Below are 56,570 nucleotides of genomic sequence, written 5' to 3'. Positions count from 1 at the left end.
CCTTGATCGAGTTCCTGGTCGACGTCCTGCCTGCGGTGCTGGAGAGCGCCGAACACGAGGTATCAGGCTAAGCGCAGCGAACAAAACGACTGCGCAGCGCCAGGCGGGCGCGGCCGCTGCCGGGCATCGGCATATACCACTCGTACACGGCGGTTCTGAGCGCGCCGTCCGCACCCGCCGGACGACTGCTCGCTACGTTTTGTTAGCCGACCTGAGCGCATGTAAGGGCCGCCGCGACACGCCAGGTTCGTGTTGGTGCTCACCGCGATGGCGTACCGATGGTACGCGCGGCACGTGCGATGAACTCGGCCACCTTGGCGGGCTGCGCAACCAGCGAAAGATGGCTGGATGCGATGGTGGTACTGGTGGCACCGATCTGCTTGGCGATGGCGCGCTGCACATCCGGACGCAACGCATTGTCGTTGTCGGTGATCAGGTACCACGTCGGTTTGCGATGCCACGCGGCCTGCGAGACCGCGTCGCCGAACGCGGCGGCGGTCATCGGCTGCTGGACGGCGGCAAGCTGCCTGACCTTGGCCAGCGGCACATCGGCGGCCATCACGTGCTGGTAGGTCGCCGCGTCGTCGAGCCAGACCAGGCCCTGCGCATCCGGCTGCAGGCCTTCCATCGGCGCTTTCAGGCGTGCCAGCAGCGTGCCGACCGACTCGCCGGTATCGGGTACCAGGGCCGACAGATAGACGATGCCCTTGACGTTGTCGGCGTTGCCCGATTCGGTCACCACCGCGCCGCCCCAGGAGTGCCCGACCAGCAGCACGTCGCCAGGTTGTCGCTCCAGCACGCGGCGGGTCGCAGCGACGTCGTCGGCCAGCGAGGTGAGCGGATTCTGCACTGCAGTGACGTGATAGCCCTGGCGCTGTAACGCCTCGATCACGCCAGACCAGCTGGAGCCATCGGCAAATGCGCCATGCACCAGCACGATGGTAGGCAGGCTCTGCACTGGTGCGGCGGTTGTCGGGCTGGCAGCGAAGATCGACAGGGCGCTCAGCAAGGCGAGGCCGGCGTTGGCAGACAAGGGGGATGGCATGAGCGTGATCGCAAGAGGGGAGCGAGAGTGCGATCAAGCATATGTCGGCCGTTGGCCGTCAAAACAGCGCAGACCTCGCCAATAAATGTGGCAGCGCTGACACACCTGACACATGGCTGGCGCCCGCGGGACCGCAGTCCATTCCACCGGCACGCCGGCTCTGCGATGGAGATGTCGAGCCGCGCGCAGGCTGTCACGCAGGCGGCGCGGCGCCACGCAGCCAGTGCCCGCCGCGCCGTGACCCAACCCGGCACAGGCCGGGCTGGGCGACATGCCGTGGATGCAGCGCGACTCAACCCAGATCGCAATTGCTCGGCTGCGGCCAGGTGGTGGACGGCAGCATGGCTTTGACAGCCGCTGGTGCGCTGATGCCGATGGTGCTGGCGCCGTAGAGGTCTTCGAGTTCGTCGATGCTGACGATATAGCTGTCCAACGCACCCAGGTTGGCGCTATTGGGAATCAGCCAGCTGATGGCGCGCGAACCGCCGCCCGGGTTGGCGGTGATGATGGTCTTCCAGAAGAAATCCGGCGTGCGGATGCCGTGGCTGCTGAGGAAGTAATCGTTGCTGGTGTCGCTGTAGATCACGCCGCCGTAAACCTGCACGCTGGCGATATCGCGATAGCACTCGGCCACGTTCTCTGCCTGTACCCAGATGCCCTGATTGAAGCTGGCCACCTGCGGCACGATGTTGCTCATGAGGTTGGCGCGGCGGATGTAGGTCGCGTTGTAGTCCATGTGGTTGGAGGTCACCAGATGGCCGCGGTCATAGCCGGAACGCACGCTGGCATACGAGGCCGTGGAGGTCTGGCCGGCACAGCCGCTGGGCAATTCGGTATCCAGATTGAAGCTGGACGGGCGTGCAGCCGAGCCTGTGTCGGCCTGCAGCACGTATTCGTAGCGCAGTGCGGTGCGGTTGGTGCAGTCGTACGTCAGCGTATAGCCGCCCTTGTTGAGGGTCACCACCTGCGCCTGTGCGGCGGCGCTGAAGGTGGTGAGAAGCAGAACGACAAAAAAGGTCTTCAAGCGCATGGAAGTCAATCTCCTTGAAATCATCGGACGCACGAAGCCGCCGCCGCGATGCGTCAGCACATCGACGTTGGACAACGCGCCAGGGAAACAGAGGGCTCGCGGCATGGCGAGCGCTACAGCTATCGCATACGAATGTTGCTTGTTGGTGACTTGGACCCGAGCAGCGTGCGGTCGCCCAGATCTTGTTTCGGCGTGTAGCCAGACGCTTGGCATTCGGTCTGGAGGCGATGCCGTTGATGAGGCTGATGCTCTCGGCGATCTTCTTCGCTGATGTTTGGAGATCTGACAGGGGTGCGATGGGCACGTTGCGCGGCGTGGACACAGGCAACGCCACGCGCTGGCGAGCCAGGCGTGGCCGATCGAATGCGAGACGCGCGCCTGCGCGCGCTGGTTGAGTTACGCAGGCGCAGATCTGCTGCAGGTGGGATGGCGCGATGACTACCGCGCAGGCAATGGGAGGTGTTATGCAGCCTTCGCCGGCAGCTTGACCACCACCTTGATCTCAAACTGGAAGCCGGCCAGCCAGGTCACGCCGACCGCGGTGACGGTGGGGTAGGGGGCCGGGCCCCAGTAGCTGACCCACTTGTCCCACATTGCCTCGAACACCACCTCGGGGTTGACCATGAACAAGGTGACGTCGACCACATCCTGCGAAGTGCAGCCGGCCGCGGCAAGGACGGCATCCAGGTTGACGAAGGCGCGGGCAATTTCCGCGTCCAGCTCGGGCTCGGGCGAGCCGTCCTCGCGGCTGCCGACCTGGCCGGCGACAAACAGCAGGTCATCGGCGCGTACCGCCGGCGAGTAATGGTGGCGCTCGTACAGGGCGTGGCGCCCCTGCGGGAAAACGACGTCGCGTGTGGCCATGTGGCTCTCCATCGAAGTGCATCAGAACGAAGGCACACGTTAGGCGGGTCTGCAGTTGCGATAAATCGGCAGCATCGACCAACACTGTTTGTAGAATCCAAACAATCTTGGCCGCGGGAGCAGTGGTGGATCGATTCGATGCAATGCAGGCGTTTGCGCGCGTGGTCGAGACCGGCAGTTTCACCAAGGCGGCCGAACACCTGGACATGAGCCGCGCCAGCGTGACCCAGCTGGTGCAGCAACTGGAAGCGCGCCTGCGGGTTAAGCTGCTCAATCGCACCACGCGCCGGGTGCAGGTCACTGCCGATGGCGCGGCCTATTACGAGCGCGTGCTGCGCCTGCTGGCAGACCTGGACGATGCCGAAACCAGCCTGTCGGTTGCAGCCAGCTTGCCACGCGGGCGCCTGCGCGTGGACGTGCCCAGCCCGTTGGCGCGGCTGATCCTGATGCCGGCGTTGCCGGCATTCCATGCGCGTTATCCGGAGATCCAGCTGGACATGGGCGTGAGCGACCGCCGGGTGGATCTGATCGGCGAAAACGTCGATTGCGTGATACGCGGCGGCACCATCACCGACCAGTCGCTGATCGCGCGTCACGTGGGCGACCTGCAGGCCGGCGTGTACGCAGCGCCCGATTACCTGCAGCGGCTGGGTACCCCGACGCATCCAACCGAGCTGGAAAATACACGGCATCGTTGCGTTGGCTTCATGCGCTGGGGCAGCAGCACAACCGTGCCGTATGTGATGCAACGCGGCGACGAGGCGGTGCGCGTGCATGGTCGCCACGTGGTGGCCGCCGACGATGGCAATGCCTATCTGGCCGCCGGCCTGGCCGGCATGGGTGTGCTGTGGCTGCCGGTGTACATGGCCAACGCGCATGTCGCCAGCGGCGAACTGGTGCCGATCTTTCAGGACTGGCAGCTGGAAGCGATGCCGCTGTCGATCGCCTTCCCACCCAACCGCCATGTCAGCGCCAAGCTGCGCGTGTTCATCGATTGGGTGATTGCGCTGATGGCCGAGCATGCGCCAGTGATGGCGCCCGCACCGCGGTGAGCGCCACAGGGATGCGCGGCGCTATTGCTCACTTCGCGCCGCACCGGGTACCGCCAGCCGCTGATCGCTGCATAGGGCGAACGTGCATAGACCCACTGCAGGCGCGCATCGCCATCGGCGCGGAACGCCGCATCGTTGGCCAGTTTTTGCTCGAACGCGCTGCGTAACGCGGCATCGCTGCGCAACATGCGTTCGGTGAATTCAACCAGCTCGGTGGCATACAGCCCGCTGTCGGGGCTGCCGGCATGGCGGAAACGTCCGCTGGCCAGCAACGAATCGCTGCTGCGCGGTTCCAGCAAGGCGGCGGCCAACATGCGCATCGAGCAAGGCGAGCACATCGTCGTTGCCGGGCGGAATCCACCACGCCACCGGGTACTGCACCGCCTGCGTCTGCCGGTAGCCGATCACCGGCATCGTCCAGGTTTCGTCGCGGCCTTCCCAGCGCAATTCCGGCCGGCCGGACACCGGCGACAGGGCGCGGGTGTAGGTCACGCCCTTGAACGGAATATGGTCGATCGGCTGCGGCAGGCGTTCCCACGCCACCATCAATTCCTGCGGGCGCGCCGCGCGATCGGCACGCTTGGCGGCATCGATGGCGTGTGCATCGCGGCCGACCAGGCGCAGGGCTTCTTCCAGCAGCACGTAATCGCCGAGCACGCGTTGCCGGTATGACTTCAGGCGGTGGTTTTCCACCAGCACGGTGGGGATGCCGGCGAAGTCGCCATAGCCGGTGGAATAACGCGGGCCTTCAGGCGAATAGCGCAAGCCCGAGCGCGGCGCGTCTTCGTCGATCAGGCTGGGGTAGATCGCAGGTTCATGACCCTGGCGGCGCAGCGCGGCGTCGACGGCTGGCGTGAAGCGCTGCTGCAGCCAGCCGGCCGTGGCGCGCGAGCGCGCGTAGGTGCCCCAGCCGGCGAAGGTGAAGGTGATGTCGTACTGATGATCGAGCCCGCCGCTGACATGCAGGTCGACATACAAGGCGGGGTCGAGCGTTTGCAGCAGTTTGACGATCGCGCGCGTCTCCGGCGCTTCCAGGTTGAGATAGTCGCGGTTGAGGTTGATGCCGCGTGTGGTGGTGTTCCAGCCCATCTGTTGCGGGCCACGCAATGCGGCGCCGATCAGCGGGCCGCGCTGTTCATGCCCATCGCTGTTGAGGATGGGCACGAACACGAAATCGACCTCGTCCAGCAGATCGTCCTTGCCGCGTTGTGCAATATCGCGCAGCAGCATCAGGCCGGCGTCCTTGCCATCGATCTCGCCGCCGTGGATGCCGGCCTGTGCCAGCACGACCGGTTTGCCGGGCTTGCCCTTGCGTGCGCGTACCAGCAGCAAGTCGCGCCCTTCGCCGGTCTTGCCGAACACCTCCAGCGACAGCAGCGGCGAAGCAGCAACCAGCCGTTGCAGCCACGCACGCGTTTGCGCGTAGCTGGGCGTGCTGACGAAATCGCTACGCTCGGCCGGCGTCATCCACGGATCGTCCGGTGCCACGATCAATGCTTCGCTGGCACCGTGCCACGCGCGGACCGGCGGCAACGGGGCACTGGTATCGATGGTCTGCGCGTTGAGCTGTGCGGCAGCGAACAGTGCGATGGCCAGCCCGTTGGCGAGGCGTTGGGTGCTGCGCGCGGTGTTGCAGGCCTTGGCGTCAGCGGGAGCGTGGCGGTCGAAGTCATGGAAAGCATCGGGCGGATGACAGCTGCGCGTTTCGAAGGTCATTGTGTGTGAGGGTCTCGAGTGGTGGGCGACGGTGTCTGCTCGTGCGGGTCAGCCGTGTCGGCGCAGGCGCCTGGCTGGACGTTCGCGCCGCAAGGCGCTGACCGCAGGCGCGATGCGCGGCGCGGCGGTTATTAGTGCCGGCCGGGCTCCTGCCCGCGACGGCGGGCGGATTTTGGCGGTGCAAGCAATGTGATAACGTATCATTTCCTGATACGTCTGTGTCCACGCCCTTCAATTCTTCAATGACCCACGCGATTTCAATCTCCAACCTGCACGTGGCCTACCGTGGCCGCGCGGTGCTGCAGGGGCTGAACCTCGGCGTCGCGCCCGGCAGCGTCTACGCCTTGCTGGGCGGCAATGGCGCCGGCAAGTCGTCAACGCTGTCCACGTTGCTGGGCTTCGTCAAACCCGTCTCCGGCAGCCTGCGCGTGGACGCCGTGGACCCGGTCGCCGACCCCGGCAAGGCGCGCGCGCGCTTGGCCTATCTGCCGGAAAACGTGGCGCTCTACGAGCATCTGAGCGCATTGGAAAATGCCGACTATCTGCTTGCCCTGGCCGGCCAGCGTCGCAGCCAGGCCGCCATTGGCGAGGCATTTGCGGCCGCTGGCCTGCAGCGCGATGCCTGGGCGCAACGGCTGGCAGGGTTCTCCAAGGGCATGCGGCAGAAGGTGGCCATTGCCGTGGCCACATTGCGCGAGGTGCCGGTGCTGCTGCTGGACGAGCCCACCTCCGGGCTGGATCCGCGCGCCATCGCCGACTTCAATCGCCTGGTCGGCAGCGTGCGAGAACGCGGCGCCGCGGTGCTGATGGTCACCCACGATCTGCTCGGTGCGGTGGATGTGGCCGACCGCATCGGGTTTCTGGAAAACGGCCGGATTGCCGAAGAGATCGGTGCCGGCGACAGCGGCTTCGACGTGCGCACCCTGCATGCGCGTTTCGCGCGCCCGCAGGATCGCGCTGCGTGAGGCTGCACGTATGAGTCCGGTGTTGCTGGTCGCACGCGAAGAACTGCGCTATATGGCGCGCAACCGGTCCGCTGCCATCGGTGTGGTGCTGCTGATGTTGCTCACCCTGGTGGCGGCGTTGACCGCTGCGCACCACCAGCGCGAAGTGGCCGATTTCCGCGCGCGGCAGCAACAGGCAGCGCAGCAGGCGTTCCAAGCGCAGCCGGACCGGCATCCGCACCGCGTGGTGCACTACGGCCATTTCATCTATCGCCCGTTGCCGGCACTGGCTGCATTCGATTCCGGCGTGGATGCGTTCACCGGTAACAGCATGTTTCTGGAAGGGCATCGCCAGAACACTGCCAATTTCGGCGATGTGCGTCAGAGCTCGTTGCTGGTGCGTTTCGGTCAGCTCACGCCCGCCTTCGTGCTGCAGGTGCTGGCGCCGCTGATGTTGGTCTTCCTGGGCTATGGCGCGGTGGCGCGCGAGCAGGAAACCGGCACCTTGCGCGCGCTGTTGTTGCAGGGCGCCACGCGCCGGCAGTTGCTTGGCGGCAAGTATCTGGCGCTGGCGGCGGTGGCCGGCGCCTGCCTGCTGCCGGCCTTGATCGGCCTGGCACCGATCGCGTTGTTGCCAGGGCAAGCGCCGCTGGTTGCGCTGCTGGTGCTGGCCTATGGCGCGTATCTGTTGGTGTGGTGTGCGCTGGTGCTGGCGGTGTCGATGCGGTGCCGGCGCGGCCGCGATGCGCTATTGGTGTCGCTGGCGGTATGGGTGTGGCTGGCCCTGCTGGTACCGCGCGTGGCGCCGGACGCGGCCAATGCCGCGTACCGCCTGCCGACCCGGTTGGAAACCGATGTGGCGATCCAGCGCGACCTGCGCACGCTCGGCGACAGCCACAATCCGGACGACCCGCACTTTGCGCAATTCAAGCAGCAGACGCTGGCCCATTACGGCGTGCAGCGCGTGGAAGACCTGCCGGTGAACTACAAGGGCTTGCTGGCACTGGAAGGCGAGCGGCTGAGCGCAAGCCTGTTCGAGCGGTATGCGGGCCGCGATGCATCCATCCAGCAGCAACAGAACCTGCTGGTGCGTGCGTTTTCCTTGCTCAGCCCGACGGTGGCGCTGCGCGAGGTGTCGATGACGCTGGCAGAAACCGACCTGCGCGCGCATCTGCGGTTCCTGGCCCAGGCAGAGCACTACCGCTACACGCTGGTGCAGCAGCTCAACCAACTGCAGGCCGACGCGGTCAGCATGGCCGACGACACCGCCCAGGATACAGGCGCCGATCGGCGCAAGCGGATTTCGTCCGAGCACTGGCATGAGATTCCGGTGTTTGCGTTCCAGCCGGCGCCAGCGACCGAGGTGATCGGCACGGCAGGTGCGGCGTTCGGCCTGATCGGGGCCTGGCTGCTTGCTGCGCTGTGCATGCTGGCGGCAGCCGGGCAAGGTGTGGGAGTGGCGCGCTGATGGTGCTGTGGAAATACGAACTGCTGTTGCTGCTACGCGCACGTGCGGCGCTCGCCGGATTGCTGTTGCTTGCGCTGCTCACCGTGTGCAGCCTGCTGTCCGGGCAACATGTGATGGCGACGCAGCGCGACAACATCGCCAGGATTGCAGCGCTGCAGCGCGAAGACAGCGCGGCGGTAGAAGACTATGTGGCGCGTTCCAACGATGCCGGCAGCGCGGCCTATTACAGCTTCCACCCCACCTGGGACCTGCCATCGCCGCTGGCGTTTGCGGCGGTCGGCATGCGCGATGTCTCGCCGTATATCTTGCGCGTGCGCGCGCTGGGGCTGGAAGCGCAGATCCATGACGGGGACAGCTACAACCCCGAGCTCGCATTGGCTGGCCGCTTCGACTACGCGTTCGTGCTGGTGTTCCTGCTGCCGCTGTTCGTGATCGCGCTGCTGTTCGATCTGCGTTCGGGCGAGCGTGAAGCGGGGCGTGCACGCATGCTTGCCGCACTGCCCGGTGCGGGCGCTGCGCTGCTGGTACGGCGCGTGGTGGTGCGCGCAGCGGCGGTGTTTGTGTGCCTGAGCGTGCCGTTCGTCATGTTCGCTACGTTCAATGCGGTGCCGTGGTTGCAGCAACTGGCGGTGCTGGCACTGGGCGGTGCGTACCTGTTGTTCTGGGTGCTGCTGTCGGTGCTGGTCGGGCGCCTCCAGTGGCGGCCTGCCGCGCATGCCGCGGCGTTGGCTACCTGCTGGGTTGTGCTGGCGTTGGTGGCGCCGGCGCTGGCGCACGTGGCAATCAATCAGGCAGTGCCGGTCAACCAGGGTACCGAGATTGCGCGGTTGCAGCGCGAGGCGGTCAACCACGCCTGGGACATTCCGCGCCAGGACACCATGCAGGCGTTCTACGCGCGCAATCGGCAATGGGCCGACTCGGCGCCGCTGACCACGGCGTTCCACTATAAGTGGTACTTCGCATTTCATGAAAATGGCGACCAGCAGGTGGCGCCGCAGGTGGCAGCGTATCGCCAGGGGCTGCAGCGTCGCCAAGCGTTGGCGCAACGCGTGGCCAGCGTGCTGCCCCCGGTTGCGCTGCAGGCGGCGCTGACGCGCCTGGCCGACACCGATCTGCAGGCACAGCTGGCCTATCAGGATCGCATTCGCGCTTATCACCGGGCGCTGCGCACGTTCTACTACGGCTATCTGTTCCGCGACCGGCCGTTCACGCGCGACGATTTCGGGCGAGCGCCACGCTTCGAAACAACGGCCGGCCCTGCTTCATAGCGGTATCTGCGTTTCACCTTTCCTTGCGTCTTTTACTTGCGCCCCGGATGCACTGCGCCGGGGCGCTTCAGGAGTTCTGCCCGATGCCCGTGTTCTCGCGCCACCGCACGCTGCACGCGCTGCCCCTGCTCAGCCTGCTGGCCTGCACCTGCGGCACTGCCTGCGCGCAGGCTGCGCAGTCGCAGGCGCGCGACCTGGATGCGGTGCAGGTGCGCAGCCAATACACGCCGTACCGCGCGCTGAGCATTACCGGTGCCACCAAGACCGATGCGCCGCTGCGTGATCTGCCGATCAGTGCACGGGTACTCGACCGGACCTTGCTCGAAGATGCAGGCGTCACCGATCTGGCTGGCGCACTGGAACTGGCCAGCGGCATCACCAAGGCCAACAACCTGGGCGGCCTATGGGATAGCTATTCGATGCGCGGCTTCACCGGCGATCCGAATTTCAGTTCGGATTACATGGTCAACGGCTTCAATGCCAGCCGCGGTTACAACGGTCTGCGCGATGCGGCCAATACACAGAGCATCGAGGTGATCAAGGGGCCGGCGTCGGCGTTGTACGGGCGCGGCGAGCCGGGCGGGGCCGTCAACATCGTCACCAAAAAGCCGCTGTTTCAGCCGCAGCACAGCGTGGATGTATCGGCAGGCCGCTTCGACAGCTATCGCGCGGCCATCGATAGCACCGGCCCGCTGAGCGAGAACGTGGCGTACCGTTTGAATGTGATGCACAAGGATCAACACAGCTTTCGCGATACCGTCGACAGCGACAGTACCTTGCTGGCGCCGTCGCTGTTGTGGATGCCGACGCCCGATACGACAGTGTCGTATGAGCTGGAAGCGGTGCGGCTCCACACGCCCTTCGATCGTGGCGTGACGGCCATCGGTGGCGATGCCAACCGGCTGCCGGCCTCGCGCTTTCTGGGCGAGCCGCGCGATGGCGATATCGACCTGCATTCCACCGGGCACCAGCTATTCGTGGTGCACGGTCTGGATCAGACCTGGTCGGTGCAGGGTGGGGCAACTTACCGCGACAGTGGCATGCGCGGATTTTCCACCGAGCCCTGGACGCTGCAGGCCGACCAGCGCAGCTTGCGCCGCGAACGCCGCTACCGCGATTACCAGGGCCGCGATATCGCAGCGCGTGCAGAAGTACTTGGCAGTCTTCAGGCCGGTAGGGTCACGCACAATGTGTTGTTCGGCATCGATGGCAATCGCTTCGACGACAGCCGCTTTCAGCAGCGCGCCCGTTCCGCGGCCACGCCCTACAGCATCGATGTGCTGGCGCCGCGTTATGGCCTGGCACAGCCAGGACGGCTGTCCACCATCACCGCTACCGACGAACGCCAGCAGGTGTGGGGTGTGTACGCGCAGGACCAGATCGACCTGGGCGCGCGCTGGAAGGCCTTGCTTGGCCTGCGCTACGACCACTATCGGCAAGACCTGGACAACCACTTGCGCGGCACCACGCAGCGGGCATCCGACGGCGTGGCGAGCCCGCGTGCAGGCATGACCTTCCATGTCGACGATGCGCTGTCGCTGTACGCCAGTGCGGCGGCGGGTTTTCGCCCCAACAGCGGTGTGGGCGCCAACGGGCAAAGCTTTGCACCCGAGAAAAGCCGCTCGCTGGAGACCGGCTTGAAATACGTGCAGCCCGGCGATGGCCTGGAAGCCACCGTGGCCGCATTCCGCATCGACAAGAAAAACGTGTTGAGCCTGGATCCGGCCGACACCAGTTTTTCGCTGCCGGTGGGCCAGATGCGCAGCCAGGGCGTGGAGCTGGATCTGCTGGGTAGGTTGAGCACGCACCTGGCCGCGTCGGTGGGCCTGGCCTATACCGATTCGCAGGTGACGCGCAGCAGTGCTGCTGCCGCCAGTACGGGGCTGGCTGAAGGCCGGCGGTTTCCGAATGTGCCGCGTTTGAGCGGTAACGCATTCCTGAACTACGAGCAGCCGCTGACCGGCAAACGAAGCGCGGCGCTGGGTGTGGGCGTCTTGCACACCGGCGAGCGGCTGGGCTCGGTGGATAGCAACACCGATTTCGTGTTGCCGGCTTACACCGTGTGGCGAGCGGTTGGCCATTACGATCTGAGCCAGAGGCTACGCCTGTATGCCAAGGTGGAAAACCTCACCGACCGCCGTTACGCGGCGTTTTCGTACAGCGAGCAATGGGTGTATCCCGGTGCGCCGCGGAGCTGGACGGTAGGTGCGCAATTGCGGTTTTGAGCGATGCTCCACGGCGGCCGAAGCGGCGATCGGCGCATGCGCCAGCGTGGTGGATGTCAGCGTTACCGACGGTCGCCACGTTCCAATTGAATACGCTTCGCGCTCGGGCGTGACTGCAGTGACTGCAGCGCGCCGGCGAGTGGTTGCTGGACGTCGTTGTGCGCTTGCATGCAGCTTCAGCTGCCGCGTGAGCAAGTGCAACGCGGTTCGCAGCCAGAGGCGTGCAGTGACCTCATGCTCACGGCGGGTGACATGCCACATGCGGTGCTGGGCTGCCTCTCCGAGATCGGAGCCTGCGTCAGCAGGCCCGACGTAGATCCGGACCGATCGAGGACCTAACTGCGTCGCTTCGACGGACTCTTGCTGCGTTTCTTGCCCGGCGTCGCCGGCGCGGCCTCCTCGTTGGCCAACGCGCCGCCGGTGTGCAGCTGCTCCAGCCATGACAACGCATCCACATAGCCGAGAAAGTGCTGCAGATAGCCCGGCGAGCGCTCGCGCATCAGCGTGATGCAGCGATGCACCAGCACGCTGGAGTTGAGCGGGCCGGCGTTCTTGGGCGCATCCTGCAGCGACTGCCGCACCTGGCTGGCGGTGCGCACGGTGGTCCAGGTGCGACGAAAGTCGTCCAGCGCCGGCAGCTCCGGAAACAGCATTGCATCTGCACTGGCAGTCTTGCGGCTGTCCACTTCCATCAGCGCCGCATGCCCGGCCATCTGCGCGGTGAGCGCACCCAAGGCGCTGGGCTGCGGCGACGCCGGCGTCGGGGAAGGCACTGCACGGCTCCCGGCACGGCGACGCGCTGTCTGCTGCAGCGCTGTCGCATAGCCATCGACCATCGCGCCAAGCTTGTGTTCCAGCACCTCACGCACCGCATTGGCCTGCGCATCGGCACGCGCTGCCAACGCTTCCATCAGATGGAAGCGCACCGGATCCAACCGATCGGCGCCCTGGCTGCGCCAGCGCTCCAGTTGCGCGCGTGCGGGCAGTGCCGGCGTGCTCATCGCGGTGCGGCGGTTGCTGCGGGCGGCGCCGATGCGCCTGCGCGCGACGACGGGCGCGCGATCGGCGCGATCTCCACGCGGCGGTTCTTCGCGCGGCGGGCTTCGTCGGCGTTGGAATCCACCGGTTGCTGCGAGCCGAATGCGGCGGCGAACACCGATGACGCCGGCACGCCTTCGGCGATCAAGGCACGGGTCACCGTGAGTGCGCGTTGTGCGGACAGTTCCCAGTTGTCGGCGTAGCGGCGATTGCCGCCCAGCACCGGGCGGTCGTCGGTAAATCCGCTGACCATCAGGATCTCGTCGCGCGCGCGCAGGTAGTGCGTCAATGGCGTGGCCAGCGACTTCAACACCTCGCGTCCTTCCGGCTGCAGTTCGTCGGAGTTGAACGCAAACAGCACATTGCCGCGAATGCCGATACGGCCATCGACCAGGGTCACGCGGCCGGCAGCCAACGGTGCGGCCAGTGCCTGTTCCAGCGTCTGCCGACGTTGCGCTTCGGCCTGGCGTTGTTTGACCTCCGCGTCCAGGCGGCTGGACAGTTGCAACTGCACGCCGATCACGCCGACCAGGATCAGCACGAACGCGCCCAGCAACACCGACATCAGGTCGCCGAATGCCGCCCAGATGGGCGTGCCCAGCTCGCCGTCGCTTTCGATCTCGTCGCTCATGCCGTTTCTGCTTGGCCGGGTTCGCCACGCCCGCGATCGAGCTGGCGCAGTTCTTCGATGATCTGCTTCTGCGAGAGCATGCTGAGGTCGACCACTTCGCGCGCCTGTGCCACGTAGTAAGCAAGTTGGTCGTCGCTGCGTGCCAGCGAGGCATCGAGTGCCGTGGCAACGTGCTGCAGGCGCTCATTGAGCTCGCTGGTGGCGCCGCTGAACAACTGCACCGCCATGCCGAACGCTTCGCCCAGGCTGGCCACTTCCACTGCGCTGCCGCTGACATGCGCGGCCACTGCGCCCAGCTTGCCGGTTTCGCTGCCGATCTGTTCGGTGAGCTGGCTGCCCACGCGCTGCAGCAGGTCGGCCGAGGTGGTCACCAAGGCATCCACCGCTTCGCGTTGTTCGGTGGAGGCGTGATTGACTGCGTTGAGCAAGGTGTCCAGGGTGGCAAGCAGCTTGCTGCGTTCTTCCAGCATGGCGGTGTCGCGCACCATGCTCTCGGACAGCGACTGGCGCAGCTCGGCCACGACATCGGCCGCGGCCTTGGGCGCTTCGGAGGCGATCTGCATCAGGCGCGACACTTCGCTGATCGTCGCGCTGGCCTGCGCCTGCGCCTGCGTGGACAGCTCGCTGGCGGTGCTGGCCAGGGTGTCGCAAATGGCCTGCTGTTGCCGGGCGACGCGTTCGCCGGTCTGTTCCCATTGTGCGGTCAGGGCCGTGCTCATCGCGCCGAAGCGCTCGCTCCACAGCGCCAGGCGCTGGGTGTCGCGCGCTTCCAGTGCCGCCTGCAGGTCGGTGTGCGATTGCTGCAAGGTGCCGACCAGGGCCGCCGCATGCGCCTCGAAACTGGCGGTGGCGGCGGCAAGTGCGCTGTGGTGCTGGCTGGACAATGTGGCGCTGGCGTGTTGCTGCTGAGCCAGTGCATCGCGCCACGCATTGGCAGCGTCGGTGCTGGATTGCTGCATGCGTTGCGAGACCGCATCCACCAACGCGGCGGAGCGTGTCTCGAAGGTGCTGGCAAATTGCGTGAGCGTGTCCTGCAACTCCTGGGTGAGCGCGTGATTGGCGCGCTGCTGCTCGGCCACCGCAGCCGTCCAGGTGGCCGCTGCCGTGGCGGTGCTGGCTTCGAAGCCGCTGCTCAACCCGTCCAGCTGCTGCTGCACGGCCTGCTGCACGCCGTCGTGCAGGGCACTGGTCCGCTGCGCCAGTTGTTCGAGGGTGGCGTGCAACTGCGCGCTGTGCGTTTCGGTGGCACGTTGCTGTTCGGCAAGCACGGCCGCCCAGCTGGCGGCGCTGGCCGCGGTGCTGTTGGCAAAGCCATCGTTGAGTGCGCTCAATTGCTGCTGCACGGCCTGGGTGACGCTGTCCTGCACGGCAACGCTGCGCTGGTCGATCTGTTCCAGTGTGCCCTGCAACTGTTCGGCCAACGTGGCCTGGGTGCGTTCCTGCGCAGCCAGTGCCACCTGCCAGTGCTCGGTCGCCGTGCGCGCGTTCTGCTCGATGGCTGCACTGACGCCGTGCAACTGCTGCTGCACGGCGCTGCTCACGCTGTCCTGCACGGCTACGCTGTGCGCGGCAATCTGTTCCAGCGCGGTCTGCAACTGCGCGTTGTGGGTCTGCTGCGCGCGTTCCTGCGCCGCCAATGCCGTGCTCCAGTGCTGCGCCGTGGTGCTGGCACTGGTCTGGAAGCCATGGGTAATGCCGTCCAGCTGTTGCTGCACGGCTTGCGTGACATGTTCCTGCAATGCGGCGGTATCGCGTGCGATGCTGGCCATGGTGGCTTCCATCGCCGGCTGCAATGCCGCACCGACCGCCCGTGCGCTTTCGGCGACACCGGCTTGCAGCGCGTGCTCCATGGCCGTGGCCAGCCGCGCATACGCCGCTTCGCTTTTGGCCTGGAAATCGGCTTGCTGGGCGGCCAGGCGCTGCTCGGCAGCCATGCTGTGCTGTTGGATGCTGTGCACCAGCGTCTGCAGCTGGTCGATCAAGGCTGGCATCAAGGCGCTTTGCTGCTGCTGCAGCTTGAATGCTTCGCCACGTCGGTGCGCGTCCGAATGCATGTGCAGTTCGGCAGCGATCTTCAGGTCCAGCCGTTGCACCACCTGCAGGCGCTCGCGCCGGCACAGCGCCGACAACAACCCCAGCATGGCCGATGTCGCCACACCGGCGATGGAGGTACCGAACGCGAACGCCAGGCCTTCCACCGGTGCTGCGAGCGAGCCGCGAATGGCCTGCAGGTCGGTGGCGCTCTGCAATGCAAAGCCGGTGCCCTTGAGCGTGGCCATCATGCCGAGCAAGGTGCCGAGCATGCCAAGCAACACCAGCAAGCCGACCAGATACGGCGTCAGCACCGGGGCCGGCAATGCCACGCGCTCGCCCTTGATACGCAGGCGCACCGCATTACGCAGGCCAGGATGAACAGTTTGTAGCCAAGCGCCCAGGGCAGAAGGCGCCGTGGCCAGCCCATCGACTGCCGCTTCCAGCGTCGCCGTGGCCTGGCGGTAGCGATACAACTCCAGCGCGCCGGCCACATAGCAGGCACCGATCACCGCCGCGACACAGGCGCCGAGCGGGTTGGAGCCGAGATAACCGATGCCGACCCAGCAAACCGCCAGCAGGCCGACGAGAAACACACACACGTGTACGAGAGTTCTGAACATGACGTCCCAGTTAGCGGGTACGAAGCGCTGCAAGCAGGCCTTCGATCGGGTGAAAACGAACATCCAGTTCGGCGAGCAACACGCTCTGCATGTCCTTGCGGAAGACATCCAGCCAGCCATCGGGCACCGCGCGTGGCGCGGCATCGTCATCGGTCGGCCGGTGCTGCGCCTGTGCAGCATCGCGCAGGCGTTCGAAATGTGCGCCGAGCAGGCTCGGCACGGTGTTCAACAGGCTCTGCTCGCGCGGGCTCAGGGTGAGCTCCATCACCGCATCCACTTCGGCCAACCGCGCCATGTCGGTGGAGGCCAATGCGAGCAGGTCGCGCAGGCGCCCGCGCAGATCGCCGGTGGCGGTACGCATGGCGCGTTGCATGGTTAAGTAGTGCTGCCGGAATGGTGCGAAATCCGGCGCGGCGACGGGTGCGTCTGCGAGCGCGGCGTTGCGCGCCTCGGCACGCACGCGCACAACCAGCGCGTCCAACTCGGTCACGCTGCTGGCAGCAAGACCGGTGCGCACGCGTGCGCAAGCCTCCGCATCGAGCGGGCGCGGTTCGGGCAGGTCGTCGGTGTCGGGCAGCTTGCCGTCCAGCGCCTTGGACACGGCAACCGCGCGCGTCCAGTCGATCCACTGGCTCAGCCGGTCGGCCAGCGCGTGGTTGGACTGAGCGATGTGCGCGTCGCTGAGGCAAGCAAGCAGGCGAATGAACGCCGGGCCCGACAAGGGCGCCCGTGGAGCAACTTTCGCCATTCTTCCGGTCAAAAACCGGGCATTTTACACGGGAACGCATGCCGGTCGGCGCGTCAGGCGGCAGCAGCGAGCACGCTGCCGGAACCCTGCGTGCTGGCATTCAGCCGGTCCGAGGCGGGCGGCAGGCCCGGGTATGGCGGACGGCCTGACCTGCGGCGCTGCCAGCCACCGGCGTACCCAGGAGGCAGCAAGCAGCCCCAACCAGACGCCCGACACACAGATTCCGCCAGGCATTCTAACCAATTCAGGTCCAGGCATCCGGCCATCCGGCTGACTCGATTTTGTAAGGTGAACGGGTATAAGCTGCGGGCCGGGGAATCCCCCATCGAGGTAACACAATGGACCGCTCCGACATGCAAGTGTCCGATCTGCTGGTCTTGGAGCTGCAAGGGTTCCACGATGCCTATGGCAATGGGCCCGACTTCTGGGACGCCTACCAGCGCATCATGGGCATCGCGGCGCAGGCCGGCGGCAACATGGTCGCCTTGGCCAACGAAATGGCCTCACTGGCACAAGGGCTTGGCGCGACCAAGCGCGCGCAACTGCTGTAACTGCCCCCATGTCCGTGCGGGCGGCGACGCCTGCGCGCGGTGCCTGATGTGTTGAGCACTGAACCCGCGTGCGCAGACTGCCCAAGCAGCTTCTGCAGTGCGGCCCAGAGTTGCAGCTGCCCTGATCGGGTGGTTGAAGCTGATGGCCGACTACGTCGCATCGCGTCGGTGATGGCGGATGGATGCGCGTAGGCGCCCGCGAGGCATCCGTTGCTGTCTTACTCGGCCTCGGCTGCGACGGCCGGTGTGACTACGGCGGCTGGCGCAGCCTCTGGTGCGCCGCGCTTTTTTTCGCGACGTAGTGGTGTATCGCCCAGGCGCTCGATTGCGCCGCCGGATTGCTGAAACGCCTGCAGATCGGCGGCCAACCGCTGTTCGGACAACCGCGGCTTGCCCGGCTGGTTACTGACGGTCATCGACTGGCGGCGGGAATGATGCATCGCACATCCTCATGCGTTGTACAGCGTCAAGGGAATGCCCCGGCGGCGTTGATCGTCGTAGGTGGCACGTACGTCGCGGCAATACGGGCCGGACATGACGAAACGCCGGCAGATCGCCGGTCGCGTCTCGTAGATCGAGCAACACATGCGCGCAGCGTCGATGGCCACGCACCAGCCTTCCTCGTCGCGCGCCATCACATGCCAGCCTTGCGGCGTCACGCTGGTGAGATGGTGTGGGATACGGTCGGATGGATCGACCATGACGGTGAGCCGGCAGCAGACGGCGTCGCAGCGTTCGCAGAGATTGTCGATGGAAAGGGCCAGATGAAATGAGGGCGACACCGGATTCCGGCCGCCCATGCACCATACACCCTGGGCGCGTGCGGATGTGAACCCAAGGCGCGTCGTCGCATGGCGGCCGTGCAGGTGCAACTGCGTGGGTGCCGGATGCCGCGTTCGGCGACACTGCTGGTCGCCACAGCGCTGCCTGACTTCATCTGCGCAAGCACAGGTCGCGCTCGGGCGCCGCGCGTGATCGAGAGGGACCATGGTTGCGCCGCATGGGAAGGAATGCGAGACCGCACCTAATGCACTGTATGGCCCGGCATGCACAGTGCAGCACATCCGTTGCCTTTGTCGTTGATGTGCGAAGACGCTTTTCACCTGTGCCAACGCAGCGCACCGTAGCGTAGTGGCTCGCATCACGTCGTAGGAAAACACATGAGCACACCCAACCAGATTCCCTCTGCGCACGACCACGCCGAACAGCGCGATCAAGCGCCGCACGACCAAACGCAGCACGACAAGAAAAAGCAGGACGCGCTGCAGGACGAAGCGGTGGAAGAGACCTTCCCGGCCAGCGACCCGGTGTCCCCGTTCGTGCCGGCCAAGCCGCTGGACTGAGCCTGTTGCCAGCACTCAACGGCTATACAACATGCAGACGGCGCGGTCGAAGATTGCGCCGTCTGCGTAGATCCCACTCACGCTTTTACGGCGTGAGCACCACCTTGCGGCAATCGTCCTGCTTCTTGTCGAAGAGTTCGTAGCCACGCGCCGCGTCAGCCAGCGGCATGCGATGCGAAATGATCGAGCTTGGCTTGAGCTGACCATTGCCGATGCATTCCAGCAGATGCGGCATATGCTTTTGCACATGCGTCTGGCCCATCTTGAAGGTCAGGCCCTTGTCGAACGCATCGCCAAACATGAAGGCATGGATGAAGCCGGCATACACGCCGGGCACGCTCACCACACCGCAGCGACGGGTTGCGGCGATGCACTGGCGGATCGCCACGCCGCTGCTGCCTTCCAGTTTCAGGTTGGTCAGTGCGGTTTCGATGGCGCTGCCTTCGGCCTCGAAGCCGACCGCCTCGATGCTGGCATCGACGCCCCGGCCATCGGTCTGCGAGACGATCACATCGGCCGGGTCGTCGACCTCGTCGAAATTGATCGGAATCACGCCATAGGCCCTGGACGCAAAATCGAGCCGGTATGCGTGCCGGTCGACCATGAAAATGCGCTCTGCGCCCAGCATGCGGCAGCACGCCGCGGCCATCAGGCCGACCGGGCCGGCGCCGAAGATGGCAACGGTCGAGCCTTGTTTGACGCCTGCATCGACGACGGCTTGATACCCGGTCGGCAGGATGTCGGACAGGAACAGCACCTGCTCATCGTGCAAGGCATCGGGCACCACCAGCGGGCCGACATTGGCCTTGGGCACGCGCACGTATTCGGCCTGGCCGCCGGACAATCCGCCATACAAATGGCTGAAGCCGAACAGCGCGGCGGGCGGGCGCATGTCCTTGTGATTGAGCGCCGCGCCCTTGCCGGTATTGGTGGTTTCGCACGCGGAAAATTCCTGCAGCACGCAGTGGAAACACCGCCCGCAGGCGACCACGAACGGAATCACGACCCGGTCGCCCGGCTTGACCGCCGTGACATCCGGGCCCACCTCTTCCACGATGCCCATGAATTCGTGGCCGAGAATGTCGCCGGGGCGTAGGTCGGGAATCTTGCCGCGATACAGATGCAGGTCAGAGCCGCAAATGGCGGTGGCAGTGACGCGCAGGATCAGGTCGTCGCGTTCGACCAAGAGTGGATCGGGCACGGTTTCCACTCGCACATCGCGTGAACCGTGGTAGTTGAGGGCAAGCATGTCTGTCTCCTGTGGGCATTTAGACGCGGCGGCGCACTGCAGTGTTCGTGCAGCGGTGTTAAACCTGTCAGCACACTGCGTGGGCGCGGTGTGGACGCGCCCGATCGCCGACGCGGCGTTGATGCGCAGGTCACGTCTGGATAACCCCCGCGCTCGCAGGCTCATATGACGCGCTGGGACGCAGGCATGCCGCCTTCGCCGTCCCTGCGAACCCAACAATCAACGACCGCCAGACGCGATGAAAGATCGCGCTCAACAGGAGACAGCGATGGGACTTTTCAAGATGGTGACCGCCGGCGCGGTGGGCTATGTGGCGTACAAGGCCTGGCAGCGCCGGCAGGGGCACACGAGCGATCCGCAGGATCTACAGAGCAACGTAGCCACGGTGGTCGGTAGCACGCCGCCTCACGGCGACCCGTTGCGCGACAGCGTGGGCGATGCCCGCGACCGCAAGCAGGCGCTTGGCGCGCTGGCAGTGTTCAACGAGAACGAACGCACGCTTGCGCAACTGGCGGTGGTCAAGGGTGTGGAAGGAGAGGTGCTGGCATTTGCACGCAAGATGGACGAAGCCCACAGCGCTGCGTTGACGGACCTCAGCCGGTTTGCGCCGGATCGCAATGGCACGTTAGGCCAGGCCGCCACCGCGGGCGCCGAGGGCGTGCGCAAGCGCCTGCAGGACCTGCACGGGCAACAGTTCGAATCGCAGTATCTGCAAGCCAGTGTGGACAGCCACGAGCAGGCGCTGGCCCTGCTGGACACACAGCTCAGCAGCGAGCCGGGCTCCAGCGACCTGGGTAAAGAGTTGCAGCGCGCACGCGACACTATCGCCGAGCATCTGGAACACGCCAAGGCGCTGCGCGCCAAGCAGGGCCAGCCCCACTGACCACAGCTCGCCAGACAACGCGTCGATGCGGCAGCGCCGGCAAACCGTGCGAAGCGCCGGCGTCGCAGCCGGCTCACCAGCTGTCCTACATGGGAGATCGCCATGGGCGAACCACGGGATGCAAATCGTCAACCCACCGACATGCACAATGTAAGCATCAACGAGGAATGGGAGTTGCAGTACTGGGCGCGCGAACTGGGGATGTCCGAAGACGACCTCAAACGCGCAGTGCAGGAGGTCGGCAACGTGACGACCAGGCTGCGCGACTATCGGCCACCGCATTGAGGCGTTGTGCAGGAAGTGGAACAGGCAGCCAGACGCTGCCTGTTTTTTTGTGCGCCAGCGATTGCAAATGGGGTCTGCTGCCAGGGCGAAAAGTGCATCTCATGCCATGCTCGTCGCACTGGGCCAGCCGCAGGCTGCGTCTGCCTCGCCGCGCATGACGCAAAGCAAGCAGCGCTTCTGGGCGCAGCCGCCTCACGGTGCTTCCGGTGCCGTCTCGAATCCGGCTGCCTGGCGCTGCCACAAACTGTCGAACACGCCACCGCGGCCGCGCAGTTCCGCAGGGCTGCCATCTTCAACCACACGGCCGTCCTGCAGCACCACGATGCGATCGAAGCCAATCACCGTGGACAGGCGATGGGCGACCGCCAACACGGTGCGGTCGCGCATCAGGTGATCCAGCGCGGCCTGGATCTCCGCTTCCGACTCGGTGTCCAGTGCCGAGGTGGCCTCATCCAGAATCAGGATCGGCGCATCCTTGAGAAAGGCGCGGGCAATCCCCAGCCGTTGCCGCTGTCCGCCCGATAACATCACCCCGCGCTCGCCCACCTGGGTGTCGTAGCCTTCGGGCAATTGCCGGATGAAGCCATCGCAGAATGCATGCCGCGCCGCGTCGTGCACCTCGGCATCGCTGGCATCGGGACGTCCGTAGCGGATGTTGTCGCCGATGCTGCGATTGAACAACGCAGTTTCCTGCGGCACCACCGCAATCTTTTCGCGCAGGCTGTCCTGGCTGACCCCGCGGATGTCCTGCCCGTCGATCAGCACGCGTCCGGATTCCACATCGTCCAGGCGCTGGATCAGGGCAATCAAGGTGGATTTGCCGGCACCGGAGGGCCCCACGATGCCCACTTTCTGGCCGGCCGGAATATGCAGGTTCAATCCTTCCAGCACCGCGGCGCGCTCGGGATAGGCAAAACGCACCTGTTCGAAACGCACATCGCCTTCGGCCAAGGCCAGCGGCACGTCCGCATCGACGATGGCGTGCGGTTGCAGAATGATCTGCAAGGTGTCGGCAATGGCGCCCAGTTGCTGGGTGGTGTCCACCAGGGTCAGCGCCAGATCGCGCGAGCCATGCAGGATGCGGAAGGTCAGCGCACTGACCAACACCACATCGCCTGCACTCACCGCTCCGGAGCGCCACATGCCGATGGCCCAGATCAGCATGCCGCCGGCCATCAGCGACAGGCAGATGTCGTGAATCACCCGCGCCTTTTCCACGTACATCCAGCTGCGCCGATGCGCCACGGCCTCGTGACCGATCTGTTCGGCCAGCCGCGCGCTTTCGCGATCGCGCGCGGCAAACGCCTTGATCGTCCACACGTTGGAAACCGCATCCACCAGCTCGCCACCCACCCGGGCGGCCTGCGCGGCAAAGCGCTGATGCTTGGCGCGGCCGCGAATGCCGAAGCTGGTGATGATGGCCGCCACGATCGCAATGAAGCCGACCAGCGTGGCGGCCATGCGCCAATCCACCGTCAACAGCAGCACGATGGCGCCGACGAAATCCACGATGGGCGGCACGATCTTCCACGCCAGTCCACCGAAGATCTGCCCGGCGGCGCTGCCGAGCGCGGTGATGCGGTTGCCCAGCGCACCGGCAAAATGCTCGGTGAAGTAGCGCATCGGGTGGCCGGTGAGATGGCGGAACAAATCCACGCGGATGTCCACCACGCTGGCCACCACGGTGCGGCAGCCCAGCCAGCCGCCCAGGCGCCACAGCAGGTTTTCCACCGCGATCAGGCTGATGAACAGGCCCAGCGGCAGCCACACGTTTGCCTGGCTGCGTTGATCGGTGGCCATCGCGTCCACCAGCATTTTCATGCCGTATTGCACCGACACCGCGCAGCCGGCCGCGCCCACGATCAGGAGCAGCAAGCCACTGAAATGCCACGGCCGTCGGCCCACGTAGTGCCAGAGAAAACGCGCCGGCTTGTCCGGCAGCAAGGTGGAGTGGGCGGACGTACTCACGGGGCGATATCGGCCAGCGCGAACTGCGGTGCGCGCAGACCGAAACGCGCGTGCTCGCGGCGCAGTTGGTCGGCCAGGCCTTGGTGCAGCGGTCGTCCGCCGTGCTCGTCCGCATAGCCGAGCACGCCGGTGGGGCAATGCCGGTCGTTGTCCCAACCGGGGTAGTCCAGCACCGGATACAGACAGACACCTTCCATCGCCACGCCGTGCTGCAGGGCCAGCGCAACCTCGCTGCCGACATGATCGAGCCAGGGGGCGCGTTGATCGGCTTCGGCACCGGTTTCGGAGACGATCATTGGGCGGCGATAGCGCTGCCAGAACTCCAGCATGATGGTGGAGAACGGGCGGTGGTCGGGCGAGTCGCGCAGGATCGGCACGCCGCCCAGATACCATTGATTATCCGAGTAGTAGTTGAGGCCGATGATGTCCAGATACTCCGGCGCCCCGCCGAGTCCTGGCCACTGCTTGCCGCAGATCATGTCCCAGGCTTCGAACTGCGCCAGCCGCAGGCGTTCGGCTTCGCGGCGCGGGCCGGGCCGGTCGTTGGATGGCACCACATGGATCGCTGGGTCCACCTGCAGGAAGCGTGCGCGCGGATCCACCTGGCGTATCGCGTCGATGGCGGCGATGGTGGCGCGGACCAATTGATGCTTGAGCTCGAAACCACGCCCGCGCGCCATCGGATGCATGCGGGCGTGATCGCCGCCATTCCATGCCCAGAACGAGATCTCGTTAAGCGGCGCGTAGAACGGCACGGCGTCGGAGGCGTCCTTGATGCACTGTGCGGCGGCGGCAGCAAAGCGCGCGAAGCGGTCGACGAACTGCGGCGTCCAGATGTCCACATCGTCCGGCCAGCCGTAATGGCACACGTCCCAGATCACCTGCGTGCCCACGCTGTTGGCAGCGTGCAGCATCGGCAGGAAACTGGACCAGTCGTAATGCCCGGGGCGTGGTTCGATCAGATGCCAGCGCAGGCCATCGCGCGCGGTACGTAGGCCATGCGCCGCCAACGCCGCGTAGTCCTTGGCGGCCCAACGGTCATGCCGGGTGGCGGCAATCAGGTCGAGCCTGCGCCCGTCGCGGCGGCGGTGGGTCGAACACTCGAACCCCGCCATGAAAAAACTTTCGAACAGTGTGGGGGTATGCATCCAACATCCTGCTGCGCGCGCCGCTGGGTTGCAGCGATGCGTCGATAACTGCCCTGCAGCCACGGTGCCGCAGGGCGGGGCGTGCGTTGTCAGACCGCCAGCTCGGCGCGCCGCGGCTCGGCGTCTTCGATGCGCTTGTACAAGGCCAACGCCTGGCCGACCACCTGATCCATGTTGTAGTACTTGTAGGTGCCCAGACGGCCAAGGAAGGTCACCTTGGGCGTCTCGGCGGCCAGGCGTTCGTAACGCCGATATAGCTCTGCGTTCTCCGCGCGTGGAATCGGATAATACGGGTCGCCCTCGGCAGAAGGATACTCGCGGGTGATGCTGGTGTTGGGATGTTGCTGGCCGGTGAGGTGCTTGTATTCGGTGATGCGCGTGTAGGCCACCGCTTCGTCCGGATAATTGACCGTGGCCACCGCCTGGAAGTGCTCCTGATCGAGCGTGCTGTGCTCGAACCTGAGCGAGCGGTACGGCAGCTTGCCGTAGCAATAGTCGAAGTATTCGTCCACCGGCCCGCTGTACACCAGCTGGTCGTACTCCAGCTCGTCGCAGATCTCGCGGTAGTCGGTATTGAGCATCACCTTGATGTTGGGGTGATCGAGCATCCGCTCGAACATGCGCGTATAGCCATGCAGCGGCATCTGCTGGAAGGTGTCGGTGAAGTAGCGGTCGTCGTCGTTGGTACGGGTGGGCACGCGCGAGGTCACCGACTTGTCCAGCTGCGACGGATCCAGCCCCCACTGCTTGCGCGTATAGCCGCGGAAGAAGGTTTCATAGAGTTCGCGGCCCACCTGATTGACCACCACATCTTCGCTGGTCCGGATATCGGCCACCGGCTCGGCGCGGCTGGCCAGGAACGCTGCGGCCTGTTCTTCGCTGCTGAGTTGCAGGCCGTACAGACGGTTCAACGTGGTCATGTTGATGGGGATCGGCACCTGCTGGTCGCCCACCTGCGCAAGCACGCGGTGCGCATACGGACGCCATTGGGTGAAATTGGACAGGTAATCCACGATGCGCTGCGCGTTGGTGTGGAAGATGTGCGGACCATAACGATGGATCAGCACGCCGGCATCGTCATGGAAATCGTAGGCGTTGCCGCCGATATGCGGGCGACGGTCGACCACCAGCACACGCTTGCCGAGGCCGGCGGCCAGCCGTTCGGCCAACACGCTGCCGGCAAATCCTGCGCCGACGATGAGGTAATCGAAACCACGCCGTGCGTTGCCACGCGTGCGACGGGCGGCGAGCGGCGCGGCGGCCGGCGGGGTCATTGCGTCCAAGAAAGCGTCTCCTTCATCAGGTCGTAGGTGTGGTCCCAGGACATATCGCCCAGCACGGCATCGGCGCGGTCGAGCAACTGCGCGCGATCGGCACTGTCCTGCAGTGCGGCTTCGCACGCGGCGACGAACGCGTCGGCGGTCGCGGCAATGCGCACCACGCCGGTGTCGCCATAGGTGCGCACCACATCGTGGATTGGCGTGGACACCACCGGGCAGCCGCCAGCGAGGTATTCGGGTGTCTTGGTCGGGCTGATGAAGCGCGTGGAGGCATTCATCGCAAACGGCATCAACGCCACCTCCCAGCCGGAGAGATAACCAGGCAGTTCGTCGTAGGTCTTGCCGCCCAGATAGTGGATGTTGGTGGCCTGCGGCAGCTCGGAGGGGTCGATCTTGACCACCGGGCCAATCATCACCAATTGCCAGTGCGGCCGCTGCGTCGCGATCGCGCGTAGCAGCTCGACGTCGAACCGCTCGTCGATGACACCGTAGAAACCCAGCCGCGGGTGCGCGATGCCGGCCTGGTCGTCAGGCTCCTGCTGCGGCGTGCGCGCGGCGGCGAAGTGCGCCACGTCCACGCTACTGGGGAACGCGTGCGCATTGGCGTGCAACGCGCGCTTGGCCTCCCAAATGCTGTAGCCGCCGGTGAAGACCACATCGGCGCGCTGCAGCAGTGCGCGCTCGCGTTGCACCAGCTCCGGGGGCGCGCCACGAAAGGCCGACAACTCGTCCATGCAGTCGTAGATGACCATGCGCGCACGCAGATGCGCACTGAAGCTCTGGCTCATTGGCGTGTAGTACCACAGCAGCAGGTCGCGTACGCCAAGCTCGGCCAGGTAGCCGTCCAGCAGGCGACGTTGCACCTGCACGGCCTCCTCGCCCCCGCACCCGACGGGCAGGCGCGGCACCAAGACGTGCACGCCGTGCTCTTGGCCACGCACCTCCAGCCAGGGTTCGGCTGCATCGCAGGCGATGGGCTCCTCCCAGAACAGCACATTGGCATCGCGTGCAAAGCGCGACATCAGGTGCTGCGGGCGCTGATAGACAAAACTCCAGCGCAGATGCGACAGACACAACAGTGTGGGCCGCGCCGGATCGAACTGTGGCGTGCTGTCGGATGGAACCGCGCGGCGGGTCTTGCCGATCGCGTATTGGAACTGGCCAGCCCAACTCATGGAATACCCTCGTAGGAAAGAAACGGGTCGTTGCGCATTACGCGCCGGAGAAACCATCGGCGACCGCCAGCGTGCGTACCGGCTCGCTGCGACGGCGCGTGTCCGGACCGGGCGGTCGCCGGCGCGGTGATGTCGGCAGCTCGCGCGCACTGTCGCGTTCGGGCACGGCCGCCGCGGAGCGCGGGCGCGGCAGACGCGAACCGGCGTAGCCATCCGGGTGCATCGATTGCCAGCGCCAGGTATCGCGGCACATGCGGTCCAGGTCGTATTCCGCGGTCCAGCCCAGCAGCCGGTTGGCCAGCGCAGTGCTGGCGAAGTACACCGCCACGTCGCCACCGCGACGTGGCCCGATGCTCAGCGGAATGCGCCTGCCACTGGCGCGCGCGAACGCGGCCGCCACCTCGCGCACGCTGTAGCCGCGCCCGGTGCCCAGATTGACCACCAGGCCCTTGCGCTCGCGCTGCAGGTAATCGATGGCATCCACATGCGCGCGCGCCAGATCCATCACATGCAGATAGTCGCGCACGCCGGTGCCGTCGTCGGTGGGATAGTCGTCGCCGAAGACCTGCAATGCCGCGCGACGCCCCACTGCCACCTGTGCGATGTAGGGCATCAGGTTGTTCGGTACGCCTCGCGGATCTTCGCCCAGATACCCGCTGGGGTGCGCACCCACCGGGTTGAAGTAGCGCAGCAACGCCGCGTTGAAATCCGGCCACGCGGCGCTGAGGTCGCCGATCATTTCTTCCATCATCAGCTTGGTGCGCCCGTAGGGGTTGATCGCCTTCAGCGGCGCGCTTTCGTCGATCGGGCTGCGGTTGGCGTCGCCATACACGGTGGCCGACGAGCTGAACACCAGGTTGCACACCTTGGCAGTCCGCATCGCGCGTAGCAGCGCCAGCGTGCCGGTGACGTTGTTGTTGAAGTACAGCAGCGGCTCGCGCACCGATTCGCCAACGGCCTTGAGTGCGGCAAAATGCAGGACGGCGTCGATGCGCTCGCTGATCAACAAGTCGGCAAGCTCGGGCGCACGCACATCCATGCGATGAAACTCCGGGCGGAACCCCATCAGATGCTGCAGATGGTCGAGCACGCGCTCGGAGGAGTTGCTCAAATTATCGACAATGCACACGTCATGACCGCGCCGCGCCAGTTCCACGCAGGTGTGTGAGCCGATATAGCCGGTGCCGCCGGTGACCAGAATTCGCATTGTTGTCTGCCTTATGGGGGCGCTACTGCGCTGGCCTGCCAATGGCGCGGATGCATCACGCCGCATGCGTCGATGCATGGGGGCGATGTCGTTGCGCCAGCAGTGGGTTCGCGCCTGCGCCACGCAGGCGTGGCGGGCAGCACTGTTTGGAGAGGTGTGGTGCATCACGTTCCAACGCCACCTACGGTAGGAGGCCGACCGTGAGAGCAATCGCAGGAACGGGTGCGTGCCACGCGAGCGCAACGTTGACCGGAAACTCACCTTGGCTGTGCGTTTTTTGCGCGCTGTCGCAATGCGCCCGAACGACTGCACGGGCAAGCAGACGCGACGTGGCATGCGCTGGTGAGCGCTGAGCGTTCACCTAAAAGATTGAGCCAATAAAAAGCCCGCGTCGCTCGATCAGCGACGCGGGCGTGGCAACAATGCGACAGCGTTACAGCGTGACTGCGCCGCCAGAAATGGTCAGCAAGGTGCCCGATGTGTAACTGGCCGTGTCGGCCGCCAGCATCACGTAAGCCGATGCCAGCTCGACCGGCTGACCTGGACGCCCCATGGGCGTCTGCCCGCCGAAGTTTTCCACCGACTCTTCATCCATGCCGGAGGGAATGAAGGGTGTCCAGATCGGGCCCGGCAGCACCGCATTGACGCGGATTTTCTTCTCCGCCAGCACGCCGGCCAGGCCGATGGTGAGGTTGGCCAGCGCACCCTTGGTCGCGGCGTAGGGCAGGATGTTGGGCGTGGGTTTCTTCGATTGCACCGAGGCGGTATTGATGATGGAGCCGCCATCGGTCATCAACGGTACCGACAGGCGTACCAGATTGAAGGCCGCATGCACGTTGGTGTCGAAGGTCTTGCGCCATTCGTCCAGCGTGATGTCTTCGAAGGTCTCGAAGTACTTCTGGTAACCGGCGTTGTTGACCAGGATATCCAGGCCGCCCAGCGTGCTGTTGACCTTGTCGATCAGGGCCGCTGCCTGGCCGGGGTCGCTGATGTCGCATCCCACCAGCAGCGCCTTGACGCCGGCCTTTTCGATCAGCGCGCCAATGCGCGCTGCATCTTCCTGCTCGTCGGGAAGGAAGGCGATGGCCACGTCTGCGCCTTCGCGTGCATAGGCGATGGCAACCGCAGCACCGATGCCGCTGTCGCCACCGGTAATCAATGCGCGCTTGCCCTTCAACTGGCCGTGGCCCACGTAGCTGTCTTCGCCATGGTCCGGGCGCGGGTCCATCTTCTCGGTGCGTCCGGGAAAGCTCTGCTGCTGTGGCTTGAAGGGTGGGCGTGGATAGTTGGGTACGGGCATCGTGGTCTCCTGGCAGTGGAAGTCGTTGGTTGCACGTCAGTGTGGTCGCGCAAACGTAAACGTCCGGGCCAAACGATGTGCGCGTGGTGTGTTGCGGGTTGCGCCCTGTGCGTGGCAGTCAGCCATCGCGCGGCATGCGGAACAGCGCGGTTGCACGCAAACTTCATGCGGTTTTGCCCAGGACGCTCGATACTGCGCGCATCGTCAGGAGGTCATCCATGTTCTTGCGTCGTAACGGGCTGTCGTTGTGTCTGCTTGGGTTGACCATGTTCTTCATCGGTTGCCAGATCTATGCCGGATTGCATGCATACAACGACGAATTGCGCGAGCAGGGGCAGCCGACGCTGCTGCTGTCTGCGTATCTGCACAGCCCGCATTTCATGTCGGCACTGTTCGAAAACTGGGAGAGCGAGTTCCTGCAGATGGGCATGTACGTGTTGCTCACCGTGAAGTTGCGGCAGGTGGGCTCTGCCGAATCGCGCCCGCTCGATCCGGCTGAAGAAAGCGTTGAGATCAAGCCTGGCACCACGCCCTGGCCGGTGCGTGCCGGCGGGATATGGCGACGGCTATACGACCATTCGCTGGCCATCGCGTTCGGAGCGCTGTTCCTGATGAGCTTTGCGCTGCATCTGGTCGGCAGTTGGCGACTGGAGGTGGTGGAACGTGCGCAGAAGGGCTTGCCGCCCATCACGGTCTTGGAGCATTTCACCAGCGCAGCGTTCTGGTTCGAATCGATGCAGAACTGGCAGAGCGAGTTCCTGGCGGTGTTCTCGCTGGTGGTGTTGACCATCTGGTTGCGGCAGAAGGATTCGCCGCAGTCCAAGCCGGTCGAGGCGCCGCATTCGCAGACCGGCGGGTAACGCGGCTTGAGCCCTTTGCGAGGCGGCGAAGGGTACGCAGCCGGAGCCTGTGCTCTCCGGTGCGGGGAGTGCATTGCCACACGCACTTCACGCCACCACCGGGCTTCGTTCACCACCTCGCAATGCCTGCGCGCCTAGCGTTGGGTCATGACGACCACGCAGGAGATGAGCATGGGCAGCGAATCGAAAAAGCCATGGGGCCCAGAAGACGATCAGAAAAAGCCGTTTACGCCACAGGAGCGTCGCAACGAGGATGTCGAATGGAAGGTGCACGACATGCCCGACGAAGATCCCGAGGTCAACAAGGCCGACCCCGAACACGACTACGAACGGCCGGACGGATCGGAAAAACGCTGAAGCACACCGCCCTTATCGCCAAAGTGCCCGCAACGCGGGCGCTGTTGGTTTGTCTGAAGACATCTGCTGCAACGCCTCGCATGGTGCATACGCCTGCGTGCCGCACTCTCGCTCAGTGATGATGGTGATAGCCCACATCGGCGGTGATCTTGCCGCGGAACACGCGGTACGACCACACCGTATAGCCGAGCACCAGTGGCAGCAGTACCACCAGGCCCACCATCGGAAAGATTTGCGAAGAGGATGGCGAAGCCGCCTGCCAGATGGTGTAGCTCGGTGGCACCAGATACGGCCACATGCCCAACACCAGGCCGATGAAGCCCAACACGAAGATCGCCAGCGTCAGCAGGAAGGGCCACGCGTCGCTGCGCGAGCTGTCGCTGCCGCGCCAGAGCGCAAGCGCTACGGCTGCGGTCATCAGCGGAATCGGCGACAGCCACCAGAAATTGCCATGTTCGAACCAGCGCGCCATCACATGCGAGCTCAGGAACGGCAGCCACGCGCTGACCAGCACGACGAAGGTCACCACCACGCCCACCAGCGGCTTGGTCAGCTGTCGCGCCAAGGTGTGGGTGCGCCCATCGGTCTTGAGGATCAGCCAGGTGCTGCCGAGCAGCGCATAGCCGAACACCAGCGCAGCACCGGTGAGGATGGTGAACGGGCTGAACCAGCCGAACACGCCGCCGGTGTAGCGCCCGTTGTCCAATGGCATGCCTTCCACCAGCGCGCCGAGGATGATGCCTTGCGCGAAGGCGGTCAGGATCGAGCCGGCGATGAACGATAACGTCCACAATCGACGCGAGCGCTGCGCCTTGAAACGGAATTCGAACGCCACCCCACGAAATACCAGCGCCATCACCATCAACAGCACCGGCAGATACAGGCCGGACAGGATCACCGCATACGCCGTGGGAAATGCAGCGAACAGGCCGGCGCCGCCAAGCACCAGCCAGGTTTCGTTGCCGTCCCAGATGGGCGCGGCGGTGTTCATCATCAGGTCCACTTCCTGCTCGTCGCGCGCGAACGACGCCAGCATGCCCAGCCCGAGCACGAAGCCGTCCAGCACCACGTACATCAGCACGCCGAAACCGATCACGCCAAACCACACCACCGGCAACCAGTAGTTCAGTTCCATGGCGTGTTCTCCTGTTCCAGTGATGTATCTGCCGCGGACAGCGGGCGTGCCGGCGTGTGTTCGCCGCCGGCCACATCCGGCCCGTCGCGGCTGGGTTGCGGCCCGGCACGGACCAGCTTGGTCAGATAAAAGATGCCGAAGCCGAATACGAACGCATAGCCCAGCAGATACACCAGCAGCGATACCGCCACTGTCGCAGTCGATTGCGGGCCCACCGCATCGGCAGTACGCAACAACCCGTACACCACCCACGGCTGGCGCCCGATCTCGGTGACGAACCAGCCGGCCACCAGCGCCATGAATCCAGCCGGCAGCATGAGGTTCCAGGCCAGGATCAGCGGCCTGGCATGCAGGCGTCCACGCCACCAGGCAATGGCCGAGATCCACGCCAGCAACAGCATCGCCATCCCCAGGCCCACCATGATGCGGAAGGCAAAGAACACCGGAGCCACCGGCGGCCGTTGATCGCGCGGCACCGACGTCAGCGACGTAATGTCGCCGTCTGCACTGTGGGTCAGGATCAGGCTGCCCAGGCGTGGGATGGCCACCTCATAGTCGTTACGCTCGGCCTGTGCGTTGGGCAGCGCAAACACCACCAACGGCACGCCGGCGCCATCGCCTTCACTGCGCCAGTGCGCCTCCATCGCGGCGACCTTGAGCGGTTGATGCTCCAGTGTGTTGAGCCCATGCTGGTCGCCCACCAGGACCTGCATGGGCAGCACGATGGCGGCAAATGCCACCGACAGGCGCAACATGCGGGCGCCGGCATCCACATGCAGCCCTTTGCGCAGGTAGTAAGCGCCGACGCCGCCAACCACAAAGCAGGTGGTGATGAACGAACCCAGCGCCATATGGACCAGGCGATACGGAAACGACGGGTTGAAGATGATCTGCAGCCAGCTGACCGGCTGCACGATGCCGTTGACCATCGCGTAGCCACGCGGGGTGTGCAGCCAGCTGTTGGACGACAAGATCCAGAACGTGGACACCAGCGTGCCGATCGCCACCATGCAGGTGGCGAAAAAGTGCAGGCGCTCGGAGACCCGGCCCCAGCCGAACAGCATCACCCCCAGGAAGCTGGCTTCCAGGAAGAACGCAGTGAGCACTTCATAGCTCAGCAGCGGGCCGATCACACTGCCGGCGATGCGGCTCAGCTCGGGCCAGTTGGCGCCGAACTGGAAGGCCATGACGATGCCGCTGACCACGCCCATGCCGAAGGACACCGCAAAGATCCGCAACCAGAAGAAGTACAGCCGCTTCCAGGCCTCGTCGTGCGTGCGTAGCCAACGCCATTCCAGAAACCCGAGCAGGTTCGCCAGGCCGATGGTGAAGGCCGGAAACAGCACATGGAACGAAATGACGAAGGCGAACTGGATACGGGACAGCAGCAGCGCTTCCACAGGTTTCTCCTAATGCCTGGCGGTATGCGGCAGCGCCGACACCACGGCCGCGGCATGCGGCGCAGGCTGGGCAAGCGCAGCTGGCACCTGCAGCGTGCGCGAACAACGGGCACCTGGGCATGCATGCCGCCACCGCGTGCAGACGCGTGGTGCCAATGACAAGCCTGCGCCCATCACGCGCGAAAAAGAGTGAACTGACGCACCGTGCGATACCTTGCAGGCCCGAAGAGCCCCTTCCGAGCACGGCAGGCGTGCACCGCACCAATCAAGCGAGTCCAACCGGAGACTGCATCACGCCTGGCGTAAGTGACGCAGGCAACGCGGCGCCAGCCAATCGGCGAGCACGGCATTCATCGAGCCGGGGGTCAGGCACAGCGCATCGCGCACGGCCTTGATCGCTTCTGCATCGGTCAGGTTGGGGTGTGCGTTGTAGGCCGCGCAGACTGCCCGAATCGTGCCTTCGGGAATACCGTCGAATGGGTAATAGCCAAGCTGGCCCCGGCGGTGCTCGGCACGCCAGTAGTCCAATTCGGTTTGCACATCGGCCTGCACGGGCGACGAGACTGCGTGCATGGGACACCTCGCTTGCTGGATCGGGCGAGTGTTCGCCGCACCCAGGAAGGAATGCGTGAGCGCGTTGTGCACGCCTTCTCCACGGGCGGTGCGTAGGCTGTGGGCAACCCAGCAGACCGGATGCGGCTTCCTGAGGGGTTCATGCGGCGCCACGCTGGCGTCGGCTCACTTCAGCCCCGGCTGATATCCTGGCCCCGATGCAGGCACGCAAGCGAGCTCAGCCAGCGCTCGATCAAGACGGCACCCGTTGTTGGACTTGCGCGGCGGCCCTGGCAAACCTTGCTCTCCTTGGCGTTTCGGCGTTCTCGAAGCGGCGACCGACCCAGAGCGTGACGCTTGGCACTGGCGCAATCGAGCGCTTCCATGCGTACTTCGCCCACAGCCGTCAGGGCGGGCTCGACCGGGGGAGGAGCGCCGCACCATCTACAGAACGTGACAGCAGCAGGCAATTTCCGATGTGGTGTGCAGCGCATTTCGCGCGGCCGTCACAATTCTCAACTGAACATGTATCAGTCATTGCGGACAGAAGCGCTCATGGACCGTCTTTCCTGCGCCATCATCGACGACGACGTGGAGTTCTGCGATCAGGTGGTTGAACTCGCCACCGATAGCGGCTTCCGTGCCAAGGGCATCCACACCCTTGGCGAAGCCAGCCGCTGGCTGGACAGCAACTTTCCCGACCTGTTGGTGGTGGATGTTGGCCTGCCGGACGGCAGCGGTTTCGACCTGATCGAACGGCTCGACCCGGACCACACCCCGCAGATCGTTGTGGTCTCGGGCGATTACGCGCGCGAAACCCAGGGTCGCGCGCAGCAGTTCGGGGTCAGCGAATTCCTGACCAAGCCGTTCGCGCCCGAACGCCTGGAGCGGGTGCTCGGGGGACTGCGCGAAGCGCAGCAGGGCAACCTGGGCATCGTTGGCAACAGCGACAGCATCGTCATGCTGCGCAAGGACATCGTGCGCGTGGCGCCGACCGATCTGAATGTACTGGTGACCGGCGAAACCGGTACCGGCAAGGATCTGGTGGCGCGCGCCATCCACCGTGTGTCCGGTCGCCGCGGCCGTTTCGTGCCGGTCAACTGCGGTGCCATTCCGGAAGAGTTGCTGGCCAGCCAGTTGTTCGGCCACGAGCGCGGCAGCTTCACCGGCGCCGACCGTCGGCATGCCGGATTCCTGGAGCAGGCCGCAGGCGGCACGCTGTTCCTGGATGAAATCGGCGAGATGCCCAAGCGGCTGCAGGTGTATCTGCTGCGGGCGATCGAATCGCGCAGCTTCATGCGCGTGGGCGGCAACGAGGAAATCGCACTGGATGCGCGCGTGGTGGCAGCCACCCACCAGCACGTGCAGCGCGAGCAGGCGGTGCTGCGCGAAGACCTGTTCTACCGCCTCAATGAATACCCGATCCAGGTGCCGCCGCTGCGCGAGCGCCGCGGCGATGCGCGCCTGCTTGGCTTACGCGTGATCGACGAGCTCAACGTCAAGTATGGCAAGCGCAAGTTGCCGACCAAGTCGTTGCTGCGCTACCTGGCCTACCATGCCTGGCCAGGCAACGTGCGCGAGCTGCGCTCGTTCATCCACTACCTTTATCTGCGCTCCGATGGCGATCTGTTGAGCGCCCCGGATGTGGAGCAGACCGTGCCGCAGGCCGACCAGGACGGCTTGCTGATTCCTGCCGGCTGGACCATGCGCCAGGCCGAAGATGCGATGATCGAATCGGCACTGGCGCGCACCCGCTTCAACAAGAAGGCCGCCGCACGCGAACTGGGCATCAGCGTGCGCACCCTGCACAACCGGCTCAGCGACAAGGGTGCGGAGTGAGCGAGGCACCGCGTGGGCAGCGGCGCGAGCTGCTGCACCAGTTGCGCAACCGGCTCAACGTGATGGGTTTTGCGTTGTATGCGTTGCGCAACGAAACGTCCAAGCCGCTGGAGACGCTGCGCACGGCGCATCAGTCCGCCGTTGAACTGCTCAACCAGCTTGGCGAGCAGGAGCGCGCCTTGCAGCAGCCCGGGGTGGAACCGGGCGAGAGCGCCCAGCCCGCCTGCACCGATCAGTGATCGGCCAGCTCGGTCTGGTGGCTGAGCAAGCTGGTGATCGTGCGCGGGTTGTAGGGCTTCATGCAGTACGACAGATGCGCAAAGCGCTGCGGCAGCGTATAGCGGTCGTAGCCGGAGCAGAAGGAAAACGGCACGCCGCGCTCCATCAATGCATCGGCGACCGGAAACACCGCCTGGCCGCGCACGTTGACATCCAGCAAGGCACCATCGATGGCCTGACCTGACGCTACCAGCGAAAGCGCGTCAGGCACACTGCCGACCGGCCCCACGACGTTGATGCCAGCTTCCACCAACAAGTCGTTGAGCGATTCGGCCAGCAAGTAATCGTCCTCGACAACAAGAATGCGGCGGCCGGCAAGTGCAGTGTCGTGCATGACAGGCTCCAAAGCAGTGGCGTTTCGGACAACACGCGTGCGCATGGTGCTCGCACTGCAGGTTAACGCCGCGCGCAAGCAGACGCTTCCAGGACCGGTCTCTGCAATGTGCGCACGCGATGACGCATGTGCTGCATGGTAGTCCGCCGCGCTTTACGCGATCATGGCCGATTGCGCTTGAATCCAGCGTTGCAACGATAGTGCCGCCATGACCGACGACGAAACTTCCAACAACGACATCGCTACGGATGCGAACACGCAGCCGCCCTTGTTCGTGCTTGGCGTGGGCGCCGCCGGTATGGACGCCGATCGCCTGGCAGAATTGCTCGATGCGATTGCTGGCGCGTCGAATCTGGCCATCATGCTGTTGTTGCGCGACCGCCAATTATTGGATGAGGCACGCCTGCGCGAACTGCTTGGCAGTCAGGCCACCCTGCTGTCGGTACCCAGCGATGGCGACCGGCTGCAACCGGGGCGCTTCTATCTGCCGCCGGCCGATACGGTCGTCACGCTGGAGGAAGGGCGCATCCGTCTGCGCGCCTTGCCCGGTGGCGAGAGCGACCACGGGTTGATCGACAGCTTCTTCGTCTCGATGGCGCACGATCAGGACGGCAATGTGATCGGCCTGATCATGGGGCGCTTCGACGGCGACGGCACGCTGGGGACCGCGGCGATCCGTGAGTGCGGCGGTCTGGCGCTGGCCGTGGACGATGCCGCACTGCATGGGCTGGACCTGCGCAGTGCCAGCAACCCGGCCGCCATCACCGACGACATCCTGCCCCTGCCACAGATCGCCGCGCGTATCGCCGCGCACATGCAACGCCATCACGGCTACGGTCATCCGGTGCCGACCGGCGTGCGCAATGGCAGCGAGAGCGACAAGCTCAGCCAGGTCGCCGCCATCCTGCGCAATACCACCGGCCACGATTTTCATGGCTACAAACGCGCCACCTTCCTGCGCCGCGTGCAGCGGCGCATGCAGGTCGCGCAGGTGGAAACGCTGGAGCAGTATCTGGAGGTGTTGCGCAATCGTTTCGACGAACCGTTGCAGCTGTTCAACGACCTGCTGATCGGCGTGACCAAGTTCTTTCGCGACCGCCGCGAGTTCGAATTCCTCGAGCAGCAGGTGATTCCGCGCTTGTTCCAGGGCAAGCACACCGGCGACAGCCTGCGCATCTGGGTGCTGGGCTGCTCCACGGGCGAAGAGGCCTATTCGCTGGCGATGCTGCTGCGCGAACACGCCGAAACCCTGGACACCGCGCCACGCATCCAGATCTTCGCCAGCGATATCGACGGGCGCGCACTGGCCACTGCACGGGTGGGGCGCTATGCCTCCAGCATCGTCGGTGAAGTTGCACCCGAACGACTGCGGCGCTGGTTCGTCAAGGAAGGCGACACCTATGTGGTGAGCAAGGAGCTGCGCGAGCTGTGCGTGTTCTCCCAGCACAGCATCGTCAAGGACCCGCCGTTTTCGCGACTGGACCTGGTTTCGTGCCGCAATCTGCTGATCTATCTGGATGCCGAGTTGCAGAACCGGGTGGTGCCGATCTTTCATTTCGCCATCCGTCCGGGCGGTTACCTGTTCCTGGGCAATGCCGAAAACGTCTCGCGGCATGCGCAACTGTTCACCCCGGTGGAGCGCAGCTTCCGGGTCTTCCAGCGCATCGATGCGCAAAGCAACGTGCATGCGACCTTCCCAACCGTGCAGCCCGCTGCGGTTGCCAGGGTGCCGACACCACCGCAGCGGCAGCGCACCTCCAGCAATGCGCTGGTGCGTGCCGGCGAGCGTATCGCCGACCGTTATGCGCCGGCGTATGCGGTGCTGGACGAGCAGTTCGAGGTGCTGCACTTCTCGTCTCAGGCGGAGCGCTTCATCCGCCCCGGCGGCGGCACGCCCAGTCTCAACCTGCTCAACCTGATCCATCGCGATTTGCGCCTGGATTTGCGCAGCGCGCTCAGCCGCGCAGAGCGCGAACGCGCGCCTGTGCACGTCAGAGGTGTCCAGGTGCACGAAGATGCGGCGACCTGGGCGGTGAACCTGTTCGTCGAGCCAACCGCCGATTCGGACGTGCCGCGCGGCTACGTGGTGCTGTTCCAGGAAGTGGAAGCGCGCGAACCGGTGGAGCTGCCCGCCCCACACGACAGCGTGCACGACGATGGTCATGTGCAGGTGCTGGAAAACGAGCTGCGCATCACCCGCGAGCGCCTGCAATCGATGATCGAAGAGCTGGAGAGCACCAACGAGGAGCTCAAGTCTTCCAACGAGGAATACCAGTCGCTCAACGAAGAACTGCAGAGCGCCAACGAGGAGCTGGAAACCTCCAAGGAAGAACTGCAATCGGTCAACGAGGAAGTGACCACCGTCAACGGTGAGCTGGCCCATCGCGTGCAGGAGCTGGCGCATGCCAACAGCGATCTGAAAAACCTGCTGGAAAGCACCCAGATCGCCACCGTCTTCCTCGACAACGAATTGCGCGTCACCAACTTCACCCCGGCCGTCACCGACCTGCCGCTGGTGGAAAGCGACATCCAGCGCCCGATCAGCCACATCAAGCTGCATGTGGATTACGACGAACTGCAGGATGATGCGCGGCGGGTGATCCGCACCCTGGCGGTGCTCGATCGCGAGGTCGAAAACCCCACCACGCATGCGCGCTACATGGTGCGCGTGCTGCCGTATCGCACCGTGGACAATTTCATCGGTGGTGCGGTGCTGACCTTCATGGACGTCACTCCGCTCACGCGCGCCGAGCGTGCGCTACGCAGCAGCGAGCAACGCCTGCGCACCTTGATGGAAGGCATCCCACAGCTGGTGTGGCGCTCGCTCGATGGCGGCCGCTGGACCTGGTCCAGCCCGCAGTGGTCCAGCTACACCGGCCAGGGCGATGCCGAAAGCCTGGAGCTGGGCTGGTTGCAGGCGGTTCACCCGGACGATCGCCAGCCGACCATGAATGCCTGGCTGGGAAGTGCGTCCAGCGGCGGGCTGGATATCGAACACCGCCTGTTCAATGCGGCCGAACAAGGTTACCGCTGGTTTCATACGCGCAGCGCTCCGGTACGCGATGAACGCGGCCAGGTGCTGGAATGGCTGGGCACCTCCACCGAGTCGGACAACCTGCGCCGCCTGCAGGAAGAACAGCGCGTATTGGTGGCCGAGTTGCAGCACCGCACGCGCAATCTGATCACGGTGGTGCAGTCGGTGGCCAAGCAGACCGTACAGGCCAGCCAGAGCATGCCCGAGTTTGCGGCCAAGTTCGAAGACCGGCTGGCCGCGTTGTCACGCGTGCAGGGGCTGCTGTCGCAATCGGACAATATGCCCACCACCATCGGCGCCTTGCTGCGCATGGAACTGGATGCGCTGGGGGCCGAGCCGGATCAAAGACGCATCGTGGTGGAGGGACCGAACGTGGCGTTGCGCAAATCCGCCGTACAGACGCTGGCATTGGCGTTGCACGAATTGGCCACCAACGCGCTCAAGCATGGCGCGCTGGCGGTGGAGACCGGCACCTTGTCGATCCGTTGGGAGGTCGTCTCCGGCAGCGATACGCCTGCGCGCCTCAAGCTGTTGTGGATCGAAGAAGGCGCCAGCCAGCAGCTGCGCGGCGACCGTGATGAGGCCGGCGGCTTCGGGCGCCGGCTGATCGAAAATGCCTTGCCCTATAGCCATGGCGCGCAGACGCGCTACGAGCTCAGCGACACGCGCCTGGAATGCGAGATCCAGTTGCCGCTCAATCCGGTGAACGGGTGAGTTGGATCGCAAGACCTCGGGCCTGCGGGGACATGGCCGCTGAGGTGAGCAGCGTATGCACATGCACCGCCCGGCCACGCTGCAATCCGCAGGTCTGAGTGCCGGGCACGCGCCCTCGCGACGATGAAGACGTGCGCGACCATCGAAACCGCGAGTGAAAGAGCGCTGTGCTGCACCCAAGACGCCCGTGCAGTGCGCGTGTGCGGTTGACAGCAAACGCTGCTGCACGTGCATCTGCATCCAACGGCGTTGCCGTGCGCTGTACACATGCAGCCAACGGCAAATACTGCGCGATGGTGCAGAACCTGCGACCGATTGGGCTTTCGTAGTGCATGTTGCGCAACTGAAGCCGCGTCAAACGCTTGCAGCACCGACTTTTGCGAACGTCAGAAAGTTGGCGCGCATTGTGCGTAACCACCTATGTCATCGAGATGCACATAGTGGAGTAGTCATGATTACGCGCATTCTTCAGTTGTCCGCCCGCATGGCGAGCAACGCATGGGTCGAAGTCGGGGTGGGCGCCGATGCCGACATTTTCGTCGCCGACCGTGGCGGCAAACGCGAGGAGCGCGCGACCTTCGGCCGCCGCGCACCGGGGCAGCAGCGTTCGATCCATTTGCAGGAGCCCGGCGGATTGGGCGGCGTTGATCTGGCCATCTGGGAAACCCAACGCTGCGCCATTGCGCTATGCGGTTTCGTCTGCACTGCATCGGCGGATGGCACCACCGCCGCGACCTGGTTGAGCCAGGATGGCAGCGCGGTGTACGCCGCCGGATTGCGCAACGTGATGGACATCGGCGGACGCCTGCAGATGGGATTCTCGTTGCTCGTCGCCTCGTCGGCGAGCATGCCCACCTACCGGCCGCTGTGTATCGACACGGACCTGAGCAAGTGGCTGCACATGGGCGGCGCCGAAGCCATGCGCCATCTCACGCCCTGGCGGCTGGAACGCTGCGCCGCTGCGGCAGGCGTACGCCCGGAGTGGGCGAGCGAAGGGGCCTCGGCACCGATTGCGCGCGTCTGAGCGCGTGCGCCATTTAGCCAACAAAGAAGGGGCCCAGTGGGCCCCTTCATCGTTTCGGTCGTGTGGGTCGATCCTGATCGCTGCTTGCCAACGATCGCGCCGCGCACAGGTCGACCCACCGACCGCAGGCTCGCAACCGATCAGTTGTCTTCTGCTTCCTCGGCGTTGTCGTCCAGTGCGCGTTGCTGCGCGTCGATGTGTTGCTGCTTGCCGTAAGTGCCGCTCTGGCCGAAGTTGGGTTGCGTGCTGCCGTCGCGTTCCGGGTGGCCGTCGGGTTCGCCTTCGCCCAAGGTGCCGCCGCGGCCATGACCGCGTTGATGCAACGCGTCCGGCGCGCCGCCACGCGGCGGCAGTGCATCGCGGGTCTGGACAGCCGATGGATCGTTGCGGCCCTGGCCATCCAGCGATGCGTCGGTACCGTTTCCGCGATAGGCCGATTGGCGTTCGTCGTGTGTGTCGAGCGTGGATTTTTCGTTCATGGCAACTCCTGTGCAGTGCAATGAAAAAGCCCGGAGCGCGCTGGCTCCGGGCTGGTGATGGGTGCAACTGCACCCATCAGGTCTAACGCTGGATATCGCCGGTGGTGGAACCGGCGCCCGGGCCCGCGCCCAGGTCTGCGCCGGTCACGCGGTCCAGCTCGGGGTTGGAGAGCAGCCGCTGGGACATGGCATCCAGGGCCGCGGTTTGCGTGGCATCCAGCGCGACCGTGGCAGAGCCGTCGCCACCATCCACGGCGGCCTGTGCCTCGCGGTCGGCCACCACTTCCCATTGCTCGCCGGCATTCCAAGGACCGATCATGTCGCCCTCGCCCTGGGAGGTGTTGTAGTACTTGTCGGTGAAGCGCGGATCGCCCGGCAGCTTACCCGGCGGGAAATTCGGCTCGATCGAGTACAAGGCCTTTTCGAACGACTTCTGATGCGCCACTTCGCGCGTCATCAGAAAACGCAAGGCATCCACGATCCCCGGATCGTCGGTGACGTTGATCAAGCGCTCATATACCAGTTTGGCACGCGCTTCGGCCGCGATATTGGAGCGCATGTCGGCCGTGGGGCAACCGATGCTGTCGACATACGCCGCCGTCCACGGCACGCCGCTGGAATTGACCAGGGCCGGGCCACCGCCATACAGAATCTGCTGGGTATGGCTGGTGCTGTTCTGGGTCATGTTGCGCATGTCCATGGCTTCTTCCATGCCCTCGGAGAGCACCGCCTTGGGCCCCTTGTTGAGCATGGCGATGATCGAGCCGATGATCTCCAGGTGGCTGATTTCTTCGGTGGCGATGTCGAACAGCAGGTCCTTGCGGCCCGGATCGTCTTCGCCCAGTGCCTGGGTGAAATAGCGCATTGCAGCGGCGAGTTCGCCCTGCGGTCCGCCGAACTGTTCCAACATCAGCGTGGCCAGATCCGGATTGGGCTGGGCGACGCGGACGGTGTACATCAAACGCTTGTTGTGCATGAACATGGGTGGTGCTCCATGGCTGACGCCCGGCAACTACGACCACTCAGCGAGCGGGCAGAAACGTGGGGCTTTGGCTTCGGGGGGATGCCCGCAGGGATGCAAGCGACGCAGGACGGCGGCGAGCGTCCTGCGCGGTGACTCAGGCGGCCTTGCTGGCCTTGGATGCCTTCTGGTTGCCGCCTTGTTCGGCGAGCAGGGTCAGCTTTTCGTCGGTGGCCTTTTCTTCTTCCAGCGTGGCCAGCAGCAGCGGCAATGCATCGGCATAACCGAGTTGCTTGGCCATGGCGGCAATGGTGCCGTACGAGGCGATTTCGTAGTGCTCCACCTTCTGCGCGCCGCCGATCAGTGCAGCGTCGCGCACCGGGCCGGCCTCGATTTCGTCGATGACCTCGCGGCTTTCTTCGACCAGGCCTTCCATCGCAGCGCATTTGATGCGCTTGAGCTTGATGCCCAGTGTCTCCACGACCTGATCGATGCGTTCGATCTGGCCCTGGGTCTCTTCCAGGTGGGTTTCAAAGGCCTGCTTGAGTTTCGGCTCGGTGGCCGCGCGCGCAAGACGCGGCAGCGACTTGGTCAGCTGCTTCTCGGCGCTGTAGATGTCCGACAGTTCGTGGATGAAAAGTTCTTCGACAGTCTTGATCGCCATGTGTGGCTCCTTGGGGTTTGTCAGAGGATGGGTTGCTGCGGTTCGCCATGTCGGTGGCGATGCCTTGATGAGCTCGCGTTGCACGCCTGCGAACAAGCGTGCCGATGCAGCACGTGCGACAACTCCGAAATCGTCGTGGTGCGTGTCACTCGCCTGCAGCGCAGGGTCGTGCGCACTGCACCTGACGTTCTTCGAAGTACACCGTGGTCATCGCGTCGATCTCCAGGCAGTACCGCGTGGTCGCTACGCTAGCCCTGCGAGTGTTAGCGGGATTGGTGGAAACGGTGATCCCGATGCGATGGCGACCTGTGCTGTGGTGCAGGCCGCGTTCGCTGCGCCTGCAATGAAGGGGTGCAATGACGCGCCTACTCTGGCCATCACCTCGGCGCCGATGCGGCTAGGCTTGCGCATCGCTGCACTCAAGCATCGATCCACGTCGATGCGGTACAACGGCGATCGAACCTTTTGCGAGACCGTGCGATGACGCCGCTGGACAAACCCTTACGTCGCGACCTGCAGATCGGCGATCAGGCATATACCTTGATCATCGATCCGCAAGGTTTGAAATTGGTCGAGAAAGGCAGGCGCAAAGGCGTGACCTTGCGCTGGGAAGAACTGGTCAGCGGCGACGCTGCGCTGGCCAGTGCATTGCAGGCTTCGCTTGAAGATCGTTAGCGTGGCGGTGCGGGGCGGCGTGTGAAGCGCGAATGGAACCACTGCGTGCACCGCCTGGCGGGCGCGGCTGGTGACCGTGCAGTCGCGCGTCCTTTGCGGTTTGTCTGCGCTGTCCATGCCGACCTGAGGCGTGCTTGATGGTTGTCGACGCTGCGCTTGGCGTGGCTCGACCTTCCAACGACCAACAAGTGCACTGCTGGTTCGGCACGACCACCTGCAATGCTGGCGTCCGGTAGAGGACTTTGCATGTCATTGGCAGCACCGATGCGCTCTGCAATGCACGCAGGCCACCACCGCGCTCGCGTCGCTCAGCGTGTGGCAAACAGCCGCGCCAGTTCGCGCACCGCCGCTTCCGTTGCGGCGCGGTCGGGCATGGCGTCTGCGTTATTGAAGTCGTGTGCGCCTTGCGCCTGCACCAACAACCCGTCGCGTCGCGGCACGACGTTGAGATTGTGGCCGCGCCAGACCAGGCCATAGGTGACTTCCGGCTGCGGGATCAGGCGCGCGGTCTGGCCGCGCACCGGAATCACGCTGTCGTCGCCCAGCAAGGCGCGCGCCCCGTAACCGGTGGCGTTGATCAGGATCTTCTCGCGCAGATCGCCGAATTGGCGCGGATGCTCGAACTCGCGCGTGTAGAGCTCGCCGCCTGCCTGCAGGAAGTCATCCATCAACAAGCGCGCATACGCGCTGAGGTTGAAGGTGAGCTGGCTGTAGCGGCGCACGAACGCCACCGGAAATGGATGATCACCGGGCGCCACCGGCTGCGAGCGCGGGCCCAGATCATCGAGCAGTTCGCGCTCCAGCGGCGGATAGTCCGGCTCATGCGCTTCGGCAGGGGCGACAGGTCGATCGAAGGGCACGTCCGAGAGCACGTAGCCATCGCGCCATTCAATCGGCTCGCCGGGCAGGCCCAGCAAGGTCTGGTAGCGGCGAAACGACGTGCGCGCCATTTCTTCCCAGCGCCTCTTGAAGTCGGCAGTGGCGTGTTCGCTGGTGCACACGCGCGAATCCGGCGACCACACGCCGGTGGCATAGAACGAGCGCACATCCGGCAGGCGCTCGCGCGCGTAGATGCGCACACGCAGGCCGGCGCGTTGCGCCACCAGGGCAGTGGTCAAGCCGATCGCGCCGCAGCCGATCACCGCCAGCGTGCGCGCGGCCGGGTCGGCGGCACGCACCAACCGTAATGCCTGTTCGGCGGCACCCCACGAGAGCGACCACCCGCTGCCGCCATGCCCATAGTTGTGCACCACCGTCTTGCGGCCGATGCGCTCGGCTTCGATCCGCGGCCCCTGCGCGCGGAACGGACGCGTGCACCCGTTGATGGCGATGATGCGATCGACCGAGGCGCGCATCGGTGCCAATGGCGGGGCAGCCGCGAACGGCGCAGGCAGACCACCCGGCAGCGTGACCGGCTGGGTGGCGGGCGGGACGGCGAGCGCTTTGTTCGTTGCTGCCCAGCTCGCGGTGGAGGCGGCCGCCAGCGCAACACCGGCGCTGCGTAGAAAATGACGACGGTGCATGCAACTCCCTTACAAGGTGTGGTGGGTGATGGGTGCCATGATGCGGCTCGCCACGCCTGCGCGGACGCATGCCGTGGCCATCTTCAGATGCTGTCTGCCGCGTGGCAGCAACCGAGCGCGGCATGCGCAGCGCAGGCGTGCATCCAGCATAGCGCGCGCATCTGCCGCGGCCATGGCCCGGCATCAGGGTTTCGCACCGCAATCCTGGCGTTTGATGCCACGCTGGCGGCCATTCGTCGCCCGGGGCTTTCGCAGTGGCGCGCGCCGGCTATGCTCGCTCCCGTCCCATCCCAACGAGCTGCCCACCCGTGTCTGCCAGTGTCTTCCTGATCGTGCGCATCGTGTTCGCCTGGGCCGCCGCGTTGGTGGTGGCAGGGATCATGTGGACGCAGTTGTTCGGCTCCATCGGCCCGATCTTCGCGCTGGCCTGCATGGTCTTGCTGACGCTGGCGTTGATGAGTTCGGTCACCCATGTGCGGCGCGTGCGCCTGATCGCTGATCGGCTGGACCACACCACCTTGTCCACCCGCCAGCGCCGCCAGATCGAAGTACCGCTGGATGTGCAGGCCAGCTTCGCGGTGATGGAAGAGGCGGTGCGTGCGCTACCGCGTGTGCAGGACATCGAATGCGCGCCGGGCAGCCTGCTGATTCGCGCCAAGGTGCGCCGCATCGACCCGTACGCAGGTCGCCAGCCCTCGCGCTGGAACCTGTTCGCACGCTTTGCCATCACCCACAACCAGATCCTGGCGACGATCGCGCCGGGGCAGGGCACCAGCAGCGTCACCGTGTTGTGCGAGCCCGACGCTGGCGCCTGGGTGGATCTGTTCGCGGTGGACGAAGGCAGCAACTACGAAAACGCCGAGGCGATCAATCGCGCGGTGGTGCGCCGGGTCGGCGAGCAACGTCGTGACGAACAGGCCGCCGCCGAGCAATCGGTCATGGAAAAGGAACTGGCCGTGGCGCGCCTGAATCTGCTGCACGCCCAGGTCGAGCCGCACTTTCTTTACAACACGCTGGCCAGCGCGCAGGTGCTGGCGCGCACCGACCCGCCGCGCGCCGAGATCATGATCGGCCACCTGATCCAGTACCTGCGCAGCTCGCTGCCCAGCGCCGACGGTGCCATCGCCACCCTGGGCGAGGAACTCGAACGCACCCAGGCGTATCTGGAGATCCTGCGTATCCGCATGGGCACGCGGCTGGCCCTGCAGGTGGAAGTGCCCTACGAACTGCGTGCGTTGCCGCTACCGTCGATGATGTTGCAGACCTTGGTGGAAAACGCCATCAAGCACGGGCTGGAAGCCAAGCCCGGTGGCGGCACCGTGTGGATCCTGGCGCGTCGCCACGATGACCATGTCACGCTTACCGTGGCCGACGACGGCCAGGGCTTCAACACGCACAGCCACGGCACCGGCATCGGCTTGAAGAACCTGCGCGAGCGGCTGAAGCTGATTTATGCCGACAAGGCGAGCTTTGCCATCGTGTCCAACTTCCCCAGCGGGGTGGCGGCCACCTTGAGCCTGCCGCTGCCGACGCAGTTGGGTGCCGCGCCACCGCCGCCGCCACCGTTGCCCGTTGCGGGCGCACAGGCCGCACACGCCGCACAGGTGCGGGCATGAGCGCGCTGCGCGCCGTGGTGGCCGAAGACGAGGCCTTGCTGCGGCAGTCGTTGCTGACGCTGCTGGCCGAGGTGTGCCCGCAGTTGCAGATCGTGGGCGACTGCGAGGACGGTGCCAGCGCGTTGGAGACCATCGCCGCGCAGCAACCGGAGGTGGTGTTTCTGGATATCCGCATGCCCGGCCTCACCGGCATCGAGGTGGCGCGTGCGATGCGCGAGGTCAGCCCGCGCAGCCAGGTGGTGTTCGTCACCGCCTACGACCAGTACGCCATCGATGCGTTCGAACACGGCGCGGTGGATTACCTGCTCAAGCCCATCGGCCGCGAGCGGCTGCAGGCCACCTGGCAGCGCGTGCAACAACGCGCTACTGCCGGCCAGCCGGATGGCGCGTTGCTGGAGGCTTTGCTGCAGCGTCTGTCCGCGCGCCCGGCCGCTGCCAGCCACACGCCGCCGCTCGCCTGGCTGACCGCCAGCAGCGGGCGCGAGACGCGCTTGATCGCGCTGGACGAGGTGGCGTATTTCCAGGCCGATCAGAAGTACACCACGGTGATGACTGCGGCCGGCGACGCGGTGTTGCGCACGCCATTGCGCGAACTGCTGGATGTGCTGGACCCGCAGGTGTTCAAACAGATCCACCGCTCGACCATCGTCAACATGAAGGCGGTTGCCTCGGTGGTGCGCGAGGACACCGGCAAGGGCCGGCTGGCGCTGCGCGGCCGCAGCGAAACGCTGACCGTCAGCCAGCCGTTCATGAGCCTGTTCCGCGGCATGTAAGTGCGACTGCAAGACATCGCGCGCAGTCCCGGATGGATGCGGACAGCGCGCTGGAACCTACGTATGCGCGTGAGTGCCACAGCGTTCCGATGACCGACAACCGCTGCCTGACGCGCTGCAGCCTGCTTTGATTCCCCCGTTTGCATCGACTGAAAGGACTGTCTCCATGCGCCTGATCGCCTCCCTGGTGTATTGCCTGCTTGCCCTGGCCGGCTGCCATGAACGCAATGGCACCACCTCGATCACCCGTGCCACCCGCGATGGCCACGATGTGATCTTCAGCAAGACGCTGATCACCGCGAGCAGTACCAGCGTGCATTGCCTGGCCAGCGATACCGGCCATTGCTACTACCTGATCTTTGAGGAGCAGTGCGGCGCTCGCGGCAGCGGTGATGGCGCAAGCGCACCGACGTGTGCCCGCAAGACCTTGGACAGCTTTGTGCTGGTGCCAGGGCAGGTGCGCGAATTGCGCGGCGTTCCCGGCCAGGCGCACACCTGCGTGGAGACCACCGCACCGCAGGCCGATTGCCGCGGCTGAGGAAGGCGCACGCACGCACCGAGCTGTGGTTGGGCGTGCGTGCGTGTGCGTAGGCCACGCGCAGAAGCCTTAGTGCCCATCGCGGGTGCCTGCGGGTTCCGGGCACCGGCGGGGCCAGCCTGGCGGCTGTGCAGGCACTGTTGGTCGCTGCTGCAGACAACGAGCCCTGGCGTGCGTGGATCTGCCGCGCACTGCCGGATCGGCAGGATGTCGGCAGCGACGCCCCGGTCGTGCCTGAATACGCACTGACGGCAAGCGGTCGCTTCTGCGATCATTACCGGCTTGTTGCCGGTTCACGGCGTCCTCACTGCCAGGCTCCTCATGTCCGAACACTCGCTACGCCGCGACGTTGGCCCCTTCGCCCTCATGCTCACCGGCCTGGGCTCGATCATTGGCTCTGGTTGGCTGTTCGGCGCCTGGCGCGCGGCCGGCCTGGCCGGCCCCGGCGCGATCTGGGCCTGGGTGCTGGGCGCGGCGATCATCACCACCATCGCGCTGTCGTATGCCGAGCTGGGCGCCATGTTCCCCGAATCCGGCGGCATGGTGCGCTACAGCCATTATTCGCACGGCTCGCTGGTGGGTTTCATTGCCGGCTGGGCCAACTGGATCGCCATCGTCTCGGTGATCCCGGTCGAGGCCGAGGCCTCGGTGCAGTACATGGCGTCCTGGCCATGGGCCTGGGCGCAGGGCTTGTATGTGCAGGCGCCTGGTGGGGCAGGCGAGCTCTCTGTGCCCGGCCTGCTGATTTCCGCGGTGCTGGTGCTGGTGTATTTCTTTCTGAATTTCTGGAGCGTCAAGCTGTTCGCACGCTCCAATACGCTGATCACCGTGTTCAAGCTGGTGGTGCCTGCCGCCACTGGCGTGGCGCTGATCGCCAGCGGCTTCCATAGCGAAAACTTCAGCGTCGGCATCCACGGCGATTCGCATGTGCTCGACCTGGCTGCGGTGCTCACGGCGGTGGCCACCGCCGGCATCGTCTTCAGCTTCAACGGCTTCCAGAGCCCGGTGAATCTGGCTGGCGAGGCGCGTAACCCCGGCCGCAGCATTCCGTTCGCGGTGCTGGGTTCGATCGCGCTGGCCACGGTGGTGTACGTGATCCTGCAGGTGGCCTACATCGGCGCCGTGCCGCCGGATCTGCTGGCCAAGGCCGGCTGGCACGGTATCGATTTCCGCTCGCCGTTCGCCGAGCTGGCCATCATCGTCAACCTGCATTGGCTGGCGATGCTGCTCTACATCGATGCGTTCGTCAGCCCCAGCGGCACCGGCATCACCTATACCGCGACCACTGCACGCATGGTCTACGGCATGGAAAAGAACGGCACCATGCCGGCCGTGCTGGGCAAGCTGCACCCGGTCTGGGGCGTGCCGCGCATGGCGATGTTCTTCAACCTGGCCGTGTCGTTCGTGTTCCTGTTCTTTTTCCGCGGCTGGGGCACGCTGGCGGCCGTGATCTCGGTGGCCACCATCATTTCCTACCTCACCGGCCCGATCAGCGCGATGGCGCTACGCCGGCACGCGCCGGAACTGCACCGCCCGCTGCGTATCGCCGCACTGCCGGTGCTGGCCGGCGTGGCCTTCGTGATGGCCACCGAACTGCTGTATTGGGCACGCTGGCCGCTGACCGGCGAGATCATCCTGCTGATGGTCGTGGCGCTGCCGGTGTACTGCTATTACCAGGCCAAGCAAGGCTGGCCGGATCTGCGCCGCAACCTCAAGGGTGCGGCCTGGATGATCTGCTACCTGCCCACCATTGCACTGGTCTCGTGGGCCGGCAGCACCGATTTCGGTGGACATGGCTACCTCAGCTACGGCACCGATCTGGTCGTGGTCGCAGTCGTGGGCGCGGTGTTCTACGTCTGGGGCGTGCGCAGCGGCTGGCGGACTCCCTCGGTGGAGAAGGCGGTCGCGCAGGCGTGAATGCTCACAGGCGCTAGCCGGCGCCGACTCCCGGCAACCGGCTGGCAGTCACCGCCGGGAATAAACGAGAACGGCCGGTGCAGTGCGCACCGGCCGTTCCTGTTTGTAGCCGAATCATTGCTGCAGGTAGCGTGTTTCTCGGTCGACGCGTCGCTGCATCGCCACGGGGGGCCCTGGTCAGGAATTGACCACCAGCCGTGGCGCGCCATCGAAGCGGTCGAGGTCGCGCAGCAGTTCGGTATAGCGGCGTAGCCGGCCCATTTCGCGCATGTTGACGATGTCTTCGTGGCGCAACTCGCGCTTGGACGTGACCTCCTGCTTGTAGCGCAGCACCTCCGGGTAGCGGCGCGTCATGTCCAGCGCGTCGGCAACGCATTCGACCGAGTCGGCGTCCGGCGTCACCCGCGCGCGGCTGTTGAAGGCGCGTAGCCAGCGTTCGAAACCGGCGCTGTGGTCGAACAGGTCGGCGATGTACCACATCACGAACAGGATCGACGCCCACGAGGTGAAGATGATCACCACCCGGCTAAAGGTCAGGTGGTAGTCGTTCTGCCACAGCTGGTGCGTGATCACGCCCAGCAATATCAGCGAGATCGCCTGCCAGCCGATGATCGAGGCGATCACCCACTGCTTTTTGGCCACCTTGAGCAGCGAGAGCTCTTCGTCGAGCTGCGCGTCGGTCTTGTCGCGCCAGTGAGCCACCTGCTCGTCGAAGGGGAGCCGATGGAGTGCGTTGTCCTGCAATAGCAGGCCTAAACCCTGGAACAAAGCGATCATGACAAGCTCCTGACGGATGGCTGGTACGAACGACTTGCTGCACTGGCCGCGGCCGGTGCCCTGGAGCGTCCGCAAGGTGCTGGCGAAGCAGTGCGTCGACGGACGGGCTTAGTTCTAGCACTTTCGCTGTGCATGGCAATGCCTCAAACGAAGCGCTGGCCGCGCAATTTTGCGCAGACGCGCACAAATTGCTGAATTCAGGCGGATTTGCGGTCATGCCGCCGCCATGTGCCTGCGCGGCGCCTTCGATCTTGCTGCACTGCACACCCGGCGCTGCGGCAATTGCCGGGCTCCAAGGACAGGCAAGCCGGCTTGCCGGACATGCTGGAAGGGTAGGGCGTTCGGCGACGCCGGGCCCGTTGGTAAAAAGCTCAGCGGGCCTGATCGCCCGGATGGTCAGTACCCCACCCAGATGCCAGGTCGCGTTCTTCCGGCCGCGCGGTCACGATGCCCGTCAGCATCTGGTCGCCATCGCCATCGCCATCGCCGCGCTGACGTGCCGAACGAATGCTGGTCAGCGCTACGCTGACCTGGCGTTGCAGATGGGCTGCGTATCATTGCCGCATGTCAGCCGTCCTGCGCACTCTCACTGCCCCCGCCGCCAAACAGATCCATCGCTGGGTGCTCGACGCGTTTCCGCGTGGTCAGAGCACCATCGAATACGATCAGCCGCTGGGCGATCCCGGCATCTTCGGGCCCGACAGCATCACCTGGCGCATCCACTCCGAATTTCCGGGCATGCTGTCCGGCGGCCTGTGCGCATTGATGTTGCAGTTGTTGCATCCGCGGGCGCTGGCCGGGGTCTACGACCATTCCAACTTCCGCACCGATTTGATCGGGCGGCTGCGGCGCACCACCAACTTCGTCGCCGGCACCACCTACGCGCCAGCCGCGGAAGCCGAACAGCTGATTGCGCGCGTGCGCAAGATCCACTCGCAGATTCGCGGCCACACTGCCGACGGCGTGCCTTACGAGGCCAACGACCCGCAGTTGCTCACTTGGGTGCACGTGACCGAGGCCTATGGGTTCTTGCAGGGATGCCGGCGTTATTGCCGCCAGGTGCCTGCTGCCATCGCCGACCGCTACTACGACGAAGCGCGACGCGTGGCCGAGGCGTTGGGCGCAGCCGATGTGCCGGCCAGCGAGGCGCAGGTGGATGCGTATTTCGCATCGGTGCTGGGAGAGTTACGCATGGACGCGCGCTCGCGCGAGGTGCTCGACATCCTCACCAGCATCCAGCTGCCGGTGCCCGCCGCGGGTCTGTCGCGCGGGGTATTTCTCGGCGCCGGCACGGCCTTGTTGCCCGGCTGGGCCAGCGACATGCTCGGCCGCACCACCACCCAACGCGCGCAGGCGCGCGCATCGGCACGGTTGCTGCGCAGCCTGTCGCCGCTGTTCCGCACGGCCTTGCGCGACGGACTGTCTGCGCGCGCATGCAGGCGCATGCAATTGCCGCCGGCGATGTTGCTGGAGTGGCCTGACAGCGTGTAACGGCGGTGGGCCGGGCGGAGCGGGTGTTCTGAGGTGCGCTGGTGGCGCGATAGGCAATCGCTGGTCGTGCCGTTTTTTCGACGGCAACCACGACGTGGGTACTCACGCACTTCGCCATCCCCTGGCATGGCACTGCCGCGCGCCACGACAAACAATGCCGCAGACACCAGCTCCACTGGCGCTGCATCGACCTCGACCAGCACCTACCAGATCCTGACCCGCTGCTCCGGCGCCAGATACAGCTGCTGACCCTGTGTCACATCGAAGGCCGGGTACCAGGCATCCAGGTTACGCACGGTTTGCGCGCGGAAGCGGCCAGGTGCATGCACATCGGTGAGCAGCGCATTGCGCAGTGCCGCGTCGCGATACTTGCCGCGCCAGGCCTGTGCAAAGCCCAGGAAAAAGCGCTGATCCGGGCTGAAACCGTCCAGGGTCCGGGGCTGCTTGCCCTGCAGCGACAGCTGGTAGGCGTCGTATGCAGTGGCCAGGCCTGCAACGTCGGCGATGTTTTCGCCCAGCGTCAGCTTGCCGTTGACCGACAAGTCGTCGAACGGTTGGTAGGCGCTGAACTGCGCGGCCAAGGCGTTGCCGGCGCTCTCGAATTTTTTCAGGTCTTGCGGTGTCCACCAGTTATGCAGCTCGCCGTGTTCGTCGAACAGCGCGCCCATGTTGTCGAAGCTGTGGCTGATCTCGTGGCCGATCACCGCGCCGATCGCGCCATAGTTCACCGCATCGTCGGCGGCGGGGTCGAAGAACGGCGGTTGCAGGATCGCCGCCGGGAAGATCAGGCGGTTTTCCAGTGGTACGTTCAGCGCGTTGACCTCCTGCGGCAGCATGTACCACTCGCGATGATCGACCGCCTTGCCCAGCTTAGCCAGGTTGCGGCGGTATTCGAAGACCTCGGCGCGTTGCACGTTGCCGAGCGCATCATCGCGGCGCACGTCCAGCCCGCTGTAGTCGCGCCAGGTGTCCGGGTAGCCGACCGCCACCGTCAGGCCGGCGATTTTCGCCTTGGCATGCTGTTTGGTTTCGGCGCTCATCCACTCCAGTGCGTCGATGCGTTTGCCGAACGCGGTGATGATGTTCTTCACCATCTCTTCGGCACGCGTCTTGGTCTGCGCGCTGACGTACTTCTGCACGTAGCGCTTGCCGACCGCTTCGCCCAATGCGGCGTTGGTCGCGTCGATGCCGCGTTTCCAGCGCTGGCGCTGCTGCGGGGTACCTTCCAGCGTGGTGCCGTAAAACGCGAAGCGCTCGTCGGCGAAGGCCTTGGACAGGTAGGGCGAGGCGCGATCCAGCGCGCGGAAGCTCAGGTAATCCTTCCAGGTCTGCAGCGGCTCGGACTGCACCAACGCCGACAACCCGCTCACCGCGCGCGGCTGCCATACGATGAAATCCTGTTGTGCGTTGAGGCCGGCTGCCTCGAAGAACACCGCCCAGTCCAGGCCGGGCGCATTGCGCGCGAAATCGGACTGCTTCCAGGCATTGGCGCCGGCCTGCACGTTGTTGGTCTGCTCGGGAGTCGCGTGCACGCGTGCCATGGCGATTTCCAGCGCCAGGATGCGCTCGGCCCTGGCGGGCGCATCGTCGATGCCGGCCAGCTCCAGCAAGGTGACGATGTGCGCGCGGTAGGCTTCGCGCAGCTGCGCCATACGCCCGCCGTCCAGGTAGAAACTGCGCTCGGGCATGCCCAGGCCGCCTTGCACCAGATAGGGCACGTAGCGGCCCGGATGATGCAGGTCCTGCGACACCCACAGGCCGAACAGCCGGTCGGTATGGAAATTGGTGGCGTTGAGCAGATCGACATCGGCACGCAGCTGGCCGCCCAAGGTGCGCGCCAGGGCCTGCTTGTCGTCGAGCTGGGCGATCGCTTCCAGTTCCGGTTGCACCGGGCGCACGCCCTTGGCCTCGATGCTGGCTTCGTCCATGTAGGCGGCGTAGTAGTCGCCGATCTGTTTGTCTTCACCGGTGACGCGGTCGTTGGCGGCAGCGCCTTCGATGATGTCGCGACTATGCCGCTCGGTCTCGATGGCGATGGAAACGAAACTGTTGAAGCTGGCGCGATCTTCCGGGATCTGCGTGCGCTTGACCCAGTTGCCGCTGGCGTAATCGAAGAAGTCGTCGCCCGGCGCCACGCTGCGATCCATACCGGCCGCATCGAAGCCGAAATCGCCGAGCTTGGGCTTGCTAGGGGGCGGCGCGGGGTGCGTGCTCGCGGCCGGTGTCGCGCCATCGCGGTGGCATGCGGCGTTGGTCAGCAGCGCGGCAGACATGGCGGCGATGAGGACGGGGCGATGCAAAGAAGCCATGCGGCGCAGCTCGTATAACCAAAACGGACAGCACAGTGTAGTGGCCTGCAGTGCCGGGTGCCGGTTCCAGCGTAGGCTTCGCCGCGGATCGCGGTGATGCGGACACGCTCGGTTCAGCGCCGGCGTTGATACCAGAAGCCGAGCGCGTCGCGGGTCTGCAGCATGCGCCGCCCGCGCCACAGAAACCGCAACAGCAGGCTCAGGTGCTCGCGCTTGGAAAAGCTGCGCAGCTTGCGGTCGGAGGTGTGCACGGTCTGGCGCAAGATCACAAAGCGTCCGCAGCGCGCCAGGGCGCGGCTCAGTGCCACGTCTTCACCGGCGTAGTAGCGCGTGTTGAAGCCCCCTGCACTGACGAAGGCCACCCGCGTGCAAAACAGAAAGCACCCGGGCGCAATGCCGGAAACACGGAAAAACCAGCCAAACACCGCCTGCGCCATGCGCTCGGACCACACCCGCTTGCCCTGCAGATGCACCTGCGCCCCACCGCCTACCGCGCCGGCATCGAGCGCAGCCAGTGCTGCGCCAACGACGTGCGGGTTGATCAGTGTGTCGGCATCCAGAAACAACAGGCGCTCGCCTCGTGCGGCCTGTGCGCCGGCATTGCGCGTGGCGGCGATGTGGCGCAACTGCACCTCCAGCACCTGCGCGCCATGGCTGCGTGCGATGGCTGCCGTGGCGTCTTCGCAGGCATCGGCCACCACGATCACTTCATAGTCCAGCTGCATGGCCTGCGCGCAGGCATGCAGGCACTGCAGCGTGTCGCCGATCAGGGCAGCCTCGTCATGGGCGGGAATCACGAAGGACAGCATGGGGCAATAGGCGTGTGAACTGCAGCCAGTGTGCAAGGGGCTGCGAAGCGGGAGTGTGAGCAGGGGCGGTCAGCATCCAGTACGCGCGATCGACGAGCGCTGCGAAACACACACGCATCTATCGATTGCGGTGTGACAGTTGGATGGCAGCAGTGGCGCGCAGCAAGCTCCACCGGCGCCAACGCAGTGCCGCAGCGCTGGCTGTGCGCTGCGAGGACCCGCGGCATACCGCAAGGCGATTGCGCTCACCGCCATGCGGGCGCGGCCGTGCCCGGAATCGGCATGTGCCACGTTCGTACACGCCGGTTCCAAGTGCGCCGTCCGCAGCCACCTGGCAGCCGCCGCTGCGTGTCAGCCAACCTAGGCCACGCAGCACGGCTCAGCGGTTGACCGCGCCCATCATTGCTTCCGGGTAGCGCGTGCCAGCCGCAGCTTGCGGCGGGAAGATGGCATCGATGCGGGCCAGTTCGTCCGGCATCAGGGCCACATCCAGCGCAGCGATGTTTTCTTCCAGATAGGCCAACCGCTTGGTGCCCGGGATCGGAACCAGGTCCTGGCCTTGCGCCAGCACCCAGGCCAGTGCCAGTTGCCCCGGTGTGATGCCCTTGTCGGCAGCAATGGTCTTGACCTGCTCCACCAGTTGCAGGTTGCGGGTGAAGTTTTCGCCTTGAAAACGCGGCGAATGGCGGCGGTAATCGTCGGCATCGAAATCGTCCGGCGACGAAAACGCGCCGGTCAAAAAACCGCGCCCCAGCGGCGAGTACGGCACGAACCCGATGCCGAGTTCGCGCACCGCGGCGAATACGCCGTTGTCTTCAGGCTCGCGCGACCACAGCGAATATTCGGTCTGCACCGCAGTGATGGGGTGCACCGCGTGCGCACGGCGAATGGTGGCTGCGGCCGCTTCCGATAAACCGAGAAAGCGCACCTTGCCCTGTTCGACCAGGCGCCATCGCGCCTACGGTGTCTTCGATGGGCACGTCGGGGTCGACGCGGTGTTGGTAGTACAGGTCGATATGCTCCACGCCCAGCCGACGCAGGCTGGCTTCGCACGCGGACTGCACATACGCCGGGCTGCCATCGATGCCGCGCACCGACGGGTCGTTGGGGTCGAGCTTGATGCCGAATTTGGTGGCCAGAAACACTTCATGCCGGCGCGAGGCAATCGCCTTGCCGACCAGCACTTCATTGGTGTGCGGGCCGTACATGTCGGCGGTGTCGAGCAAGCTGATGCCACGATCGAGCGCGCGGTGGATCACCGCGATCGAGGCGGCCTCGTCGCTGCGGTCGCCATAGAACGCGCTCATCCCCATGCAGCCAAGGCCCAGGGCCGAAACGGTGGGGCCGGAACGGCCAAGCGTGCGGGTTTGCATGGGGGGGACTCCGTGCAGCAAAAGGTCGGGAGACAATGGCGTGAAAGGCGTTAGCGCGATGTGGC

General features: G+C 65.3%; 49 protein-coding genes, 2 other RNA genes and 3 pseudogenes (1 of these 54 running past the window's edge). 25 read left to right on the top strand and 29 right to left on the bottom strand.

The features are described from left to right. Window positions 1-71 carry the 3' portion of a LysR family transcriptional regulator gene (locus tag LN450_RS11215; protein WP_011348743.1) on the top strand. It extends 856 nt beyond the left edge of the window, so 71 of the gene's 927 nt are visible here — the last part of the coding sequence; the start codon falls outside the window, past its left edge; its stop codon occupies window positions 69-71. Between the two features lie 60 nt (window positions 72-131). Further along, window positions 132-208: non-coding RNA, sX9 sRNA (locus tag LN450_RS11210), on the top strand. Window positions 209-259: 51 nt separating this feature from the next. Here LN450_RS11210 and LN450_RS11205 read toward each other — a convergent pair. The 3 genes from LN450_RS11205 to LN450_RS11195 all read right to left on the bottom strand — a co-directional run bounded on the left by LN450_RS11205 (window position 260) and on the right by LN450_RS11195 (window position 2,939). Beyond that, window positions 260-1,045 carry an alpha/beta fold hydrolase gene (locus LN450_RS11205; RefSeq protein WP_011348742.1) on the bottom strand — a complete coding sequence of 262 codons (786 nt, stop codon included), beginning with the start codon at window positions 1,043-1,045 and terminating at the stop codon, window positions 260-262. Between the two features lie 292 nt (window positions 1,046-1,337). Further along, window positions 1,338-2,075 (bottom strand): DNA/RNA non-specific endonuclease, encoded by a 738-nt coding sequence (locus tag LN450_RS11200; protein ID WP_039416846.1) that lies wholly within the window; start codon window positions 2,073-2,075, stop codon window positions 1,338-1,340. Window positions 2,076-2,537: 462 nt separating this feature from the next. Further along, window positions 2,538-2,939, bottom strand: a complete 402-nt coding sequence (locus tag LN450_RS11195; RefSeq protein ID WP_011348740.1) for a Rid family hydrolase — start codon at window positions 2,937-2,939, stop codon at window positions 2,538-2,540. Between the two features lie 107 nt (window positions 2,940-3,046). Between LN450_RS11195 and LN450_RS11190 the strand changes: the two genes are divergently transcribed. Then, window positions 3,047-3,991 (top strand): LysR family transcriptional regulator, encoded by a 945-nt coding sequence (locus tag LN450_RS11190; RefSeq protein WP_031425028.1) that lies wholly within the window; start codon window positions 3,047-3,049, stop codon window positions 3,989-3,991. Window positions 3,992-4,020: 29 nt separating this feature from the next. On the opposite strand, the pseudogene LN450_RS11185 reads toward LN450_RS11190, so the two are convergent. Then, a pseudogene (locus LN450_RS11185) lies at window positions 4,021-5,707 on the bottom strand (M14 family metallopeptidase); the annotation flags it as partial. A 242-nt stretch (window positions 5,708-5,949) separates the two neighbouring features. Between LN450_RS11185 and LN450_RS11180 the strand changes: the two are divergent. The 4 genes from LN450_RS11180 (at window position 5,950) to LN450_RS11160 (ending at window position 11,612) form a co-directional block, all read left to right on the top strand. Beyond that, window positions 5,950-6,672, top strand: a complete 723-nt coding sequence (locus tag LN450_RS11180) for an ABC transporter ATP-binding protein (protein ID WP_008577661.1) — start codon at window positions 5,950-5,952, stop codon at window positions 6,670-6,672. Between the two features lie 10 nt (window positions 6,673-6,682). Further along, the gene (locus tag LN450_RS11175) at window positions 6,683-8,119 is read left to right on the top strand and encodes an ABC transporter permease (protein ID WP_011348737.1); all 1,437 of its coding nucleotides are present in this window, start codon (window positions 6,683-6,685) and stop codon (window positions 8,117-8,119) included. Next, a complete protein-coding gene (locus LN450_RS11170) occupies window positions 8,119-9,387 on the top strand; it encodes a DUF3526 domain-containing protein (protein WP_011348736.1) in 1,269 nt (422 codons plus the stop codon). Before LN450_RS11175 ends, LN450_RS11170 begins: the two co-directional genes overlap by 1 nt. An 83-nt stretch (window positions 9,388-9,470) precedes the next feature. Further along, window positions 9,471-11,612, top strand: coding sequence for a TonB-dependent siderophore receptor (locus tag LN450_RS11160; protein WP_011348735.1), 2,142 nt, complete (start codon window positions 9,471-9,473; stop codon window positions 11,610-11,612). A gap of 335 nt (window positions 11,613-11,947) precedes the next feature. On the opposite strand, the gene LN450_RS11155 is transcribed toward LN450_RS11160, so the two are convergent. The 4 genes from LN450_RS11155 to LN450_RS11140 are packed head-to-tail and all read right to left on the bottom strand — an operon-like array spanning window position 11,948 to window position 16,695. After that, window positions 11,948-12,613 (bottom strand): DUF2894 domain-containing protein, encoded by a 666-nt coding sequence (locus LN450_RS11155; protein ID WP_011348734.1) that lies wholly within the window; start codon window positions 12,611-12,613, stop codon window positions 11,948-11,950. Next, window positions 12,610-13,281, bottom strand: coding sequence for an OmpA family protein (locus LN450_RS11150; RefSeq protein ID WP_008577671.1), 672 nt, complete (start codon window positions 13,279-13,281; stop codon window positions 12,610-12,612). The genes LN450_RS11155 and LN450_RS11150 overlap by 4 nt, the downstream gene beginning before the upstream one ends. Further along, window positions 13,278-15,935 carry a DUF802 domain-containing protein gene (locus LN450_RS11145; protein WP_011348733.1) on the bottom strand — a complete coding sequence of 886 codons (2,658 nt, stop codon included), beginning with the start codon at window positions 15,933-15,935 and terminating at the stop codon, window positions 13,278-13,280. Before LN450_RS11145 ends, LN450_RS11150 begins: the two co-directional genes overlap by 4 nt. 10 nt (window positions 15,936-15,945) lie before the next feature. After that, window positions 15,946-16,695, bottom strand: coding sequence for a DUF3348 domain-containing protein (locus tag LN450_RS11140; RefSeq protein WP_074038448.1), 750 nt, complete (start codon window positions 16,693-16,695; stop codon window positions 15,946-15,948). Window positions 16,696-17,021: 326 nt separating this feature from the next. Between LN450_RS11140 and LN450_RS11135 the strand changes: the two genes are divergently transcribed. Beyond that, window positions 17,022-17,234: a hypothetical protein gene (locus LN450_RS11135; protein ID WP_008577678.1), complete on the top strand. Its 213-nt coding sequence runs from the start codon at window positions 17,022-17,024 to the stop codon at window positions 17,232-17,234. Between the two features lie 218 nt (window positions 17,235-17,452). On the opposite strand, the gene LN450_RS11130 is transcribed toward LN450_RS11135, so the two are convergent. Continuing rightward, window positions 17,453-17,650 carry a hypothetical protein gene (locus LN450_RS11130; RefSeq protein WP_170808586.1) on the bottom strand — a complete coding sequence of 66 codons (198 nt, stop codon included), beginning with the start codon at window positions 17,648-17,650 and terminating at the stop codon, window positions 17,453-17,455. Window positions 17,651-17,683: 33 nt separating this feature from the next. Further along, window positions 17,684-18,106: a YkgJ family cysteine cluster protein gene (locus LN450_RS11125; RefSeq protein WP_109298494.1), complete on the bottom strand. Its 423-nt coding sequence runs from the start codon at window positions 18,104-18,106 to the stop codon at window positions 17,684-17,686. A gap of 288 nt (window positions 18,107-18,394) precedes the next feature. Between LN450_RS11125 and LN450_RS11120 the strand changes: the two genes are divergently transcribed. Then, window positions 18,395-18,577 carry a hypothetical protein gene (locus LN450_RS11120; RefSeq protein WP_011348730.1) on the top strand — a complete coding sequence of 61 codons (183 nt, stop codon included), beginning with the start codon at window positions 18,395-18,397 and terminating at the stop codon, window positions 18,575-18,577. A gap of 85 nt (window positions 18,578-18,662) precedes the next feature. Here LN450_RS11120 and LN450_RS11115 read toward each other — a convergent pair whose 3' ends face one another. After that, window positions 18,663-19,826, bottom strand: a complete 1,164-nt coding sequence (locus tag LN450_RS11115; RefSeq protein ID WP_011348729.1) for a zinc-dependent alcohol dehydrogenase — start codon at window positions 19,824-19,826, stop codon at window positions 18,663-18,665. Window positions 19,827-20,094: 268 nt separating this feature from the next. Here LN450_RS11115 and LN450_RS11110 point away from each other — a divergent pair, with 268 nt between their 5' ends. Both LN450_RS11110 and LN450_RS11105 read left to right on the top strand, forming a co-directional pair. After that, a complete protein-coding gene (locus LN450_RS11110; protein WP_011348728.1) occupies window positions 20,095-20,709 on the top strand; it encodes a DUF4142 domain-containing protein in 615 nt (204 codons plus the stop codon). Window positions 20,710-20,811: 102 nt separating this feature from the next. Continuing rightward, window positions 20,812-20,994, top strand: coding sequence for a DUF3606 domain-containing protein (locus LN450_RS11105; protein WP_011348727.1), 183 nt, complete (start codon window positions 20,812-20,814; stop codon window positions 20,992-20,994). A 192-nt stretch (window positions 20,995-21,186) separates the two neighbouring features. Here LN450_RS11105 and LN450_RS11100 read toward each other — a convergent pair whose 3' ends face one another. The 6 genes from LN450_RS11100 to LN450_RS11075 all read right to left on the bottom strand — a co-directional run bounded on the left by LN450_RS11100 (window position 21,187) and on the right by LN450_RS11075 (window position 29,072). Continuing rightward, complete coding sequence (locus LN450_RS11100; protein ID WP_011348726.1) at window positions 21,187-22,962, bottom strand: ABC transporter ATP-binding protein; 1,776 nt, start codon at window positions 22,960-22,962, stop codon at window positions 21,187-21,189. Next, complete coding sequence (locus LN450_RS11095; RefSeq protein ID WP_011348725.1) at window positions 22,959-24,110, bottom strand: glycoside hydrolase family 1 protein; 1,152 nt, start codon at window positions 24,108-24,110, stop codon at window positions 22,959-22,961. The genes LN450_RS11100 and LN450_RS11095 overlap by 4 nt, the downstream gene beginning before the upstream one ends. Window positions 24,111-24,199: 89 nt before the next feature. Next, on the bottom strand, window positions 24,200-25,384 hold the full coding sequence (gene glf / locus LN450_RS11090; protein WP_008577697.1) for a UDP-galactopyranose mutase: 1,185 nt from the start codon (window positions 25,382-25,384) through the stop codon (window positions 24,200-24,202). After that, window positions 25,381-26,565, bottom strand: a complete 1,185-nt coding sequence (locus tag LN450_RS11085) for a glycosyltransferase family 1 protein (protein WP_011348724.1) — start codon at window positions 26,563-26,565, stop codon at window positions 25,381-25,383. Before LN450_RS11085 ends, glf begins: the two co-directional genes overlap by 4 nt. A 37-nt stretch (window positions 26,566-26,602) precedes the next feature. Beyond that, window positions 26,603-27,772: a UDP-glucose 4-epimerase GalE gene (gene galE, locus LN450_RS11080; protein ID WP_074038449.1), complete on the bottom strand. Its 1,170-nt coding sequence runs from the start codon at window positions 27,770-27,772 to the stop codon at window positions 26,603-26,605. A gap of 433 nt (window positions 27,773-28,205) precedes the next feature. Next, complete coding sequence (locus tag LN450_RS11075; protein WP_011348722.1) at window positions 28,206-29,072, bottom strand: SDR family oxidoreductase; 867 nt, start codon at window positions 29,070-29,072, stop codon at window positions 28,206-28,208. Between the two features lie 218 nt (window positions 29,073-29,290). On the opposite strand from LN450_RS11075, the gene LN450_RS11070 reads away from it, so the two are divergent. Both LN450_RS11070 and LN450_RS11065 read left to right on the top strand, forming a co-directional pair. Next, a complete protein-coding gene (locus LN450_RS11070) occupies window positions 29,291-29,932 on the top strand; it encodes a DUF6766 family protein (RefSeq protein ID WP_011348721.1) in 642 nt (213 codons plus the stop codon). A gap of 147 nt (window positions 29,933-30,079) precedes the next feature. Beyond that, window positions 30,080-30,289, top strand: coding sequence for a hypothetical protein (locus LN450_RS11065; protein ID WP_170808607.1), 210 nt, complete (start codon window positions 30,080-30,082; stop codon window positions 30,287-30,289). A gap of 112 nt (window positions 30,290-30,401) precedes the next feature. Here LN450_RS11065 and cydB read toward each other — a convergent pair whose 3' ends face one another. The 3 genes from cydB to LN450_RS11050 form a co-directional block, all read right to left on the bottom strand. Continuing rightward, complete coding sequence (gene cydB / locus LN450_RS11060; RefSeq protein ID WP_011348719.1) at window positions 30,402-31,424, bottom strand: cytochrome d ubiquinol oxidase subunit II; 1,023 nt, start codon at window positions 31,422-31,424, stop codon at window positions 30,402-30,404. Further along, window positions 31,415-32,824, bottom strand: coding sequence for a cytochrome ubiquinol oxidase subunit I (locus LN450_RS11055; RefSeq protein WP_011348718.1), 1,410 nt, complete (start codon window positions 32,822-32,824; stop codon window positions 31,415-31,417). Before LN450_RS11055 ends, cydB begins: the two co-directional genes overlap by 10 nt. 291 nt (window positions 32,825-33,115) lie before the next feature. After that, entirely contained in the window at window positions 33,116-33,397 is a 282-nt protein-coding gene (locus tag LN450_RS11050; protein WP_039416852.1) for a hypothetical protein, read from the bottom strand. Between the two features lie 534 nt (window positions 33,398-33,931). Between LN450_RS11050 and LN450_RS11045 the strand changes: the two genes are divergently transcribed. Both LN450_RS11045 and LN450_RS11040 read left to right on the top strand, forming a co-directional pair. Then, window positions 33,932-35,215, top strand: a complete 1,284-nt coding sequence (locus tag LN450_RS11045) for a sigma-54-dependent transcriptional regulator (protein ID WP_039416854.1) — start codon at window positions 33,932-33,934, stop codon at window positions 35,213-35,215. After that, entirely contained in the window at window positions 35,212-35,454 is a 243-nt protein-coding gene (locus tag LN450_RS11040) for a hypothetical protein (protein WP_008577714.1), read from the top strand. The genes LN450_RS11045 and LN450_RS11040 overlap by 4 nt, the downstream gene beginning before the upstream one ends. Here LN450_RS11040 and LN450_RS11035 read toward each other — a convergent pair. Further along, complete coding sequence (locus LN450_RS11035) at window positions 35,448-35,828, bottom strand: response regulator (RefSeq protein WP_008577717.1); 381 nt, start codon at window positions 35,826-35,828, stop codon at window positions 35,448-35,450. The two genes, LN450_RS11040 and LN450_RS11035, sit on opposite strands and share 7 nt — an antisense overlap. Window positions 35,829-36,036: 208 nt before the next feature. Here LN450_RS11035 and LN450_RS11030 point away from each other — a divergent pair, with 208 nt between their 5' ends. From LN450_RS11030 to LN450_RS11020, 3 genes and pseudogenes are all read left to right on the top strand, one after another. Continuing rightward, entirely contained in the window at window positions 36,037-39,576 is a 3,540-nt protein-coding gene (locus tag LN450_RS11030) for a CheR family methyltransferase (protein ID WP_011348715.1), read from the top strand. Window positions 39,577-39,808: 232 nt separating this feature from the next. Then, window positions 39,809-39,994: pseudogene (locus LN450_RS23270) on the top strand (hypothetical protein); the annotation flags it as partial. Between the two features lie 33 nt (window positions 39,995-40,027). Further along, window positions 40,028-40,600, top strand: coding sequence for a hypothetical protein (locus LN450_RS11020; protein ID WP_011348713.1), 573 nt, complete (start codon window positions 40,028-40,030; stop codon window positions 40,598-40,600). Window positions 40,601-40,740: 140 nt separating this feature from the next. Here LN450_RS11020 and LN450_RS11015 read toward each other — a convergent pair whose 3' ends face one another. From LN450_RS11015 to LN450_RS11005, 3 genes are all read right to left on the bottom strand, one after another. Continuing rightward, on the bottom strand, window positions 40,741-41,079 hold the full coding sequence (locus LN450_RS11015; protein ID WP_011348712.1) for a hypothetical protein: 339 nt from the start codon (window positions 41,077-41,079) through the stop codon (window positions 40,741-40,743). An 82-nt stretch (window positions 41,080-41,161) separates the two neighbouring features. After that, window positions 41,162-42,061, bottom strand: a complete 900-nt coding sequence (locus tag LN450_RS11010) for a manganese catalase family protein (protein WP_011348711.1) — start codon at window positions 42,059-42,061, stop codon at window positions 41,162-41,164. Window positions 42,062-42,197: 136 nt separating this feature from the next. Next, on the bottom strand, window positions 42,198-42,704 hold the full coding sequence (locus LN450_RS11005) for a YciE/YciF ferroxidase family protein (RefSeq protein WP_008577724.1): 507 nt from the start codon (window positions 42,702-42,704) through the stop codon (window positions 42,198-42,200). 480 nt (window positions 42,705-43,184) lie between these two features. On the opposite strand from LN450_RS11005, the gene LN450_RS11000 reads away from it, so the two are divergent. Beyond that, entirely contained in the window at window positions 43,185-43,379 is a 195-nt protein-coding gene (locus tag LN450_RS11000) for a hypothetical protein (RefSeq protein WP_011348709.1), read from the top strand. 308 nt (window positions 43,380-43,687) lie between these two features. Here the strand turns inward: LN450_RS11000 and LN450_RS10995 are convergent, their stop codons facing one another. Next, window positions 43,688-44,902: an FAD-dependent oxidoreductase gene (locus tag LN450_RS10995; RefSeq protein ID WP_011348708.1), complete on the bottom strand. Its 1,215-nt coding sequence runs from the start codon at window positions 44,900-44,902 to the stop codon at window positions 43,688-43,690. A 308-nt stretch (window positions 44,903-45,210) separates the two neighbouring features. On the opposite strand from LN450_RS10995, the gene LN450_RS10990 reads away from it, so the two are divergent. From LN450_RS10990 to LN450_RS10975, 4 genes are all read left to right on the top strand, one after another. Then, a complete protein-coding gene (locus LN450_RS10990; protein ID WP_029820374.1) occupies window positions 45,211-46,518 on the top strand; it encodes a sensor histidine kinase in 1,308 nt (435 codons plus the stop codon). Further along, complete coding sequence (locus tag LN450_RS10985; protein WP_011348706.1) at window positions 46,515-47,291, top strand: LytR/AlgR family response regulator transcription factor; 777 nt, start codon at window positions 46,515-46,517, stop codon at window positions 47,289-47,291. Before LN450_RS10990 ends, LN450_RS10985 begins: the two co-directional genes overlap by 4 nt. Window positions 47,292-47,457: 166 nt before the next feature. Then, window positions 47,458-47,829, top strand: coding sequence for a hypothetical protein (locus LN450_RS10980; protein WP_011348705.1), 372 nt, complete (start codon window positions 47,458-47,460; stop codon window positions 47,827-47,829). A gap of 321 nt (window positions 47,830-48,150) precedes the next feature. Next, window positions 48,151-49,746: an APC family permease gene (locus tag LN450_RS10975; protein ID WP_011348704.1), complete on the top strand. Its 1,596-nt coding sequence runs from the start codon at window positions 48,151-48,153 to the stop codon at window positions 49,744-49,746. A 177-nt stretch (window positions 49,747-49,923) separates the two neighbouring features. On the opposite strand, the gene LN450_RS10970 is transcribed toward LN450_RS10975, so the two are convergent. Further along, complete coding sequence (locus LN450_RS10970; RefSeq protein WP_008573315.1) at window positions 49,924-50,598, bottom strand: hypothetical protein; 675 nt, start codon at window positions 50,596-50,598, stop codon at window positions 49,924-49,926. A 432-nt stretch (window positions 50,599-51,030) separates the two neighbouring features. Here LN450_RS10970 and LN450_RS10965 point away from each other — a divergent pair, with 432 nt between their 5' ends. Further along, entirely contained in the window at window positions 51,031-52,014 is a 984-nt protein-coding gene (locus LN450_RS10965; RefSeq protein ID WP_011348703.1) for an oxygenase MpaB family protein, read from the top strand. A gap of 203 nt (window positions 52,015-52,217) precedes the next feature. Here LN450_RS10965 and LN450_RS10960 read toward each other — a convergent pair whose 3' ends face one another. Together LN450_RS10960 and LN450_RS10955 are read right to left on the bottom strand one after the other, a co-directional pair. Beyond that, a complete protein-coding gene (locus tag LN450_RS10960; protein ID WP_031424998.1) occupies window positions 52,218-54,287 on the bottom strand; it encodes a M13 family metallopeptidase in 2,070 nt (689 codons plus the stop codon). Window positions 54,288-54,436: 149 nt separating this feature from the next. Continuing rightward, window positions 54,437-55,132 carry a glycosyltransferase gene (locus LN450_RS10955; RefSeq protein ID WP_008573318.1) on the bottom strand — a complete coding sequence of 232 codons (696 nt, stop codon included), beginning with the start codon at window positions 55,130-55,132 and terminating at the stop codon, window positions 54,437-54,439. Between the two features lie 282 nt (window positions 55,133-55,414). Here LN450_RS10955 and LN450_RS10950 point away from each other — a divergent pair. Next, window positions 55,415-55,489: non-coding RNA, sX9 sRNA (locus LN450_RS10950), on the top strand. 22 nt (window positions 55,490-55,511) lie between these two features. Here the strand turns inward: LN450_RS10950 and LN450_RS10945 are convergent. After that, window positions 55,512-56,505: pseudogene (locus LN450_RS10945) on the bottom strand (aldo/keto reductase). Window positions 56,506-56,570: the final 65 nt, after the last annotated feature.

Origin of the sequence: Xanthomonas euvesicatoria pv. euvesicatoria (assembly GCF_020880415.1) — a bacterium.
GTDB classification, from domain to species: Bacteria; Pseudomonadota; Gammaproteobacteria; order Xanthomonadales; family Xanthomonadaceae; genus Xanthomonas; species Xanthomonas euvesicatoria.
Note: the sequence above shows the minus strand (reverse complement) of the source record. Positions and strands in the feature narration are given on the sequence as shown.

Excerpts from the sequence above, each read along its gene's own strand:
- LN450_RS11205 (WP_011348742.1), bottom strand. The coding sequence starts at position 1,045 with ATGCCATCCCCCTTGTCTGCCAACGCCGGCCTCGCCTTGCTGAGCGCC.
- LN450_RS11200 (WP_039416846.1), bottom strand. The coding sequence starts at position 2,075 with ATGCGCTTGAAGACCTTTTTTGTCGTTCTGCTTCTCACCACCTTCAGC.
- LN450_RS11195 (WP_011348740.1), bottom strand. The coding sequence starts at position 2,939 with ATGGCCACACGCGACGTCGTTTTCCCGCAGGGGCGCCACGCCCTGTAC.
- LN450_RS11180 (WP_008577661.1), top strand. The coding sequence starts at position 5,950 with ATGACCCACGCGATTTCAATCTCCAACCTGCACGTGGCCTACCGTGGC.
- LN450_RS11175 (WP_011348737.1), top strand. The coding sequence starts at position 6,683 with ATGAGTCCGGTGTTGCTGGTCGCACGCGAAGAACTGCGCTATATGGCG.
- LN450_RS11170 (WP_011348736.1), top strand. The coding sequence starts at position 8,119 with ATGGTGCTGTGGAAATACGAACTGCTGTTGCTGCTACGCGCACGTGCG.
- LN450_RS11160 (WP_011348735.1), top strand. The coding sequence starts at position 9,471 with ATGCCCGTGTTCTCGCGCCACCGCACGCTGCACGCGCTGCCCCTGCTC.
- LN450_RS11155 (WP_011348734.1), bottom strand. The coding sequence starts at position 12,613 with ATGAGCACGCCGGCACTGCCCGCACGCGCGCAACTGGAGCGCTGGCGC.
- LN450_RS11150 (WP_008577671.1), bottom strand. The coding sequence starts at position 13,281 with ATGAGCGACGAGATCGAAAGCGACGGCGAGCTGGGCACGCCCATCTGG.
- LN450_RS11145 (WP_011348733.1), bottom strand. The coding sequence starts at position 15,935 with ATGTTCAGAACTCTCGTACACGTGTGTGTGTTTCTCGTCGGCCTGCTG.
- LN450_RS11135 (WP_008577678.1), top strand. The coding sequence starts at position 17,022 with ATGGACCGCTCCGACATGCAAGTGTCCGATCTGCTGGTCTTGGAGCTG.
- LN450_RS11130 (WP_170808586.1), bottom strand. The coding sequence starts at position 17,650 with ATGACCGTCAGTAACCAGCCGGGCAAGCCGCGGTTGTCCGAACAGCGG.
- LN450_RS11120 (WP_011348730.1), top strand. The coding sequence starts at position 18,395 with ATGAGCACACCCAACCAGATTCCCTCTGCGCACGACCACGCCGAACAG.
- LN450_RS11115 (WP_011348729.1), bottom strand. The coding sequence starts at position 19,826 with ATGCTTGCCCTCAACTACCACGGTTCACGCGATGTGCGAGTGGAAACC.
- LN450_RS11110 (WP_011348728.1), top strand. The coding sequence starts at position 20,095 with ATGGGACTTTTCAAGATGGTGACCGCCGGCGCGGTGGGCTATGTGGCG.
- LN450_RS11105 (WP_011348727.1), top strand. The coding sequence starts at position 20,812 with ATGGGCGAACCACGGGATGCAAATCGTCAACCCACCGACATGCACAAT.
- LN450_RS11095 (WP_011348725.1), bottom strand. The coding sequence starts at position 24,110 with ATGCATACCCCCACACTGTTCGAAAGTTTTTTCATGGCGGGGTTCGAG.
- glf (WP_008577697.1), bottom strand. The coding sequence starts at position 25,384 with ATGACCCCGCCGGCCGCCGCGCCGCTCGCCGCCCGTCGCACGCGTGGC.
- LN450_RS11085 (WP_011348724.1), bottom strand. The coding sequence starts at position 26,565 with ATGAGTTGGGCTGGCCAGTTCCAATACGCGATCGGCAAGACCCGCCGC.
- galE (WP_074038449.1), bottom strand. The coding sequence starts at position 27,772 with ATGCGAATTCTGGTCACCGGCGGCACCGGCTATATCGGCTCACACACC.
- LN450_RS11075 (WP_011348722.1), bottom strand. The coding sequence starts at position 29,072 with ATGCCCGTACCCAACTATCCACGCCCACCCTTCAAGCCACAGCAGCAG.
- LN450_RS11070 (WP_011348721.1), top strand. The coding sequence starts at position 29,291 with ATGTTCTTGCGTCGTAACGGGCTGTCGTTGTGTCTGCTTGGGTTGACC.
- LN450_RS11065 (WP_170808607.1), top strand. The coding sequence starts at position 30,080 with ATGACGACCACGCAGGAGATGAGCATGGGCAGCGAATCGAAAAAGCCA.
- cydB (WP_011348719.1), bottom strand. The coding sequence starts at position 31,424 with ATGGAACTGAACTACTGGTTGCCGGTGGTGTGGTTTGGCGTGATCGGT.
- LN450_RS11050 (WP_039416852.1), bottom strand. The coding sequence starts at position 33,397 with ATGCACGCAGTCTCGTCGCCCGTGCAGGCCGATGTGCAAACCGAATTG.
- LN450_RS11045 (WP_039416854.1), top strand. The coding sequence starts at position 33,932 with ATGGACCGTCTTTCCTGCGCCATCATCGACGACGACGTGGAGTTCTGC.
- LN450_RS11035 (WP_008577717.1), bottom strand. The coding sequence starts at position 35,828 with ATGCACGACACTGCACTTGCCGGCCGCCGCATTCTTGTTGTCGAGGAC.
- LN450_RS11030 (WP_011348715.1), top strand. The coding sequence starts at position 36,037 with ATGACCGACGACGAAACTTCCAACAACGACATCGCTACGGATGCGAAC.
- LN450_RS11020 (WP_011348713.1), top strand. The coding sequence starts at position 40,028 with ATGATTACGCGCATTCTTCAGTTGTCCGCCCGCATGGCGAGCAACGCA.
- LN450_RS11015 (WP_011348712.1), bottom strand. The coding sequence starts at position 41,079 with ATGAACGAAAAATCCACGCTCGACACACACGACGAACGCCAATCGGCC.
- LN450_RS11010 (WP_011348711.1), bottom strand. The coding sequence starts at position 42,061 with ATGTTCATGCACAACAAGCGTTTGATGTACACCGTCCGCGTCGCCCAG.
- LN450_RS11005 (WP_008577724.1), bottom strand. The coding sequence starts at position 42,704 with ATGGCGATCAAGACTGTCGAAGAACTTTTCATCCACGAACTGTCGGAC.
- LN450_RS11000 (WP_011348709.1), top strand. The coding sequence starts at position 43,185 with ATGACGCCGCTGGACAAACCCTTACGTCGCGACCTGCAGATCGGCGAT.
- LN450_RS10995 (WP_011348708.1), bottom strand. The coding sequence starts at position 44,902 with ATGCACCGTCGTCATTTTCTACGCAGCGCCGGTGTTGCGCTGGCGGCC.
- LN450_RS10985 (WP_011348706.1), top strand. The coding sequence starts at position 46,515 with ATGAGCGCGCTGCGCGCCGTGGTGGCCGAAGACGAGGCCTTGCTGCGG.
- LN450_RS10980 (WP_011348705.1), top strand. The coding sequence starts at position 47,458 with ATGCGCCTGATCGCCTCCCTGGTGTATTGCCTGCTTGCCCTGGCCGGC.
- LN450_RS10975 (WP_011348704.1), top strand. The coding sequence starts at position 48,151 with ATGTCCGAACACTCGCTACGCCGCGACGTTGGCCCCTTCGCCCTCATG.
- LN450_RS10965 (WP_011348703.1), top strand. The coding sequence starts at position 51,031 with ATGCTGGTCAGCGCTACGCTGACCTGGCGTTGCAGATGGGCTGCGTAT.
- LN450_RS10960 (WP_031424998.1), bottom strand. The coding sequence starts at position 54,287 with ATGTCTGCCGCGCTGCTGACCAACGCCGCATGCCACCGCGATGGCGCG.
- LN450_RS10955 (WP_008573318.1), bottom strand. The coding sequence starts at position 55,132 with ATGCTGTCCTTCGTGATTCCCGCCCATGACGAGGCTGCCCTGATCGGC.